Below are 56879 nucleotides of genomic sequence, written 5' to 3'. Positions count from 1 at the left end.
GAGATGCTGCTGATCGCTTTGATGTCCTCGGAAAACCGCGCCGCCGCCAGCCTCGCGCATCATTATCCGGGCGGTTATGCAGCCTTTATCGCGGCGATGAACGCCAAGGCCAAGGCGCTGGGCATGACCAACACTCACTACGTCGAGCCGACCGGTTTGTCCGAGCGCAACGTTTCCACGGCGCGCGATTTGAGCAAGTTGTTGGTCGCAGCGAGCAAGCACCCGATCCTCACTGAACTGACGACCACCAAGGAAAAGACCGTGTCGTTCCGTAAACCCAATTACACCCTGGGTTTCCGTAACACCGACCACTTGGTCAACAAGGCTGACTGGGACATCAAGATCACTAAAACCGGCTTTACCAATCCTGCTGGTCACTGCCTGGTATTGGTGACGCGCATGGGCAATCGCCCGGTGGCGCTGGTGATTTTGGATGCGTTCGGCAAGTACACGCATTTTGCCGATGCGAGCCGGATTCGTAGCTGGGTTGAGACTGGGCGCAGTGCCAGTGTTCCGGCGGTGGCGCAGCAGTACAAGGCCGACAAGAACCTGAAGAATCGCCAGAGTGGCGTGGTTGAGGCTTCGAAGTAGGACACTGGATTTACGCTACGTGTGGCGAGGGGATTTATCTGTGGCGAGGGGATTTATCCCCGATGGACTGCGCAGCAGGCGCTTCTTTTAAATCAAAAGCGGGGGCCGCTTCGCGACCCATCGGGGATAAATCCCCTCGCCACAGATAAACCTCTCACCACAGATAAATTCCCTCGCCACATTTAGATCTCACTAAATCTGAGAGACCTCAATCATTCGGCAACGGCATCTGTTCATCATCAGGTATGCCATCTCCCTTGCTCGGATCCCGTTCCAGATCCGGCGTCAGCACATTCGGCCGGGCCAGCGGATCGCGCAGCGGGCTGTCCGGATCCAGCACCGGATCAACTTCAGGCTCAGGCGTCGTCGGTACGCTATCAGGTTTTTGATCATCGAAGCTTGAATCGGTACTCATACGCACCTCGCATCAAGGTTTCAGATTGGCTAACGGGTCGTAGGGTTTGGCCGGTTTTTTGTCGTCGTCGCCGGGCTTCACGTCTTTCGGCGCTTTGGCCGGGCCAACGGGATCGACTTGCGGGTCGTCGAGATCCGGCGAATCGGGATCGAAACCCAGGTCATCGCCCGAGGAATGCTCGGATGAGTGCGGGCCTTTAGGGGATGTGGACTCTGCCATGCTTGCCTCCTGATTCACCCGCGAAATCGGGTTATAGAGGTAAGAGGCTTGCCGGACACAGACGTGCCCGGCAGATGACGAACGGAGAACTAGTGCGCCGCCAAGGCCTTTTTCGCCTGCGCCGCTTCGTTTTCCTGACCGGCCTGCGCCAGTTCATCGGCCGCTTTGAGCCAACGCGCACGATCCACCGCAGCGGGAATCTGCGTCGGTTTTTGAATCAGAATTGCCCAGCCGCCGGATTTTTCGAAAGCTGATTCAAAGGAGGCAAAGTCCATCAACTCGCGACGGTTCATGCCGGCACGCAGCAGGACTTTCTGTTTATTGCGGTCGTAGCCGGAAAGGATCGCGTAACGCGGTTCCGCCCAGAACGCCGAGCCTTCGCTAAAACGCACCATTACCGGGTAACCGGCCGCCACTTGAGTCAGCAGCGCGGGCAGATTGCTGTCCAGCGGATAGACCACCATGCCGTATTCACGGGCAAGGTTCTGAATGTTCTGCTGCAACTTGTCTTCAGCGCCCGGCACATGCAGCGGTTTTCCCAGCAGACCTGGCGTAATCACCACGCCCTGCTGCGACAGCAGACTGGCCAATACCTGCGGCCCGCTCTGGAAGGCCTGCCCCCGATAGAACCTGCCACTGAGTTCGACACGCTCCGGCAAGCGCTTGACCTCCGGCGCCACACTGCCCGCACACCCCGTCAATGCAGCCACGCAGCCAGCCACCAACAGCGCCGCACACACTCGAGAAAATACCTGCACCATCGTTGCTCTCTGTTCAGACGCCGGTCATCGTGTTCCGGCAAGGTCACCGATCATAGGGCGGCAAACCGCTGCGGTATAGCCTTAAACCGCAGCGGCTGCGATTGCATAGAGCAAAGTGATTGGTCATCACCGACCTTTGGTCAATAGCGTGTAACACCCGGGCAACTAGACTGTCAGTGAAACAGAGCGAATTGAAAAAGTGTGAGCCCGACGCAGGGCAAAGAGGAGGCACTGATGAGCCTGACCATGACCATTGTGATGTTGATTGCCGGTTGGCTGGCCGTGGCGGCGGCCATGCTGTGGGGGGTGTTGCGGATTTCGCGGCGGCACCATCATCCGGTTGAGCCTGCGAAGGTTGAGAAAGCTGAAAAGCAGAGTGTTCGGCACGCTACGGCGCATTAGGTCGCCGAAAAAGCCCCTCACCCTAGCCCTCTCCCGGAGGGAGAGGGGACTGACCGAGTTGTTTGCGAGAGGTGCGCCGACCTTAAATATCTCGTTGAACTCAGGTTTTGAAGCCACCCAAATCGGCCCCCTCTCCTTCGGGAGAGGGCTGGGGTGAGGGGCTCGATCTAAGCCTCATCCACAAAATTCCAGCGAAAAAAAAACCGCCTGCGCTGCGAGAGCCCAGGCGGTTTATCATTTCTGGCGTTTAAGCCTGCGCAGCAAGTTTCTTCTGCTTGGCACGACGCGACAACATGTTCAGCACCTCAATACCCGCCGAGAACGCCATGGCCGCGTACACATAACCTTTCGGTACGTGGGCGCCGAAGCCTTCGGCGATCAGGGTCATACCGATCATGATCAGGAAGCCCAGGGCCAACATCACCACAGTCGGGTTGTCGTTGATGAACTTGGCCAGCGGATCAGCCGCCAGCAACATCACCAGCACCGAGACCACCACCGCGATGATCATGATCGGCAAGTGCTCGGTCATGCCGACCGCGGTAATGATGCTGTCGATCGAGAACACCATATCAAGCAACAGGATCTGACCAATCGCAGCAGCAAAGCCCAGAGTCACGGTCGACGTGGCCGACTTTGGATCTTCCGGTGCCGGATCCATGCTGTGATGGATCTCGGTTGTGGCTTTCCAGACCAGGAACAGACCACCGGCGATCAGGATCATGTCCTTCCAGGAGAAGGCCTGGCCGAGGATGTCGATCACCGGTTCCGTCAACTGCACGATAAACGCGATGGTGCTCAACAGCGCCAGACGCAGGATCAACGCCATGCCGATACCGATACGGCGGGCCTTCTGCTGGTACTGCGTAGGCAACTTGTTGGTCAGGATCGAAATAAAGATCAGGTTATCGATGCCGAGCACGATTTCCATCACCACCAGTGTGGCCAAGGCAACCCAGGCGGTAGGGCTGGCGGCGAGTTCTAACAAATATTCCATGGGTCAGTCCTGACTCTTTGTGTGACTAAATTAGATGGTCTTGGAGGAAGATTCGGATTCGTCCGAGTCTTTTTCCGGGGTTGGTTTTTTCTCGATCAGCCCGCCGGTGGCATCGCTGAGCGCTTGCTCGGCAGCTTTATGGGTGTCGTCGATCGCCTGTTTGGCGCTTTCGGCGGCTTTGCCCATCAGTTGCTGAGCGCTTTTTTCGGCTTGATCGCAACCGGCCAGAACCAGTAAAGACGCAATCAACAGTGCAGTGCTTTTGAATTTCATGAGGCTTCCTTCGAATGAACAGACAGGCTCACAGACCGGCCGTCGATGGCTGGGCATTCTAGGGAGGTGAACACTTCAGGAAAATTCGTATTTTTAGCGGCTATACTTCGGTTTTTACGAACTCACACACTATTCAATGTAGGAGCTGCCGCAGGCTGCGATCTTTTGATGTTTTTTTAAGAGCAAGATCAGAAGATCGCAGCCTTCGGCAGCTCCTACACGGGGGGCGGCGGATGCTCAATTACCGACAACTGCATTACTTCTGGGTCGTGGCCAAGACCGGCAGCATCGTGCGTGCGTGCGAGCAGCTGAACCTGACGCCACAGACCATCAGCGGGCAGATTTCCCTGCTCGAACAAACCTACGGCATAGAGTTGTTTCGGCGCGTGGGTCGTCAACTGGAGTTGACCGAAGCCGGGCGTCAGGCCCTGCCCTACGCCGAGCAAATGTTTCAACTCGGCGGCGAACTGGAGCTGATGCTGCGCGCGCAGCCCAACGAACAGCAGATTCTGTTCCGCGTTGGCGTGGCGGACGTGGTGCCGAAATCCATCGTTTATCGCCTGATCGCACCGACCATGGAGCTCAGCGAACCGCTGCGCATCACCTGCCGAGAGGACAAACTCGAACGTTTGCTCGCCGACCTGGCGATCCAGCGTCTGGATCTGGTGATTTCCGACAGCCCGATGCCCTCGCACCTCGACATCAAGGGCTACAGCCAGAAGCTGGGGGAATGCGGGATCAGTTTCTTCGCCACCGCCGAACTGGCGGCGAAGTACGGTCAGGATTTCCCACGCAGCCTGCACGGTGCGCCGCTATTGATTCCCGGCGCCGAAACCGTGGTGCGCAGCCGTTTGCAACGCTGGTTTGCCGAGCAGCAGATTCAGCCGCAAATCGTTGGGGAGTTTGATGACAGTGCCTTGATGCAGGCCTTCGGCCAATCCGGCAGCGGGATTTTTATTGGCCCGAGCGTGATTGCCGATGAAGTGAAGCGCCAATACGGCGTCGAGTTGATTGGCCAGACCGACGCGGTGACCGAGTCGTTCTACGCCATTTCGGTGGAGCGCAAGGTCAAGCACCCCGGCATCGTTGCGATTACCGAAGGTGCCCGACGCGAGCTGTTTACCGCGTTATGACGCTTCGGCGCAGACTTCGCGCGGCTTCAGCGTCATCAACACCATGGCCAGAAACACCGACAACAAAATGAAACCGGCGGCGGCAAAACCGAGAAAGCCCAGACCTGCACCGTCGATAACCCGGCCACCGACCATGGCGCCCAGGCCAATCCCCAGATTGGCCCCGGCAATATTCAACGAGGCAGCAAAGGCTGGTGCTTCTGGTGCGGCTTTCATCAGGCGCACATGGCTGACCAGGAACAACGCTGCCTGGGTAATACCCCAAATACCCATCGCCACCGCCAGGCCCACTGGCGAATGAATGTTCGGCACCAGCGAGACCATGCCGGCAATCATGAATGCGCAGAACAACACCGACGCGCCCAGCGGGTGCTTATCCACTGCGCGACCGCCCAGCGAGTTGCCAATCAGCCCGACCGCACCAAAGCCCATCAAGCACCAACCGACCACAGTGCCGTTGAAACCGGCGAGGCGCTCAAGGATGTCGGCCAGATAGGTGTAAGCGGTAAACATACCGCTGAACACCAGAATCGACAGGGCGATATGGCCGATCATCAGCGGGCTGCGCAGGATCTTGAATTGCGACGCGAAGCTGACCTGATGCTGGTGCAGGCTGGTTTTCGGCAGGTACACAAACAGCAGCAAAGCCTTGGCAAACGCGATCACCGCGAGAATGCCGAAGGCACTGCGCCAGCCGAACGCATCGGAAATCAGCGTGCCGACCGGAATGCCGAATACCGTGGCGCAGACGATGCCGAAACCGATCTTGGCAATCGCGCGACCGGCGAAATCCGGGCCGACGATGTCCACCGCAGTCTCACTGGCCAAAGCCCAGAACACCGGCAAGCCAAGGGCCGGGATCAATCGGGCAAACGCCATCACCCAGATATTCGGCGCCAATGCTGCAACCGTGTTGGCGATGCCGAACATGATCAGGATGCTGATGAACAACTTGCGCCGTTCAAATCGAGCGAAATACGCGGTGAGGAATGGCCCGAACAGCGCCACCGTGAAGGCGAACAACGTCACCAGCAGCCCGGCCTGCGGAATGCTGACCTCAAGGTCGCGAGCGATCGCCGGCAGCAAGCCGACGATGACGAATTCCGTGGTCAGCACCGTAAAACCGGCGGCGGACAACAGAAGGATGGGTAACAGCATGGGTAACTCCAGCAAAACGACGACACCAGCGTTGACCCGAGGGCCCGCTGGCAGAACTTTAAAATTAGGATGCGCAATCTTAACAGAGTGTGTCCGCAGTGACTTGCACAAACCTGCCGACTTTGCCCGCCAATCGGGTGGCAGATCGTCACACGCCTGAAGGATAACGCCTACGCTGTGATAAAGTCCGCGCCCTGAAAAACGTACACCCCTGATCAACCGCCCGTTTAACGGCGTTGATATCGCCTCACCCTTTCGGTTCGTGAAGCTGGTCTGCCCCCGAATTTGCCAGCGCGTTCACTCAACCTTGCGCCTATAAAAAATCAGAGATGCCGTTATGACTGCTTCCTCCCCTTCTCTATTGCAACGCCTGAAGAACCTGAGCCTCGTCGCGCAGATCCTCATCGGCCTGATCGCCGGTATCGCTTTGGCGCTGTTCGCCCCGGAAGTCGCGAAAGACACAGCGTTCATCGGCAAAGTGTTTGTCTCGGCGTTGAAAGCCGTCGCACCGATTCTGGTGTTCGTGCTGGTGATGGCCTCGATCGCCAACCACAAGCACGGTCAGGAAACCCATATTCGCCCGATTCTGTTCCTGTACTTGCTGGGTACCTTCGCCGCCGCCGTAGTGGCCGTGGTCGCGAGCATGGCGTTTCCATCGCATCTGGTGCTGTCCACCGAAAACGTTGCGGTGACGGCGCCGGGCGGTATTGGTGAAGTGTTGCAGAGCCTGCTGCTGAGCGTGGTGGAAAACCCGGTGAAGGCGCTGATCGAAGCCAACTTCATCGGTATTCTGGCCTGGGCGATCGGCATGGGCGTGGCGATTCGGCATGCTGGCGACACCACTCGTGAAGTGCTCGGTGATTTGTCCAACGGCGTGACCTTGATCGTGCGCGTGGTGATTCGCTTCGCACCGCTGGGTATTTTCGGTCTGGTGGCGTCGACGCTGGCGACCTCGGGTTTCGGCGCGCTGATCGGTTATGCGCACCTGCTGGCCGTGCTGCTCGGTTGCATGCTGTTTGTGGCGCTGGTGATGAACCCGCTGATCGTGTTCTGGAAACTGCGTCGCAACCCGTACCCGCTGACCCTGATGTGCCTGCGCGAAAGCGGTATTACCGCGTTCTTCATCCGCAGCTCGGCGGCGAACATTCCGGTCAACCTGGAATTGAGCAAGCGTCTGGGCCTGCATGAAGACACGTATTCGGTGTCGATCCCGCTCGGCGCGACCATCAACATGGCCGGCGCGGCGATCACCATTACCGTGCTGACGCTGGCGGCGGTGCACACACTGGGCATTGCCGTGGACATTCCGACGGCGATTCTGCTGAGCGTGGTCGCGGCGATTTGTGCGTGCGGCGCTTCGGGTGTGGCGGGTGGTTCGCTGCTGTTGATTCCGCTGGCGTGCAGCCTGTTTGGGATTCCGAGCGAGATTGCCATGCAGGTGGTGGCGGTCGGTTTCATTATTGGCGTGTTGCAGGATTCGGCGGAGACGGCGTTGAATTCTTCGACGGACGTGCTGTTTACCGCAGCGGCTTGCCTGGGTGAAGAAGAGAAAGCCCAACGCACCGCATGACCCCTGTAGGAGTGAGCCTGCTCGCGATGGCGTTGTGTCAGTAACATCATCGTTAAATGACACAACGCCATCGCGAGCAGGCTCACTCCTACAAAAAACAAAAAGCCCGCCATGGTGTGAACCTTGGCGGGCTTTTTTGTGGCGGAGATCTTTTCCCCCTCAACCCCAACCCTCTCCCCCAAGGGGGCGAGGGGAAAGGGAGCTGATCTGTGTGCTGTTCAAAACGAGTGTTCGACTTGATATTTCAGGTCGGTGCAGCTCGAACAAACAACTCCGTCAGTCCCCTCTCCCTCCAGCAGCGGGTTAGGGTGAGGGGCTTCTGGCCGCTTAGAACGCGCCCATGTAATCGCGCTTGCCCACTTCCACACCGTTATGACGCAGCAGCGCATACGTGGTGGTGACGTGGAAGAAGAACTGCGGCAGGCCGTAAGTCAGCAAGTACGACTGACCGCTGAAGCGCTTCTCTTTCGGCGTGCCCGGACGGGTCACAATTTCAATGCCTTCCTTGCCATCGATCTGCTCTGGCTTGATCTCGCCGATGAAGGCCAAGACCTTGGCGATCAGCGCTTGCAGCTCGGCGAAGGAGGTTTCAGTGTCGTCGTACTTCGGCAGTTCGACTTCAGCCAGACGCGCGGAAACGCCTTTGGCGAAATCGACGGCGATCTGTACCTGACGGGTCAGCGGGAACATGTCCGGGAACAGACGCGCTTGCAGGAACGCGTTCGGGTCGATGTTTTTCTCGGTGGCGTGGGCTTCAGCCTTTTTCAGCACATCGCTCAGGGCGTTGAGCATTTGTTGAAAAACCGGGACGGATGCGGCGTACAGGGAAATGGTCATGGCAGTCTCGTGTGGTGGCTGGGTGGAACAAGGAGGCGATTATAGCCATGCTTTGATGACCGCACGGCTTGCCTTTTGTTTGGCAAGGATTAGGCTAGGCGGCTTCGACTGCAGAGGGAACGCGCGATGACCACAGAACCAGAATCCACCTTCGACGAGCCACGGCTCAACGCCACGGAAATCCGCATCCTCGGCTCGTTGATCGAGAAACAGGCGACCAGCCCGGAAACCTATCCGCTGACCCTCAACGCATTGGTCACGGCGTGTAACCAGAAAACCAGCCGCGAACCGGTGATGAACCTGACCCAGGGCCAGGTCGGACAGAGCCTGCGCGCCCTCGAAGGTCGCGGTTTCGCCAAACTGGTCATGGGCAGCCGCGCCGACCGCTGGGAGCACAAGGTCGACAAGGCGCTGGAACTGGTGCCGGCGCAGGTGATTCTCAGTGGTTTGATGTTTCTGCGCGGCCCGCAAACCGTCAACGAACTGCTGACCCGCAGCGGCCGCATGCACGATTTCGAAGATGCCGAGCAGGTGGTGCATCAACTTGAGCGCCTGATCGCGCGCGGGTTGGCGGTGTTGATTCCACGTCAGGCCGGGCAGCGCGAGGATCGCTATACCCATGCGCTGGGCGATCCGGGGGATATCGAGGCGATTCTGGCGGCGCGCAGTAATCCGCAGGAACGTGGTGCGAGTGGCGGTGTTTCGCTTGAGCGTATCGAAGAGCTGGAAGCACGCATTGCCGCGCTGGAAGAGCGCCTGGCGCGCCTCGAATAACCAACATAAACCCCTTGTAGGAGTGAGCCTGCTCGCGATAGCGGTGTGTCAGTCACATTATCTTTGAATGACACACCGCTATCGCGAGCAGGCTCACTCCTACAGGGTTGTGCGTCAATTCAGGATCTGTGGGCTATTCGCCGTCCCAGTAATCCACGCCATCCGCCTGTCGCGCCACGGCGACGAAACCTGAGGCATTGCCCTCGGCATCGACCGTGAAGTTATCCATCACCGCGTATTTATTCGAATCCGGATACTCACAGATCTCCGGCTGTTGCTGGGTGCTCACCGCCAGATAACGCAATTCAGCCTGACTGGTATTGATGATCTGATGCGCCTTCTCCGGTCCACCCGGTGGACAGGCAATCACATCACCCTCGCGAATCGGAAAGCGTTCGGCACCAAGACGCACCTCGCCCTCCCCGGCCACCACGTAGAACATTTCCTCGTTGACCCGATGGCTGTGAAACGGACTGCCGCGCATGCCGGGTGGCAAGGCGTAGAGGCGATAGCCGAGTTTCTGTGAGCCAAGCTGCTGACCGACCCGCGCCATGCGTTGCTGATAGCGGCCCGCGGTTTCGCCTTCAGGGGCGAGGGCTTCGGGTAAGGGCTCGAGTTCGACCTGATGCAGGTTGAGGATGGGCGGATGCATGGGGGCCTCGGTCATGGTTTTTATTGGGGGCAAGTCTGTGCTTGCTGGATGAGCAGTATAGGCAAAAGTCTGATCTGGAACCGTGTCGCGGCCATCGCGAGCAGGCTCACTCCTACAATTGGAATGCGTTCCCCTGTAGGAGTGAGCCTGCTCGCGATGAGGCCGGTGAGGCCGCTACAAAACCGTGCAATCAGCTACGCGCAAACGCCACCGCCGCCGCAAACTGCTCCTCATTCGGCCGCACCCCGGTGTACAGCACAAACTGCTCCAGCGCCTGAATCGCGATCACTTCCAGCCCGGTAATCACCCGCTTACCCTCCGCGCGGCCACGCACGATCAACGGCGTCTCCGACGGAATCGCCACCACATCAAACACCGTCTGCGCCGCTTTGATCACCTCAGGCTCAAACGCCAGTTGCCCCGCCTCCGGCCCGCCGTCCATGCCCACCGGCGTCACGTTGATCAGCATCTGAGGCCGTTCATCGCCCAATTCTGCCTGCCAGCGATAACCGAGCGAGTCCGCCAGCGCACGTCCGGCGCGTTCATTGCGGGCCACGATCAGACCGTTTTTGTATCCGCCATCGCGCAAGGCACTGGCCACCGCTTTGGCCATGCCACCGCTGCCGCGCAGGGCAAACGTCGATTCTTTCGGCACGGCGTGGGTTTCCAGCAATTGCGCCACGGCGATGTAATCGGTGTTGTAAGCCTTGAGATGCCCGGCCGTGTTGACGATGGTGTTGATCGACTGGATCGCCGCCGCCGACGCATCCAGCTCATCGACCAGCGCAATGCAGGCTTCCTTGAACGGCATTGACACGCCGCAACCACGAATGCCCAACGCACGAATGCCGCCGACAGCGCCGGTCAGATCCTGGCTGCTGAACGCCTTGTAATAGAAATTCAGGCCTAACTGCTCATACAAGTGGTTGTGAAACCGCAGACCGAAGTTGCCGGGGCGCCCGGACAGGGACATGCACAATTGGGTGTCTTTGTTCGGGTTCATCTGCATGAAACTTCTCCTTCTAAACGCACTTTCGGATGGACGGGATTAGCCATTCCATCGGGTCTGTTCGATCATATCGACGTGTCTGCACAGGCTTCGCCACAAGGGTCGAATGCCCGGTAAAGAAACCGTTACAGACCTTACACAAAATTTACCTGGCGGCTGTGCTGAATTTCAGAATTTCGCTGTCTTAGAAGTATCCCCGTGACGTTCATGAGCCTATTGCAGGCCTGGACGACGGGTTGAAGAACCGAGGAATTATCATGATTCGTAAACTCCCCATAGTGGCCCTGTTGATCGGTGCTTTTGCTGTTACGGGGCAAGCGCAAGCCCACGGTGGCAATTACTGGCAAGGCCCGGCGGTGTTTGGCGCAATCGTTGGCTCGGCCATCATTGGCTCGGCGCTTATCAACCAGAACCGTCCGGTGTACGTGCAGCAAGCGCCGGTGTATGCCGCACCGCCTCCGGTGTATGTGCAACAACCGCCGCCACCGGTCTACTACCAACCGGCGCCGGTTTATGTGCAACAACCGGTTTACGTGCCGGCCCCGGTGTATTACGGGCCACCACGCGGCTATTACGGTCGTCCGTATCCTCCGCATTACGGTCGCTGGTAAACCAGAGCCCCGCTATTGAAGCGGGGCTTTTTTTTGACCGTTTGTCGGCCATCGTCTGAAAAAATCTCGCCAAGGTCGCTGTGAGGACAGTTTCAAAGGCTAAAGTCGTCATGATCAATCAGGAATCGTTGAAGCTGAACACACAACGGTCATCTTTTTGTCATGACGGAACCGCAAGCTGAATCCGTCCGTAAACAACAGGTTGATAAAAACAAGGACGAGCCATGCCAACACAGAACCCCCACCGCATTGTCGGTTTATGCACCTCGGGCAAGGTGTACAACACCCTCACCGAACTCAAGCACCTGGAAGGTCACCGCTGCGCCAAGTTTCTCTCGTTACTGGCAGAGAATCTGGTGCACAAGGGCCTGCTCAACGAGCGCGAAGTCATGCACATGCTCGATCAAGTGGTGGACTGACGCCAAACCTCATTGGCGTCAATGACCACTATCGAAAACGTTGATTGTCCGTTAAACCATCGAGTCCCTAAGGTAGCTCCATAGATCACTGGAGGTACTTGTCATGGCTCAGGTTCAAATCATGTCCGTTATCGGCAGCGCCGTTCCCGCCTCGCTCAGAGCGTCGGGTTTGCTCGCCTGCTGGTACCTGATGCGCAACGGCGAACCGATCAGCGGCCCGCTCGCTTCATTGCCAGCCGCTCAGGCGCAGGCTGAGAAACTCGCCAGCGCGCCGTTCCACGCTTAAGGCAGCTGAACTTTCGGCTTGGTCTCAATGAACAGCGCCCAGCTCGACATGAACAGCGCAGCGATCAACGGACCGATCACGAAACCATTGAGGCCAAACACGGCCAGACCGCCCAGGGTCGAGATCAGAATCATGTAATCGGGCATGCGTGTGTCCTTGCCGACCAGAATCGGTCGCAACACGTTATCCACCAGACCGATCACAAACACCCCGAACAACCCCAGCACCACGCCTTGCCAGATCATCCCGCTGAGCAGGAAGTACACCGCCACTGGCGCCCAGACAATCCCCGCGCCCACCGCCGGCAACAGCGACAGAAACGCCATCAACACCGCCCACAGCAACGCGCTGGGGATATCGAGAAACCAGAAAATCGCCCCGCCCAACGCGCCCTGCGTGATCGCCACGACCAGGTTGCCCTTTACCGTCGCCCGCACCACGCGGTTGAATTTCAGCTGCAAGCGACGTTTGTGGTTTTCCTCCAGCGGCACGGCGATGCGCACTTTGCGCACCAGTTCGGCACCGTCACGCAGGAAAAAGAACAGCAGATACAGCATGATGAAAAAACTCACCACAAACTCGAACGTACCCTGGCCAAAACTGAACGCCTGACTGGCCAGCACCTGGCTGCCCTGCATCGCCGCTTTGACGATTTTCTCGCGCAAACCGTTGAGCTCGCCCATGCCGAAGCGATCGAGCAAATGCTGAAAGTACGGCGGCAGACTGTGTTTGAACTGCGCCAGATACGCGGCGATGTCCAACTCGCCACTTTCGATGTTTTTGTAGACCGTCGCGCCTTCCTGTACCAGCAACACGCTGAGAATGATCACCGGCAAAATTGCGATCACCAGACAGATACTCAGCGTACACAGCGACGTGAAGTTGCGCTGCCAGCCGAATTTTGCCTGTATGCGGCGCTGCATCGGCGCAAACAGAATCCCGAGAATCACCGCCCAGAACACCGCGCCGTAAAACGGCAACAGAATCCAGATAAAGGCCACGGTGACCAACAGCAGCAGCACTGTCAGCGATTTGAATTGAAGACTTTTTGCGTTCATGTCCGATCCATGTCAGTCAGGCGCCATGCACGCCCCGATGCTTAGTCAGCCGGCGCGCGCGCGAGTGCCATCTTTATTTATTGAGCATAGTTGCGGATTGCGCCTGAGTGCCGGCCGCGCAAACGTAGACGCAGATCAATAACCCGCACCGACGTCTGCACTAACCTGCCGGGCTTTTGCGACCGACTCCACCATGACGCCTACCCTGCCCCTCGCCGCGCCCGAGCTGCTGGCTCCCGCTGGCACCCTGAAAAACATGCGTTACGCCTTCGCCTACGGTGCCGATGCGGTCTACGCCGGTCAGCCGCGTTACAGCCTGCGGGTGCGCAACAACGAATTCGATCACGCCAATCTGGCGCTGGGCATTCAAGAGGCGCAGGCGCAGGGCAAGCGCTTCTACGTGGTGGTCAACATCGCGCCGCACAACGCCAAACTGAAAACCTTCCTCAAGGATCTGGCGCCGGTGATCGAGATGGCGCCGGATGCGCTGATCATGTCCGACCCGGGGCTGATCATGTTGGTGCGTCGGCACTTCCCGCAGATGCCGATTCACCTGTCGGTGCAGGCCAACACGGTGAACTGGGCGAGTGTCGAGTTCTGGCAACAGCAGGGGGTGAGCCGGATCATTCTGTCGCGAGAATTGTCGCTGGAAGAGATCGGCGAGATTCGCCAGCAAGTGCCGGGCATGGAGCTGGAAGTGTTCGTCCACGGCGCGTTGTGCATGGCTTATTCCGGGCGCTGTCTGTTGTCGGGCTATATGAATAAGCGCGACGCCAATCAGGGTTCCTGCACCAACGCCTGCCGCTGGAAATACTCGGCGCAGCAAGCCACGGAAAATCAGCTCGGCGAGATCGTGCAGACCTTTGAGCCCGAGCCCACCCTCGGTATGGGCACGCCTACCGATCAGGTATTTCTGTTGCAGGAGGCCAATCGCCCGGATGAATTGATGCCGGCGTTCGAGGACGAGCACGGCACGTACATCATGAACGCCAAGGATCTGCGCGCGGTGCAGCATGTCGAACGGCTGACACGCATGGGCGTGCATTCGCTGAAAATCGAGGGTCGGACGAAATCGCACTTCTATTGCGCGCGCACCACTCAGGTGTATCGCCGGGCAATTGATGATGCGGTGGCCGGGCGCGAGTTCGATCGCAGTTTGATGACGGATCTGGAGTCACTGGCCCAGCGCGGTTACACCGAAGGTTTTCTGCGCCGGCATGTGCATGACGAGTATCAGAATTATCTGCACGGCAGCTCGGTGTCGGAGCGCCAGCAGTTTGTCGGTGAACTGACCGGGGAGCGGCGTGATCGGCTGGCTGAGGTCAAGGTGAAGAACCGTTTTGCGGTCGGTGATCATCTGGAATTGATGACGCCCAAGGGCAACTTTCACTTTGATCTGCATGAGTTGCACAACGCTCAGGGCGGCGTGATCGAGGTGGCGCCGGGGGATGGGCACACGGTGTATTTGCCGATTCCGGATGCGGTGGATTTGCGCTTTGGCTTGTTGATGCGGGATTTGGCGGTGGCCTGAAAAAGCGACCCTCACCCTAGCCCCCTCCCAGAGGTAGAGGGGACTGATTGGGGGATATTGGGGTGGTACACCGACATGGGATTCCTTTACTGAATCCGAAATTGACTGGTTTTTTTCTGCTTTGCTGAATCCATAATCGACTCGATGCTTCAGGTCGATGTTTGACGCCAGACACCTCGGTCGGCCCCCTCTTCCTCCGGGAGAGGGCTGGGGTGAGGGAAGCCTCTCCTAAGCCGAAAATTCCTCCCGCAACATCGCCACAAACGCCTCTCGCGCCGGATGCACTCCGGCGTTCTCATGCCAGTAAAACAGATTGTCGACGGCCGTCAGCTCGGCAAATTCATAGCCCACACACCCAGCCCCTTTCGCATACTGCTCAAACACGCCTTTAGGCACCAACGCCACCCCCGCCCCCGCACTCACACAGCCGACTATCGCCCCGTAACTCGCCAGGCTGACAATCGGCAACGCCTGCCCCTGCCGCAACAACCAATGCTCCAGCGCCGCCCGATACGGACAACCCTGCGGCCACATGAACACGGTTTTGTCCTGCAAATCCTCAATCCCGCGCACTGGCCCGAACGAGGTTGAAGCAATCAACAGCAACTCTTCGCGATACATCGGTGTGCGCTTGAGTTGCGAGCGCTCGACATCCACCGCGACGATCGCGCCATCCAGACGATGACTGACAGTGTCGTCAAGTAACTGCCCCCAAGTCCCCGTAGTCAGTTCCAGCGCCACGCGCGGATAGCGCTTGTGAAACTTCGCCAGCAGGCGTGGCAAGCGGCCGGTGGCCGAAGATTCGATGGCGCCGATGCGCAATGGGCCGGACGGCTCGGCCGCCGGGTCGACGGCGCGTTTGGCTTCCGCCGTCAGCGCCAGAATTTTCTCGGCGTAGGCCAGAAACGTCTGCCCCGCCGCACTGATCCGCAGTCCGCGACCTTCGCGCAAAAACAGCGCGACACCCAATTCCGCCTCCAGCGCCTTGATCCGCGCGGTGATGTTCGAGGGCACGCAAAACAGCTGTTCCGCCGCTCGGGCGATGCTGCCGAGTTCGGCCACGGTCTTGAACATGCGAATCTGCGCCAGCTCCATAATCATCACTCTGAGTGAACATTCAGCGCAGTATAAGTCAGTTGTGGCGAATGATTGAGCGCCCGGATACTCGGCGCATCAAAACCTTTCGGTGCTTCGATCATGCCCACTCCCTGCAAAATCATTCTGGCCATGGCGTTTGTCGTCGGCTGCTGGGCGTATTCGCCCACAGGAATTCACATCGGCCTGCAAGCCTATGAACCCGGGCATCTGGCGTTGCTGCGTTTTCTGCTGGCGTCGGTGTTTATGGCGGTGATTGCCGCGTTCAAAGGCATTCGCCTGCCGAGCCTGGCTGATGTGCCGTTGCTGTTTGCGCTGGGATTTTTTGCTGTGAGCCTGCATCACGTGGCCCTGAACATTGGCCAGCAAAGCGTCAGTGCCGGCGCTTCGAGTGTGTTGGCGCAGTCGAGTCCGTTGTTCAGCACGTTGCTGGCGCGTTTTGTGTTCAAGGATCAGGTCAGTGTTTGGCGTTGGGGCTGCGTGCTGCTCGGGTTTGTCGGCGTGGTGATTGTGGTCAGTGGCGACAAAGGCCTGGGCGATATCGACGCGCATGGGTTGTTGATTTTGTTGGCGGCGGTGTCGTGGAGCCTGTATTTCGCTTTGCAAAAGCATCATGCGCGGCGCTATGACGGCTTTAGTCTGGCGTGCTATGCGGTGTGGTCGGGGACATTGTTGTTGCTGATTTATCTGCCAGGGCTGGGCGATGCCGTGATGAAAGCGCCGCTACGGGTGCAATGGGCGGTGCTGGCATTGGGGGTTTTTCCGAGTGCGCTGGCGTATCTGGCATGGGGGTTCGTGCTCAAGCATGTGGATCTGAGCCGGGCGACGATGACGTTGTATTTGATCCCGCCGACGGCGATGGCGATTGCTTCGGTAGGATTGGGCGAGCGGCCGACGGTGATGGTGCTCGTGGGGTCGGTGGTGGTGTTGATCGGGGTATTGGCGTTGAATCTTGAGCAGCGGGTCGTGATTCGGGTTGCGGGGTTTAATCGATAATCGATGTTGGGGCTGATGCCGCCTTCGCGAGCAAGCTCGGCTCCTACAAGTCAGTGGTGATGCCACTGTTCATTGTGGGAGCAAAGCTTGCTCGCGATGGGGCCGGGACAAACAGCCCATCAGTTAACGTCGATCGTCCGACAACGGCGTTGGCTCATCCGCTGGCGGCACATCGTCGTCGGCAGCCGGATCCTTCCAGTCGTCAGGCCGGTCGCCATCGCTCAGCGGATCGCGCCCTGGTGGCATGCCCATCGGTGAATCATGATCTCCCAATGTCGGCTCATCGGTACCGGGCACCGGTTGGGTTGGATCGGTTGGAAGTACATCACCCTGAAACAGCAGATCGTTAGCCATGACACACCTCACCAAGGAGGCCCGGAAAACCCGGGTCGTACACGTTGGAAACGGTGGCGCACGACGGGTGCTATCGAACAGACCAACGGCGCAAACCATGACCTGTAGGAGCAAAGCTTGCTCGCGAAAGCGTCCTGGCAGACAACATCATGGTTGAATCCGCTGCCGTCTTCGCGAGCAAGCTTTGCTCCTACAAGGAAGCGTTCTGCAGCCATGATTTGAAGGCTTCCATCGCCGCCGTTTCCGGGCGTGATTGCAATCGTGTCAGCCAATAACTGCCGGTGGTGATTTCAATCGCGAACGGCTGGCAGATCGTCTCCGCCGCCAGTTGCCGGGCGAACATCAGCGGTGGCGCCAATGCCACACCACTGCCCTGCAACGCCGCTTCCATCATCGCCAGCGACGAGTCGAACACGATGCTCTGCGGCGGTGCTGCGTGGGTCGCCATGCCCGCCGCGTGAAACCATTCCGGCCATTCATCGGTGCGATAGGAACGCAACAATGTCTGCTGCAACAAATCCGCAGGCGCGTGCAATTGCCGGGCGATTTCCGGCACGCACAACACCGACAGCGGCGCGTCGAGCAAGCGTGTCGCCTCGATGCCATGCCACGCTCCCGCGCCAAACCGGATCGCGTAATCCAGCCCCTCTGCCGCGACATCGACACGGTTGTTGTTAGTGGACAGCCGTAAATCTATAAGCGGATGTTTCGCCCGGAAGTCCGCCAACCTCGGCATCAACCAGCCCACGGCGAACGTGCCGACCGCGCCCACGGTCAGCATTTCGCGATAATGTCCGTCGGCAAGGCGTTCAAGAATTTGCGCGATGTGATCAAACGACGTGCTCAAGACCGGCAACAGCGTTTCGCCCTCGCCGGTCAGCATCAGCCCACGGGGCAGGCGTTTGAACAGGGTTACGTTGAGTTGCGCCTCAAGGCTTTTGACCTGATGGCTGACGGCAGCCTGGGTCACGCACAACTCCACCGCCGCGCGGGTAAAGCTCAGATGGCGCGCCGAAGCTTCGAATGCGCGCAGTGCGTTCAGCGGCAATTGCGGTCGAATCATGCCCAGTCCCAAATTTTTCTAATGGCTCATGCGAGATTTCATCGTTTGTCGATTGGCGCCGGACTGCCTAAATTGGCCGCGCTGATCAGCCGCCCGAACGGGAAATCGTCCGCAGTGTAGCGGGATAGAATAATCAACACTCATGGAGAGTGGTTCACTTATGCGTTCAATCATGCCGAGCAAACTCTTTTCCTACAGCGCTTTTGGACTTTGCTTCGGCGCGGCTGCCTGTTCGGCTGCTGCGCCAACCGATGCACAACTGCAAGCCTTGGTCAGCGCTGCCGTCACGCCGGTGATGCAGCAGCAGAACATTCCAGGCCTGGCCATCGCCCTGACTGTTAATGGCCAACCGCATTACTTTAACTACGGCGTCGCCAACAAGCACAGCGGGCTGAAGGTCAGCGAAAACACCCTGTTTGAAATCGGTTCGGTGAGCAAAACCTTCACCGCAACGCTGGCCGGTTATGCGCAGGCGACGGGCAAACTGGATCTGTCGAGCAAGGCCAGCTCGCTGTGGCCTGAGCTGCACGGCAGCGCATTCGACAACATCAGCGTGCTGCAACTGGGCACTTACAGCGCGGGTGGTCTGCCACTGCAATTTCCCGCTGAAGCCGATTCGGCGGACAAGATGCTCGGCTATTACCAGCAGTGGAAACCGCTGTATTCACCGGGCAGCCATCGCCTGTATTCCAATCCAAGTCTGGGACTGTTTGGTTATCTGACGGCGAAGAACCTCGGTCAGTCGTTTGATCAGGCGATGACCCAAACCCTGCTGCCAGCACTGGGTTTGCAGCACACATTCCTCAGCGTTCCCGAGTCCGAAGCCAACCTCTACGCCCAAGGCTACAACAGCGCAAACCAACCGGTGCGTGTTGGCCCCGGCGCCTTGGACGCTGAAGCCTACGGCATCAAAACCAGCGCCGCCGACCTGCTGCGGTACGTCGAAGCGAACCTGAAACCGGCCAGCCTGAAACAGCCCCTGCAACAAGCCGTCGCCGCCACGCACACCGGTTACTACACCGTCGGTGACATGACCCAGGGTCTGGGTTGGGAGCGTTACGCCTATCCGATCAGTCTGGAAAAACTGCAAAACGGCAATTCGAACCCGATGGCGCTGCAAGCGCACAAAGTGCAATGGCTGACCCCGGCGCAACCCGAGCCGCAGAACGTGCTGTACAACAAAACCGGCGCAACCGGAGGCTTCGGCGCGTACGTGGCGTTCGTGCCATCGAAGGATGTCGGCATTGTGATCCTCGCGAACAAGAACTACCCGAATGCCGAGCGGGTGAAGATTGCGCATACGATCCTGAGTGCAATTACTCGATAAAGGCAGGCACCAAACCTGTGGTACTCCCTTTAGTGACACTGATCCCTAGTGACACTGATCCCTGGTGGCACTAATCCCTAGTGACACTGATCCCTGGTGACACTGATCCCCTGTGAAACTAATCCCTGTGGTGAGGGGATTTATCCCCGATGGGCTGCGCAGCGGCCCCAAAAGAGAACCCTGTTTTTTCTGACTCACCGGGGCGTCCGGTTTTGGGAGTGCTTCGCACTCCATCGGGGATGAATCCCCTCACCACAAAGGCTGGGGTAGCCATTGTCATTCGTGCAGTCCTCTTTTCTTGCATCCCCCCTCAAACCAAGTAGCATCGCGCTCTTTTTTCGCGGTCGCGCCCGCGCCGTGCTCTTCCCGGCGTGCGGGCTATGCTGAAACCGGGCTTGAGGACTGATCGATGAAAGTGCTGCTGGTCGATGATCACGCTGTGGTGCGCATGGCAATCGCGATGATTCTCGCGCGCGAAGGCCATGTGGTGGTGGCTGAGTGCGACAACGGCGTCGATGCCTTGAGCAAGGCGTTCGAGCTGCAACCCGATGCGATTGTGCTGGATCTGGACATTCCGCAACTCGACGGCATGGCGGTGATCGACCGTTTGCGCATCGGCGGCAGTACGGCGCACGTGCTGGTACACACCGGTTTGAAAAGTATGGCCTACGCCACGCAATGCCTGCGCGCCGGGGCGGCGGGTTATCTGTCGAAGGGCGATGATCCGAGGGAGATTCTCACCGCACTTAAAGCCGTGGCCAATGGCGAACGCTGGTTTCCGCCGGGGACGCTGGATTCGGTCAATCACAGTGAATACACCCAGGACGACGCCAAGCGCATCGACACCATCACCCGCCGCGAACTCAAAGTCTTGCACGGTCTGGCGCAGGGTAAGACCAACATGCAGATCGCCAACGACATGCTGCTCAGCAACAAAACCATCAGCACCTACAAGACCCGCCTGATGCAAAAACTCGACACCCACACGCTGCTTGATCTGGTCGAGTTCGCCAAACGCAATCATCTGGTCTGAGCGATGAACCGGTTCAGACAACTGCTCGCTGTTTTCTGCCTCGGCTGGCTGGCACTCAATGCCCAGGCCGACACGCTGAGCCTGCTCAGCCGCGCGACCAGCAATCAGCAAACCCTGCCCCTGAGCAGCACGCAACGGCATTTTTTGACGCAAAAAGCCGTGTTGCGCGCCGGGGTCTATCTGCCGGATCGGCCGCCGCTCGACATCACCGCCGACGGTGGTGAATACCAAGGCCTGTCCGCCGATTACCTCGACATCATCGCTCGCACTCTGGGCCTGCGGGTGCAGATCGAACGGTTCGCCAATCAGGCCGAAGCCCTCGCCGCCCTGCAACGTGGCGACATCGATGTGGTGCCACGCATCAATCATCTGGAAAACCAGTACAGCGAACTGCGCATGAGTGCGGCGTATGCGTACGATCAAGCGGTGCTGGTCAGCCGTTTCGGCACCCACTGGGCGAACAATCAGTTGCCCAAGGACACCACCGTTCTGTTCGATTCGGACTGGATGATTCCGAGTCGCGTCGCCGCGCTGTTTCCCGATCATCCCCGCGAGGCGGTCGAGTCGACACCCTACGGCCTCGGCCTGGTGGCTTATGGCGAAAACAAGGTGCTGCTGACCGATGCGATCTCCGCGCAATACCTGCTCGAACGCAGTTACCAGCAGAGCCTCAAGCAGACTATTCAGCGCGATTCCGAAGGCCTGGGTTTCAGCTTCGCCATGCAGCGCGAAGACGCGCAGTTACTCAATCTGTTCAACAACGTTCTGGCGAAAATCTCCCCGGCGGAACGTGCGCAAATCGCCCGGCGTTGGGGCATCGGTTCCAACCCGAAACTCGGTTACGGCCGTCTGCAACTGACGCCGGTCGAACAGCAGTGGATCAAGGATCATCCGATTGTTGAGGTGCTGGCCAACGACATGTATTCGCCGTTCAGCTTCTTCGATACCGAAGGCGAAATGCGCGGCATGTCCGCCGATTTGCTCGAGCTGATCAACGACCGCACGGGCCTCGCGTTTCAGCCAAAGAAAATCACCTCGATGGACGCCATGACCCGTCGTGCGCAACGCGATCCACCCAGCCTGATCGCGGCGCTGACTTACAGCGAGCGCCGGCACAAGGATCTGAAGTTCTCCCGCGCCTACGTGGTCAATCCGTTTGTACTGGTTACACGGGTCAAGCCCAACCGTGAGGGCATGAGCGGGCTGAAAGGCCGGCCGGTGGCAATCATCAAGGGCTCGGAAGCCGCGCATTGGCTGGCGCGGGAATGGCCGGAGTTGCGCGCAGTCGAAGTCGATACGTCGATCGAGACTTACGAACTGCTCGCCGAGGGCCAGGTCGAGGGTGTGATTCAGCCGCAGATGGGCGCGGCTTATCTGATTGATCGCTACTTTCGTGGACGCCTGCAAATCGACTCGGTGCTCGGCACACAACCGGCGTTGATCACCTTCGCCACCGGCAAACACAACGCCACGCTGATTTCGATCCTCGACAAAGCCATGCTCGACATCGCCCCCGGCGAGTTCAGCGATTTGGCCAATCGCTGGCAAAACCCGCAAAACGGCGAGGACGGCTGGAGCACATACAAGCGCTGGATTCTGCGTGCGGCGATGGTGCTGGTGGCCGTTTTGCTCGGTTTTATCGCATGGAACCTCGGCCTGCGCCGGCAAATCGCCGAGCGTCTCAAAGCGCAAAAAGCCTTGAGCGATCAGTTGCTGTTTATGAAGGCGTTGGTTGATGGCACGCCGCACCCGATTTACGTGCGCGACCGCAAAGGCCTGCTGCTCACTTGCAACCGCGCTTATTTGCAGGTGATGGGCGTGGAGCTTGAGCAGGTGCTGCACAAAGGCCTGATCGAGGCCAACGTGCTGCCGCTGGATAACGCCCACAACTACAAACGCATCCACCGCGCCACCCTGGAAAGCGGCGAGCCGTCGTTCGACAATTTCCCGCTCTCGGTCAAGGGCAACACCTTCCACATCTACCACTGGGCCCTGCCCTACCGCGACTCCGACGGCAAAATGACCGGCGTGATCGGCGGCTGGATCGACCTGACCGAACAACAGCATCTGCAACACGCCTTGCTCGCCGCCAAACATCAAGCCGAAGCGGCGAATCGGGGCAAGAGCCATTTTCTGGCGGTGATGAGCCACGAGATCCGCACGCCGATGAGCGCGCTGATCGGCGTGCTCGAACTGTTGCGCAATCGACATCCCGAACGCACCGGCGACGGCGAGTTGATCGACATCGCGCAGAAGTCGGCCGGCGGCATGATGGAACTGATCGGCGAGATTCTCGACCTGACCAAACTTGAAGCCGGCCAGTTCGAATTGCGCAGCAGCCGCTGCTATCCCGAGCGTCTGGCGCGCACCGTGGTGCAGGCGTTCGCCAGCCTCGCGCAACAGAAAAACATCGACCTGACCTTGATCACCGATGATGCTGATCAAGCGGTGGAACTGGATTCGCTGCGCTTTCGGCAGATTCTCTCCAACCTGTTGAGCAACGCAATCAAGTTCACCGCCCAAGGCACGGTCAGCGTTGAGCTGAGCCTGCTGACTCACGGCGATCTGGTGCAATTGCGCCTGGCGGTGCGCGACAGTGGCATCGGCATGGACGAGCCACAGCGCCAGCGCCTGTTTCAGCCGTACACCCAATTCGCTGACGGCCAGAGCGAAACACAGATTGGCACCGGGCTGGGGTTGTCGATCTGTCAGCAATTGACCGAGTTGATGGGTGGGCAACTGACTTGCGAAAGCGAGCCGGGGCTCGGCTCGTGCTTTACCCTCAACCTGAGCACCCGATTGCACACCGAGACACAAACCCTGCCGACGATGGCGGCTGAAGATCTGCCACCGCTGCCGTCGCGGCATGTGCTGATTGTCGAGGATCACGAATTCAATCGGGTGGTGCTGCAGCGGCAACTGGAATCGCTGGGGATGCGCGTGGCCTGCGCCGAAAACGGTCTCGAAGGGTTGCGCCTGTGGAGCGAAGAATCCTTCGATTATCTGATTACCGACTGCAATATGCCGCTGCTCAATGGCGACAAAATGACCCGCCAATTGCGCGCCATCGAAGCCGCCGAGGGGCGCACGCCGACCCATGTACTGGGGCTGACCGCCAATGCGCAGCCTGAGGAAACCCGCCGCTGTCTCGACGCGGGCATGAACGCCTGCCTGTTCAAACCGCTGACACGCAGTGCGCTGGAGCGTTATCTGCGTGAATCGGAGCGTGAACGTCAGGCCAGTGCGGCGTGTTTTAATCCGTCCAAGGTCAGCGACATTACCGCTGGCGATCCGGGGCTGACCCGGCAATTGCTGGAGACGGTGTTACGCACCAATCAGCAGGATGTCGAGGCGATGGAATTGTTGTTTGAAGCGGGGGATTTTGAAGGCATGGCACGGCGTTGCCACAAGATTCTCGGGAGTGCGCGGATTATTCATGCGACGCCGTTGATTGCGGCGTGTGAGCAACTGGAGGTGGCGTGCAAGTCGAGCACGACTCAGCAGGAGGCGCATCGATTGTATGAAGGTTTTGTGCAAGAGATGAAGCGCTTGCAAACAGCATTGCAAGAACACGCAGCTTAAAACTGTAGGAGTGAGGCTGCTCGCGATAGCGGTGTATCAGTCAACACATGTATCAACTGACATGCCGCTATCGCGAGCAGGCTCACTCCTACAGGGGGATTTGCGTTGACTTCAGTTAGTCATCCGGCATTTCTGGTGGCTTGGTGGGTTTTGCAGGTTTGGTTGGTTTGGTGCCTTTTGCGCCTTTTGCGGCCGGTTCTGCGGCTGCCGGTGTGTTTGCCACGGACGGAGGCGCAATGTCTTTCTCGGTCGCCGGCAAGGCATCAATGGTGTCGAAAATTTTCTTCAAATCCACCGCTTTCGCTTCATCCCCCGACGCCGACAGTTTGGTCTCGCCGTCCTTGCCCACCAGGAACACTTTCGGATACGCGCCAGCACCCAGCTTCAGCGAGCGCAGCAGCGCCATGGTGTCCTGCTGGCCGAGGTCTTTGCCATCGAGCTGGCCGGACATGTTGAGGATCGTGTAAACCTTGATGTTGCGATCGGCGACGCCTTTTTTGTTGGCGGGATCGTCGAGCGACTTTTTCAGGCCGACCCACACGGGGTCAACGGTGCTTTGTGCGATCACGATCAGCGGTCGGGCGCGGCCCATGTCGCCGGCAATCGGCGAATCGTTGTCAGCGGCGAACAGAGGGCCGGCAATTGCCAGCAAGAGTGTCAGGGTCAGTGACCTGATGAGCATGCGCATCTCCTTTTAATATCCACGCTCTAATGATTGCGCATCGTGGCGATTGTTCCGGGGCTATCTGGCAAATAGGTGTCGCCTTGTTAGAAGCTTAGGTCAGGGCCGACATTGCGCAACATCACAGACACGATCGCAAGGCAGATTTGATTACCTTTTATGACCGCATTAGGGTGGTGGATCAACCACCGAAACGGAGTTCACCCGCATGCACATTGATTACCTGTGCGATCACCCCGAATTGATTGAAGAACTGGCCACGCTTAACTTCGATGAATGGGGTAAATATCGCCCCGAAGATACCTTGGAGGCGCGTACACAACGCATGCGTGCAGCTTGCGGCAGAGGCGCGATCCCCAGCGTTGTGGTGGCACTCGAAGGTTCTCGCTTGCTCGGCGGCGCACTGCTGATTGAAAACGATCTTAAACTGCGCCCGAACCTGACGCCCTGGCTGGCCGGGGTTTATGTGAAAGCTGAAGAACGCGGACGCGGGGTTGCTTCGCAACTGGTTAACCGTGTGGTTGCAGAAGCGGCGGCGCTGGGCGTGAAGGAGTTGTATCTGTACACCGATGCGGCGCAATCGCTGTATGCACGGTTGGGATGGGAGGTGATTGAGGAAATGGTGTACGAGGAATTGCCGGTGACGGTGATGAAATACACCATTAAACACTGACCCCTAAGCAGCACAAAACTCGTGGTCAGCGGGGTTTCTGTGGCGAGGGGATTTATCCCCGATGGGCTACGCAGTAGCCCCAAAGCCTAAGATTGAAGTGTGTCTGGTGGAATGCAGTTGCATTAACTGGGGCTGCTTCGCAGCCCATCGGGGATAAATCCCCTCGCCACAGGTTTTGTATCTTACCTAATGGATCAGAACGCCAGCTTGTAGCCGATCAACACCAGCATCGTCGCCAGGCACGGGCGCAGGACTTCGTCGGAAATGCGCCCCGTCAGGTGGCTGCCGAGCCAGATGCCCGGCAACGAGCCGATCAGCAGAAAGCCCAACACCCCCCAATCCATATTGCCCATGCTCGCGTGACCGAGGCCTGCAACCAGTGTCAGCGGTACGGCGTGGGCGATTTCGGTGCCGACCAGACGACGGGTTGGCAGCAATGGATAAAGAATGAACAGCGCCACGGTGCCGAGCGCACCCGCGCCAATCGAGGTCAGCGCGACCATGGTGCCGAGGATCAGACCGGTGATCACGGTCAACACGTTCAGGCGCGTACCGCTCGGGTTGTAGTTGCCGCCGGCGCGTCTGTGGGCGAATGCGAGCAGGCGTTTTTTGAAGAAGATCGCCAGCGCAGTGGCGAACAACACAAAGCCCAAGGCTTGTTTGATGATGGCGTTCATCGCATCCGGCGCGGTGTGCAGGGTGCTGAGGAACCACAAGGTCATCGCCACCGCCGGCACGCTGCCGAGGGTCAACCAGCCGGTGATGGCCCAATCGATGTTCTTGTTCTTTTTGTGCACCAGCACGCCGCTGGATTTGGTAATGGCGGCGTACAACAGGTCAGTGCCCACCGCCGTTGCCGGGTTGATGCCGAACCACAGCAGGATCGGCGTCATCAACGAACCGCCGCCGACACCGGTCATGCCGACGATAAACCCCACCACCAGCCCGGCAATCACCAGGCCGAAATTTGCCAATTCCATTAAACCGTCCACAAAAACGACAGGAAAAATCTGGCCCGCAGCATAGCGATTTTTCTTATAACCACATATATCAATGCGGTCTATCGTTATGCCCCAACACACCATTCCCCCTGTAGGAGCTGCCGCAGGCTGCGATCTTTTGATCTTGTTTTTTATACCCCACATCAAAAGATCGCAGCCTGCGGCAGCTCCTACAGAGAGACTGCGTTGTCAGTGCTGGCGGCGGCCCGGTTTGAAGCTGTGGTTGCTGTTGATCCAAACGGTAGCGAGCGCAATCAGCGAGAGGATCAGCAGCGCCCACGGAAACGACATCGCCCCCGCCCGATCCAGCAGCAAGCCACCGAACAACCCGCCGCCGGCAATCGCCACGTTCCACGACGTGGTGAGCATCGCCTGCACCACGTCGACGTGATCGCCCGCCGAGTCCGCCGCGGCGGTCAGCAGCAACGTCGCCGAGCCGCCAAAGGACAAGCCCCACACCGCCATGCACGTGTAAATCAGCCACGGTGACGGCGCCAGCAGCGCCAACACCAGCGCGGTCACGGCAAACACCGCAAGGCTGATCAACGTCAACCAACGCAGCCAGCGATCGACCAGCATGCCGATAATCCAGATGCCCACCAACGAGCACAGGCCAAACACCAGCAGCACCAGATCAACCCGTTCGGCCAATCCGGCCTGCATCAGAAACGGCGCGATGTAGGTGTAAAGAATGTTGTGCCCGAGCATCCACGTCAGCACCACGAACAGCACCGGTCGCACACCCGGCAGACGCAACGATTCAAGCAACGGCAGGCGTTCTTCGCTGGTTTGTCCCGGACGATCCGGCACCGCAATGACGATCCACGCCGCTAACACCAGTGCCAACGCCGACATGATGCCGAACGAAGCACGCCAGCCAATCAGATTACCCAGCCATGTTCCCGCCGGCGTGCCTAATGACAGCGCCACCGGCGTGCCAAGCATAGCAATCGCCAGCGCTCGGCCCTGTTGATGCACCGGCACGATGCCGCGCGCATAGCCGGCCATGATCCCCCACGACAGCCCCGCCGCCATCCCGGCGAGAAACCGCGACGCGAGGGTCAGGCCGTAATGGCTGGAAAACGTGGTGACGGTGTTAAACACCAGAAAACCGCCGACGGTCATCAACAGCACCCGCCGCCGAGGCCAGCCGCGCGTGGCGACGGTCAGCGGAATCGCCGCGACAATCGAGCCCAGCGCGTACAGCGTCACCAGTTGCCCGGCGAGCACCTCGCTGACATTGAGCCCGGCGCCGATTTGCGGCAGCAGGCCGGCTGGCAGAGTTTCGGTGAGGATGGCGATGAAACCGGTCATGGCGAACGCCAGCAACGCGGCATAAGGCAATTTGTCCGAGCGGACGGCGCGGTCAACGCGAGTGAAATCGGCGCTTGCGGGGTCGGTCATGACGGGTGCAGCTCCCTTTCGATCAATAGCGGTGACGGATTGTATACAAAAACCAGGCACACCGTTTGATCAATGTGGGAGCGAGCCTGCTCGCGAATGCGGTCTCTCAGGCGTGGAAGTGTTGACAGAACCACCGCTTTCGCGAGCAGGCTCGCTCCCACATTGGATCTCTGCACGCCACAGGTTTCGTAGAACTCACTGCACTGGGAGGAAATTCAGGAATAGAAGGCTCTGCGCGTAATTCAAACCAATCCGCCGGTAGCGCTCATCAAGCATCTGCGTGATCAGATCCAGCCGCGCGACGATTTTGCCGAACTCGGTGGCAAAGCTGAGGTTGCTGCCCTCCTCCGAAATCTCATTGGAAAACAGCAATGGCTGACCATCCTTGTTCTGCCGTTGCGACAGAATCCACGTGGCTTTTTCGATGTTGCGCGCGGCATTGTGAACGAAGGTCGGGTTGATCGCATCGGTCATGTAGAACTCGGTGCGATTGCCGTGGGCGGTCACCAGCATGCTGCCGATCGCATAGATGAACGCGCCGACGCGGTCACCGCGAAACTCCGGGCTCATCGCGTAGCTCAGCGCCGCGAGATCCTTTCTTCCGCCGAGCACCGGTAATGGCTGCTGCTGTTCAACAGCGAGACGCACCTGTTTCACCGCCACGCTGATACTGAGGAACCCCGATTTTTTCAGCTCTTCTGGATTGCGCAGGTACAGCTTGCCCATCAGGCGGTAGAGGCTGTTGAGGTTGTCGCGCATTGCCAGCGTGGCCATACGGTCGACGCTGGTCTGCATGAATTCCTGCGGCTGGCCGTCACGCATCTGCGCGAAAAAGCCGTTGCCCTCCTGATGGCTGCAACCGCTGAATAACAGCAATGACAGACAGGCGAGCGGCAGGCACGGTCGGCGAAAAAAATCGGCAATCAGCTGAAAAAATCTCGGCATGTAGTCTCGAACAGGCACATTCCTGTGCGGCGGGGGTCACCGCATCCTGGCCATGGATAGAGCCGGGAAATTCGAAAAAGTGCAGTGTGCGAGCGTTGATCCGACCTTTGGCGCTGATCCCTACATCAATTAGTCAGACTTTATTTTGGCAATAAACGATTCATCCGCTATAAATATTCTTCCTACTCACAGATAGCATGACTATTAACCATCCTGTAGGAGCTGCCGCAGGCTGCGATCTTTTGCTTTTATAAAGATCAAAAGATCGCAGCCTTCGGCAGCTCCTACAGGGGAATCCGCGCTGCTTTGAAAACAACAACAAAAAGGAAGGTCAACCATGCTTCAATCCCGACACCTGCTCTCCGGCCTCGGACTGTCCCTGATGATCGCCACCCTTTCCGCCAATGCCGCCGGCCTCAGCGCCGAGCACAAAGCCTTCGGCAAAACCAATGACGGCACGCCCGTCGAGCAATACATCCTGCGCAACAGCCACGGCATGCAAGCCACCGTCATCACTTACGGCGCGACCCTGCAATCGCTCTTGGTGGCGGACAAGCACGGCAAGTTCGACGACGTCGTGCTCGGCTTCGACGATGTGCAGGGTTATCAGAAAGGCACCGCGTATTTCGGCGCGACCATCGGCCGTTTCGGCAATCGCCTGGCCGAAGGTGCGTTCGAACTCGATGGCAAACGCTATCAAGTGCCGCAGAACGACAAGAGCAACGCGCTGCACGGCGGCACGCTGGGTTTCGACAAGAAAGTCTGGAAAGCCCAGGAAACCAAGGACAAGGATTCGGTCGGCGTAACCCTGACGTATCTGTCGGCGGACGGCGAAATGGGCTTTCCCGGCAACCTCACCACCGAGGTCACCTATCGCCTCACCGACAACAACGAGCTGCGTATCGACTACAAGGCCAACACCGACAAACCGACGGTGCTCAACCTGACCAACCACAGTTACTTCAACCTCGCCGGCGCCGGTAATGGCGACATTCTCAAGCAGGTCGCGACCCTGTACGCCAGCCATTACACGCCGGTGACGGCCAAACTGATCCCGACCGGTGAACTCGCGCCCGTTGCGGGCACGCCGATGGATTTCACTAAGCCCACGGCGATCGGCACGCACATCAAGGCTGATCATGAGCAGCTGAAATTTGCTGAGCCGAAACAGGGTGGATTTGATTTCAACTGGGCGCTGGATACCAAGGGCGATGTGAGCAAAGTCGCCACTGAAGTCAGCGATCCACAGTCGGGGCGGCATTTGCAGTTGTTCACTACCGAGCCGGGTGTGCAGTTTTATACCAGCAACTTCCTGGATGGCACGGTCAAGGGTAAGGGCGGCAAGGTGTATCCGCACTGGGGCGCGTTTACGTTGGAAACGCAGCACTATCCAGACTCGCCTAATCAGCCGAACTTCCCGAGCACGCGGCTGGATCCGGGGCAGACTTACAACCACAGCGTGGTGTTGAAGTTCTCCGCGAAATAACTGCCAACACAACATCTGTGATGAGTTGAGTCCCCTGTGGCGAGGGGATTTATCCCCGTTGGGTTGCGCAGCAGCCCCAAAACCAGACAACCGGGTTTGCCTGATACTCCGCGCTGAATGGTTTTGGGGCTGCTGCGCAACCCAGCGGGGATAAATCCCCTCGCCACAATAAATCCCCTCACCATAATAAATCCCTTCACCACAATAAATTCCCTCGCCATCCAAGCGACCTTCGTAAAAAGCGCCTCATCTGCAAGCTTTCGGAACCCCTGGGCTATCCTGCTGCCCACTTAAAGGTATCGACTCTTTCAGATAGGAGGTTTGAATGCGTACCCTTGAATTGGCCGGTGTGCAGGTTCCAGTCATTGGTCAGGGCACCTGGCGCATGGGCGAAGACCGTTCGGCGCACAAGCGTGAAGTGGCGGCGTTGCGCACGGGGATCGAACTGGGCATGACCCTGATCGACAGCGCCGAAATGTACGCCGAGGGCGGTGCCGAATCGGTGGTCGGCGAAGCGATTGCCGGTCTGCGCGATCAAGTGTTTCTGGTGAGCAAGGTCTACCCGCACAACGCCAGCCGCAAAGGCATTCCGCAAGCCTGCGAGCGTAGTCTGCGCCGTCTCGACACTGATTACATCGACCTCTATCTGCTGCACTGGCGCGGCCAGTATCCGCTGGAAGAAACCGTCGAAGCCTTCGAACGTCTGCGCGAAGAAGGCAAGATCGGCCGTTGGGGCGTCTCCAATTTCGACGTCGATGACCTCGAAGAACTCTCCAGTTCGGCCTGCGCCACCAATCAAGTGCTCTACAACCTTGAAGAGCGCGGCATTGAATTCGATCTGCTGCCTTGGTGTCAGCACCAGCGGATGCCGCTGATGGCTTACTGCCCGATCGGTCAGGGCGGCGCGATGCTGGCGGAACCGGTGCTGAAACAGATTGCCGCTCGTCACGGCGTCACCCCCGCGCAGGTTTCGCTGGCGTGGATTCTGCGTCAGGATGGGGTCATTGCGATTCCCAAGGCTGTGCGACCCGAACACGTGCAACTCAATGCACAAGCGGCGCAGCTGCAACTGGAGGCCGGGGATCTGGCGGCGCTGGATCAGGTGTTTCAAGCGCCACAACGCAAGCAGCGGCTGGCCATGGTCTGAGCCGCCGACTGGCGAGGGCTTCGCGATGAGAAGCACGGATCAGAACGACCCGTTCAACCTGCAACGTTTTGTGCTGGCCCAAGACTCGGTGTTCGAGCGGGTGCAGCGCGAACTCGAAGACGGCCGCAAACGCAGTCACTGGATGTGGTTCGTCTTCCCGCAGTTCGCCGGTTTGGGCGGCAGTGAAATGTCCCGACGCTACGCCATCGGTTCCGCCGAAGAAGCGCAGGCCTACCTCGACCATGAATTGCTCGGCGCCCGCTTGCGCACCTGCACGCAGTTGGTGCTCAACGTGCACCAGCGTTCAATCGCGGAGATTTTCGGTCATCCTGACGACCTGAAATTTCACTCTTCGATGACGCTGTTCGCTCAGTTCAGCGCCGACGACAGCCTGTTCGCGCAGGCGCTGGAGCGCTACTTCCACGGCATTCTCGATGAATGGACGCTGCAACTGCTCGACTCAAAACAGGCCCAGTTGCCCACCGATCAGGGTTGAGAAATCGTCGTCGACAAACGGCAGAATCGCATCTGCCACCGGTTGCAGCTGCCGGGTGATGTAGTGGTCGTAGTCGATGGCCGCGCGGCGCACTTCCAGTGGTTCGGGGCCGGCCAAGGTAATGACGTAACTGATCCAGCCACCGTTCTGATATTGCCGTGGCCGACCGTACTGCGTGTTGTATTCGTCGGCCAGCCTCGCCGCGCGCACGTGGGGCGGCACGTTGCGTTCGTAGTCGTCGAGGGTGCGGCGCAGGCGTTTGCGGTAAATCAGCCGATCATCGAACTCACCGGCGAGGGTTTTGCGCACGTAGTCGCGCACGTAATCCTGATACGGCTTGCGCTGGAAAATCCGCTCGTACAGTTCCTGCTGAAATTGCCGGGCCAGCAGCGACCAGTCGGTGCGCACGGTTTCCAGGCCTTTGTAGACCATTTCATCGCTGCCGTCGGCGCGGGTGACGAGGCCGGCGTAGCGCTTCTTGCTGCCCTCCTCCGCGCCACGGATGGTCGGCATCAGAAAGCGTTTGTAGTGAATTTCGAACTGCAATTCGAGGGCGCTTTCCAGGCCGTATTCATCGCGCACATGCTCGCGCCACCAGTTATTGACGTGCTCGACCAGCGCCTGGCCGATCTTTGCCGCTTCTTCCTGACCATGCTGACGGCGCAGCCAGACGAAGGTGGAATCGGTGTCGCCATAGATCACCGCGTGGCCCTGCTCTTCGATCAACTTGCGCGTGCGCAGCATGATTTCGTGACCGCGCAGAGTGATCGACGAGGCCAGCCGCGTATCGAAAAACCGGCAACCGCTGGAACCGAGCACGCCGTAAAAGGCGTTCATGATGATTTTCAGCGCTTGCGACAGCGGTGCGTTGTGCTCGCGTTTGGCGGTCTCGCGACCCTCGGCCACGCGCGAGACGATCGACGGCAGGCAATGACGGGTGCGAGAGAAGCGCGCGCCACGGAAACCCGGTACAGAGTCAGCGTCGTCCGGGTGTTGCAAGCCTTCGATAAGGCCCACCGGATCGATCAGAAAAGTGCGGATGATCGACGGGTACAGGCTTTTGTAGTCGAGCACCAGTACCGACTCGTAAAGACCTGGTTGTGAGTCCATGACGAAGCCGCCCGGGCTGGCCTGCGGCGGGTTGGTACCGAGATTCGGCGCGACGAAGCCCTGCCGGTGCATCAAAGGCATATAGAGATGCGTGAACGCGGCCACCGAGCCGCCGCTGCGATCCGCCGGCAATCCGGTGACGCTGGCGCGCTCCAGCAGAAAAGTCAGCAACTCGGTTTTGGCAAAGATCCGCGTGACCAGTTCGCAGTCCTTGAGGTTGTATTTGGCCAGCGCCGGTTTGTCTTCGGCGAACATGCGGTTGATTTCGTCCATGCGCTGGTACGGGTTGTCGATGGCCTTGCCCTCGCCGAGCAGGGTTTGCGCAACGTTTTCCAGACTGAACGAGGGGAAACTCCAGGTCGCCGACCGCAGGGATTCGATACCGTCGATGATCAACCGCCCCGCTGCCGAAGCGAAATAGTGATTGCGGCTGCCGTGCTCACGCCATTGCATTTCTTCGCCGCCACGGCCGATTTTCAGCGGCACACCGAGGCGCCGCGCGTGCTCGTGAAGGATGCGCAGGTCGAACTGCACGACGTTCCAGCCGATGATCGCGTCGGGATCGTGCAGTGCGAACCAGTCGTTGAGCTTCTTCAGGATGACGGTGCGCGAGTCGCAGTATTCGAGATCAAAGTCGACGATGCTGGCGTCGCCATTCGGTGCGCCGAGCATGTACACCTGACGCTCGCCGCAACCTTCCAGGGCGATGGAATACAACTCGCCATTTTCGGTGGTTTCGATGTCGAGGGAGACCAGGCGCAGTTTCGGTCGGTAATCCGGTGCGGGTTTGAGGTGGGCGTTGAGCAAGGTGCCGTCGGCGTCCGCTGTGCCGCTGAAGAATACCGGCGCGGTGATGAAGCGCTCCATCAGGTAGCGCTCCGGGGGGCGCACGTCGGCTTCGTAAACGTCGACGCCGGCGCGGGTGAGCGCGGTTTCCAGACGCATCAACTGGCCGTGTTGCTGGCAATACAGGCCGAGCACCGGACGATGTTCGAAGTCCTGCAGGGCCAAGGGGCGCAGTTCGACGTTCTTTTCGTCGTGCAGCAAGCGTTCGGCCGCCTCGCGCTGTTCAGCGGGGATAAACGCCACCGACGGTTGATGCGGCAAACGCACACGACGCGGCCCGGCGTCGGTCGCCAACCAGAACTCGACTTCGGTGCCGGCCGGCGTATCACGCCAATGCCGGGTCAGGACGAAGCCCTGCGGTAAATCCACCACTGCAACCTCGGGTATTGAAACAGAGGGGCATTCTACGCTGCCCTTCCAGCGACCGCGGTTTGAGTTTGGATACTTTGTGGTGAGCCACTTATTTGTGGTGAGGGGATTTATCCCCGATGGCCTGCGCAGCGGGCCCGCTTGTAGGTCAAAAGCGGGGCCGCTTCGCGCCCCATCGGGGATAAATCCCCTCGCCACAGATAAATCCCCTCGCTACAGAGGTTCCCTCCAAGAATGGTTGTGTGTTCGGGCTTTTTTTCGGGAAATGACGTTTTTTGCGTGCTATCTGCCGCTTTGTCACCTTGCCCTGCGCCTCAGGGTCTACGATGCTTGGATAACAACGACAACACCTGAGTAACCGCCATGAAGACCGTCGCCCAACTGCTCAAGCTCAAAGATCAGAAAAATCAGGAAGTGCACCAGATCAAACCTGATCACATGGTGCTCGAAGCGCTGATGAAGATGGCCGAGAAAAACGTCGGGGCCTTGCTGGTGGTGGAGAACGACGAAGTGCTGGGCATCATCAGCGAGCGCGATTACGCCCGTAAGCTGGTGCTGCATGGCCGTTCGTCGGTGGGCACGCCAGTGCGCGACATCATGGTCTCGCCGGTAATCACCGTCGATACGCACCAGACCGTCGACACGTGCCTGGGCATCATGTCCGACAAGCGTCTGCGGCATTTGCCGGTGGTGCAGGATGGCAAGTTGATCGGGCTGCTGTCGATTGGTGACCTGGTCAAGGAAGCCATTGCCGAGCAGGCTGAGTTGATCAAACAGCTGGAGCAGTACATTCGCGGGGAGTAGTCCCCGCCCCCCCTTGTAAGGCCGAATCCTGAGGGGATTTATCTGTGGCGAGGGGATTTATCCCCGATGGACTGCGAAGCAGTCCCGCTTGTAAGTCAAAAGCGGGGCCGCTTCGCGCCCCATCGGGGATAAATCCCCTCGCCACAAATAAATCCCCTGACCACAGATCAATCCCCTCACCACAGATAAATTCCCTAGGCAAAGGATTCATTCCCACATTTTGGTTTTGCGTCGGGCTCAGGACGGCCAATGCCGGGCGAACACCGGGGCCAGTACCGGGTGCCGGTCAATGCGTTGCAGCCACGCGTAAAACCCCGGCCGCGTCTGACGCAAATGCTCGCGGCTCCCCGCCCAACGGGTTACCACCGCCGCCAACACATCCAGCGCACCCGGCGTTTCGTCGTCCAGGTACAGCTCGGCGGAGAACTGGTCGGCAAACACTTCCCAACTCCAGTGCAATCGCTCACGGGCGCCGGCCATTAGGTTCTGTCGCGACGCTTCGTCGGGCATCAATAGCCAGCGCTCTGGATAATCGATCACGCCAATCGCTGCGTAACAATTGCTGACGATATAAACCATGCCGCGAATCGCCTGGTCGCGCTCGGCGGCCTCGACTGGCAGCAAACCGGACTTGGGAAAGGTCAAGCCAAGGTGAATCAGAATCGCCGCGCTTTCGGTCAGCGCACTGCCGTCGGGCAATTGCAGGGTCGGGATCTGTTTCAGCGGATTTAGCTTGGCCAGCGCCTCGGCGGCCTCGCTGCTGGCTTCGATATCGATGAAGCGATAGGCGATCTGGCACAGCTCCAGCGCCGCTTCGATGGCGGCTGCGCCGGAATTTCGATGTCCGTAGAGTTGATACATAGCTCCCCCCTTTCGATTGGTTATCCGCCCACTTCAGTTGTAGTGCATTTGCAGCCTTTGGGTCTACCTCCCTGCCCAGTGGGGCTTGAGGGTGTTTGAAATTTATTTTTCAGGCACTGCATCCAAACCGCTCCGCCACGGGTAGTCCCTGTAACAGCCCTCCTCGGCTGTCAGCGGTTTACCCTTTTCGGAGAACACCTGATGAACATCACCCAACTGATTGGCTTCACCGGTTTGCTCGCCGTCACCTCGACGACCTTCGCCCAAAGCAGTTATCCCGATGCGATCAAAGTCCCGGACGGCCACAAGATCGCCATGGAAACCACCGGGGTTGGCGAGATTACTTATGAATGCCGTGACAAACCCAACGCTGCCGGGCAGACCGAGTGGACGTTCGTTGGCCCGAAAGCGGTGCTCAATGATCGCAGCGGCAAGCAGGTCGGCACTTATTTCGGCCCGCCGGCTACGTGGCAGGCCAAGGACGGTTCGAAAGTCACCGGCACACAACTGGCCGTGGCACCGTCGACGCCGGGGAACCTGCCTTATCAACTGGTCAAGGCCAATCCGGCTGAAGGTAAAGGCGCGATGAGTGGTGTGAGTTATATCCAGCGGGTTGCGCTCAAAGGCGGCGTGGCGCCGGGCAGTGAATGCACGGCGGCGAACAAGGGCAAGCAGGAAGTGGTGAAGTATCAGGCCGATTACATCTTCTGGGCGGCGAACTGATCCATGCTTTTGTAGGAGCCGAGCTTGCTCGCGAAAGCGGTAGGTCTGTGACGCACGGGTCAACTGACATACCGCCTTCGCGAGCAAGCTCGGCTCCTACAAGGTTCTGTGTTGTTTTGGGGAATGTGAGCTAGATTGCACGACATGCCTTTAGCCGAATCCGAGTTCGATTACCAAGCCCGCCTCGCCGCCTGTGCCCGGGGCGAGCGTGCGGCCCTGCGCGATTTGTATGTGCAGGAAGGCCCGCGTCTGCTCGGTGTGGCCAAGCGGCTGGTGCGAGACACGGCGCTGGCGGAGGACATCGTCCATGAAGCCTTTATCAAAATCTGGAACGGCGCGGCGGGTTTTGATCCGGCGCGCGGTTCGGCGCGCGGCTGGATGTTCAGCGTGACCCGCCATCTGGCGCTGAATCAGTTGCGCAATCAGGCGCGGGAAACGCCGTTCAACGAAGCGCATGAAATGCCTGTGCACGACGAGGATGCGTTCGACGCCCACGCGCATTCGGCGCGCATTCACCGTTGCCTCGAACAACTGGAGCCGCAGCGCCGCCACTGCATCCTTCACGCCTACGTCGACGGCTACAGCCACGCGCAAATTGCCGCGCGCCTCGACACGCCGCTGGGCACCGTCAAAGCCTGGATCAAACGCAGCCTCACTGCGCTGCGGGAGTGCATGGGATGACCACTGAATCGGCGCAGGATCGAGATGAACTGGCCGGCGAATATGTGCTCGGCACCCTGTCGGCCGAGCAGCGCATCGAGGTGCAACAGCGTCTGCAGCATGACGCCGATTTGCGCGCCGCCGTGGACGCCTGGGAGCGGCGTTTGCTGGAGCTGACGGATCTTGCCGAGCCGCAGCAACCCTCGGCGCAGCTGTGGCGGCGGATCGAACGCAGTGTAGATCGGCTGACGCAGACAGCGCCGGCGACGTCCTGGTGGAATCTGCTGCCGTTGTGGCGCGGGTTGAGTGCTGCTGGTCTGGCGGCGACGTTGGTGTTGGGCGCGATGCTGTTGACCCAGACCACGCCGAAGCCGAGTTATCTGGTGGTGCTGGTGGCGCCGCAGGACAAGGCGCCAGGCTGGGTGATTCAGGCGAGCGACTCGCGGGAGATACAGTTGATTCCGCTGGGTGTGGTCGAAGTGCCGGCGGACAAGGCGCTGGAGTTCTGGACCAAGGCCGATGGCTGGCAAGGGCCGGTGTCGCTGGGGTTGGTCAAACCGGGCGAGGCGTTGCGGGTACCGCTGGATAAACTGCCGCCGCTGCAGCCGAATCAGTTGTTCGAGTTGACGCTGGAAGGCGCCAATGGCTCGCCGATCGGCAAACCGACCGGGCCGATTCAGGCGATTGGCCGCGCAGTAAAAGTCCTCTGACACCACCTGTAGGAGCTGCCGAAGGCTGCGATCTTTTGCTTTTGCCTTTTCAAATCAAGATCAAAAGATCGCAGCCTTCGGCAGCTCCTACACGGGTGTGTTTCAACCATCATTGCTGTCGATCTTTTGATTTTGCCCTTTCAAATCAAGATCAAAAGATCGCAGCCTTCGGCAGCTCCTACACGGGTGCGTTTCAACCATCATTGCTGTCGTTCTTTTGATTTTGCCCTTTCAAATCAAGATCAAATGATCGCAGCCTTCGGCAGCTCCTACACGGGTGCGTTTCAACCATCATTGCTGTCGATGTTCACCATCACGTCAATGAAGTTCTCATAAAAAATCCGCGGCGTAACATCGGCTCCATACCAACCAACAACACCCCGGAGCACACCATCATGAAACGCCAAACTCTTCTCAGCATCGCTTTTTCGGTCTTCGCAGTTAATGCTTTCGCCGCTACCCCAACCCACACGATGATCGCCGCCGACGGCTCGGATCGTCTGTACCAGAACGCTGTTGCGGCAGATGGTTCCGATCGTCTGCAAGGCAACACCGTCGCTGCTGATGGCTCGGATCGTCTGCAAGGCAACACCGTCGCTGCTGATGGCTCGGATCGTCTGCAAGGCAACACCGTCGCCGCTGATGGTTCAGATCGTCTGCAAGGCAATACCGTTGCCGCCGATGGTTCGGATCGTCTGCAAGGCAACACTGTCGCTGAAGGTGGTTCTGATCGTCTGCTTGAACGCCGCGCTGTCTGAATGACTCGCGTCATCGCAACAACCCAGAGAAACCCGGCTCCCGCAGCCGGGTTTTTTATGTCTGCTTGATTTAGTTGGCCTTGGCCATGCAGCGCTTGTAGCGCTCGTCCACGCGTTTGGCGAACCACGCGGTGGTGAGTTTGCGGGTGATTTTCGGACTTTGCAGAACGATTCCCGGCAACACCGCACGCGGCAGCGTTTTACCCTCGGCTTTTTCTGCCAGTTCAAAGACTCGTTGATAGAGTTTGGTCTCTTCGAACTCCAGTGTTTTGCCCTTCTCCAGTTGATCGCGAATGGTTGGGTTACGCATACCCAGCGATTTGCCGAGGGTGCGCACCGCCAGTTCGGTGCTGCCGGGCATGATCGAGTCGTAACGAATCAGGTCGCCGTCCAGCGCCAGCGGAATGCCCGAAGCGCGGCTCACCGCATTTTGAAACGCGGCGTTGCGACTCGCGTACCAACCGGCATTGAAATCCGCGAAGCGATACAGCGGCTCGCGGTAACTCACCGGGTAACCGAGCAAATGCGCGATGCCGAAATACATGCCGCCGCGACGGCTGAACACCTCGCGGCGAATCGTGCCGTCCACCGGGTACGGATAATCCTTGGCGTGTTGCTCGGCAAATTCGATGCTGACCTGCATCGGCCCGCCGGTGTGCACCGGGTTAAAGCCGCCAAACAACGTGCGGCCCATGGGCACCCTGCCGATGAAGTCGTCGAAGATTGCGCTCAACTCCTTCTCGCTGCGCGCGGCGTTGAGGCGTTCGCTGTAGGTCTTGCCATTGGTTGAATTCACCTGCAACGCGCCACTGACCAACAGGCTGGGGATGTGCACTTTGCCGGCGCGACGATCGATTTCGTCGCGGGCGATTTTGCCCAGACCGGGTACGGTGGGGTCAGCCTGAAAAGTGGATTCCTGCTCGGCCACGGCCAGCACAGAGCAGATATTTTGTGTGGTCGGGCTGATGTTTTGCGCGGCGAAAGCGGCATAGATATCGGTGGCCCAGCCTTGGCGATCGGCGATTTTAGCGGGCATCAGCCGAACAATTTCGGCCTTCACTTCATTCGGCGCACGCGGTGCAGGTTCGTCGCTGCGCTGACTGGCGCAACCGGCCAGCACGAGCATGGCGGCGAGGGTGATCAGTAATCGAGGGGTGTGCATGGCGCTCCTTCCAGTCCGTTGAGCCGCGATCACCATACACAATCCGTGTAGGAGCTGCCGCAGGCTGCGATCTTTTGACTTTGATTTTAAAAAACCAGATCAAAAGATCGCAGCCTTCGGCAGCGCCTACGGGGTGTCTTGGAGAGTACTGACAAACTGATTGCAAAACGTTACTGAGAAAACCTATCATTTGCACCTGGAGTCGCATTTGCGCAAGGAGTTCCCGCGCCGCCCTAACTTTTCTCACCGGCCGTGCGCCTCCAGGTACAACAATGCCCGCTCCAGCCCGACTCGCCGTCCCGTTCCGCCCGACGTTGCTCGCCCTGCTGTGCTCCCTGACTGTTACCGCTCACGCCGCCGAAGCTGACAGCAAAGAGCTGGTGCTCGACAACGTCAACATCAATGCCCAAGCCCCAACGCCAAACGCCCTGCCCCCGGTTTACAGCGGTGGTCAGGTCGCGCGTGGCGGTCAGCTCGGCGTGTTGGGTAATCAGGACATGATGGACGTGCCGTTCAGCGCTGCGTCCTACACCGAACAACTGATTCAGGATCAGCAAGCCGAAGACGTCGCCGACGTGCTGCTCAACGATTCGTCGGTACGTCAGGCGTCGGGTTTTTCCAACCAGTCGCAGGTGTTCATGATTCGTGGCCTGCCGCTGAATGGCGACGACATTTCCTATAACGGCCTCTACGGCGTGCTGCCACGGCAGATCATTTCCACCGACGCCCTGGAACGTGTGGAAGTGTTCAAAGGCCCGAACGCCTTTATCAACGGCGTGACCCCGACCGGTTCTGGCATCGGCGGTGGCGTAAACCTGCAACCAAAACGCGCCGGCGACGAGCCGCTGCGTCGCTTCACCACCGACATCAACAGCGAAGGTCGCGTCGGCCAGCACTTCGACATCGGCCAGCGTTTCGGTGAAGACAACCGCTTCGGCGCGCGGATCAACCTGTCGCAGCGTGAAGGCGATACCGGCATTGATCACGAAAACCAGCGCTCGAAACTGTTCGCCATCGGCCTCGATTATCGCGGCGATGCCCTCCGCCTGTCCGGCGATTTCGCCTATCAGAAAGAACGCGTCAACGGTGGTCGCAACTCGGTCAACCTCGGCACAGCCACACACATTCCGGATGCGCCATCGGCTGACACCAACTATGCGCCGAAGTGGGGTTACACCGACATCGAAGACACCTTCGGCATGCTCCGCGCCGAATACGATCTGAACGATAACTGGACTGCCTACGCTGCCGGCGGCGCCAAGCACACCCGCGAAGTCGGGCGCTACAACTCGACCACGCTGGTTGGCAACAACGGTGCTTCGTTCACCACCGGTTCGTTCATCCCCCACGACGAAGACAACACCAGCGTCATGGCCGGCCTCAACGGCAAATTCGACACTGGCGCGGTCAGCCACAAGCTCAACTTCGGCCTGACCGGCATTTGGACAGAACAACGCAGCGCCTACGATTTCGACCTGACCAAATACGCCAACAACATCTATCACCCGGTGGAAACGCCGTCGCCGAACGGTAACTTCTCTGGTGGCGACAACAGCGATCCGGGCATCACCGGCAAGACCTTCAACCGCAGTATCGCGCTGTCCGATACCCTCGGTTTCTTCGACGATCGCCTGCTCGTTACTGCCGGCCTACGTCGTCAGCAATTGGTCGTGCAGGGTTACAGCTACGCCAGCTACGGCAGCGGCCCGCGCTCTTCGAGCTACGACGAATCGATCACCACGCCGGTCTACGGCATCGTGTTCAAACCGTGGGATCACGTGTCGTTCTACGCCAACCACATCGAAGGCCTGGCGCAGGGTCCGACGTCGCCAACCAGCAGCGGCGGCTTCCGCGTGACCAACGGCAACGAGGTTTACGCACCGGCTCGCTCCAAGCAGACCGAGGCTGGGGTGAAAGTCGACATGGGCACGTATGGCGCGAGCCTGGGTGTTTACCGTATCGAGCAACCGAGCGACGGTTACTGCGAGATCGACAGTGCGACCACTTGCACCTACGTGCGTGAGGGCGAGCAGGTCAACAAAGGCGTGGAAATGAACGTCTTCGGCGAACCGATCAGCGGTCTGCGTTTGATCAGCGGCCTGACCTTGATGGACACCGAACTGAAAAACACCCAGAACGGCGCCAACGACGGCAACCGGGCGATTGGCGTGCCGACGTTCCAGTTCAACGCGGGTGCAGATTGGGATGTGCCGGGTCTGCAAGGTGTCGCGCTGAATGCGCGGATGCTGCGTACCGGTGGTCAGTATGCGGATGCGGCGAACAACCTGAGCCTGCCGACGTGGAACCGTTTCGATGCGGGTGCGCGGTATGCGTTCAAGGTGTCGGAGAAGGACGTGACGTTGCGTCTGGGCGTGGAGAACCTGGCGAACAAGAAGTACTGGGAATCGGCTCAGGGCGGTTACCTGACCCAGGGTGAACCGCGGGTGGCGAAGTTGTCGGGGACGATTGATTTCTAAGCCTGAAAAGCCCCTCACCCTAGCCCTCTCCCGGAGGGAGAGGGGACTAACTGAGGTGTTTTTTCGAGGTACGCCGGCGTGTGCCACCGAGTTGGACGCACAGTTTGAAAAGCCCACAAATCGGCCCCCTCTCCCTCGGGAGAGGGCTGGGGTGAGGGGCACGGATCTACGCCACGCATCAGCCCCCAAGCCGAACACCGACCATCTGACCAATCCACTGGCCACCCTCTCCTTCTGATCCATACTTGCTGCACCCCATGCAGAGGACTCTCTCATGCACCGCAGCGACGTATTAATCACCGGCGCCGGCCCCACCGGTCTGGTGCTGGCCCTGTGGCTGAGCAAACTCGGCGTACGCGTGCGCATCATCGACAAAACCTCGGCCCCCGGCACCACATCGCGGGCGCTGGCAGTGCAGGCGCGAACACTTGAGTTGTACCGGCAACTGGATCTCTCCGACACCATCGTGCGCAACGGCCACCGAGTCGCGGCGGCGAATTTCTGGGTCAGTGGCAAACCGGTCGCGAAGCTGCCGCTGAACCGTATCGGCGAGGGCCTGACGCCCTACGCATTTGTCGAAATCTTCCCGCAGGATCAACACGAAAAACTGCTGATCGAACGACTCGAAGACTACGGCGTCACCGTCGAGCGCAACACCACGCTGGAGAGTTTCACCGAGAATGGCGACGGCCTTACCGCGCATTTGCGCCTGCCCGATGGCGAGCAGGAGATCTGCCAGGCCTGTTATCTGGCCGGCTGCGATGGCGCCCGTTCGGTGGTGCGCAAAGCCCTCGACGCCGGTTTCCCCGGCGGTACTTATCAGCAGATTTTCTACGTGGCGGATGTGCAGGCCAGCGGCCCGGCGATGAATGGCGAGTTGCACATCGATCTCGACGAGGCAGATTTTCTCGCGGTCTTCCCTCTGGCCGGCGAAGGTCGCGCGCGGTTGATCGGCACCGTGCGCGATGAACGGGCGCAGCGGGCGGAGACGCTGGAGTTTTCCGACGTCAGCAGCCGCGCCATCGAACACCTGAACGTCCATGTTGAAGATGTCCACTGGTTCTCCACGTATCGCGTGCATCACCGCGTCGCCGAGCACTTTCGCGGTGGCCGGGCGTTTCTGCTCGGCGATGCCGCGCACGTGCACAGCCCGGCTGGCGGGCAAGGCATGAACACCGGCATCGGCGATGCGATCAATCTGGCGTGGAAACTGGCGGCAGTGCTCAGCGGCGCGGCCATGCAGGAGTTGCTCGACACTTACGAAACCGAACGCATCGCCTTCGCCCGCAAACTGGTGTCGACGACCGATAAAGTTTTCAGCTTCGTCACCGCCGAGGGACGTCTCGCCGACCTGCTGCGCACGCGGCTGGCACCGTTTGTGATCCCGAAAATGGCCTCATTCGAGGCCAGTCGCGAATTCCTCTTTCGCACGGTTTCACAAGTCACTCTCAACTATCGCGGCATGCCGCTGAGCCAAGGCGTGGCCGGCCATGTGCACGGCGGCGATCGCTTGCCGTGGGCGCATGATGGTGAGGGGGATAATTACGAACCGTTGCGCCAGCCGTGCTGGCAGGTGCATGTGTACGGCGACACCAGCGACGAGATGATCGCCTGGTGCAATGAACATCATCTGCCGCTGCATGTGTTCGACTGGCGCCCGGCGTTTGAAACAGCGGGATTGGGGCGCAACGGCTTTTACCTGCTGCGCCCGGATACCTATGTGGCGATTGCCGATAACAGCGCGGATCCGAAAGTGATTGAGCGCTACTTCCGCGATCACGGCATCCGACCGTTCTTCAATTACTCCTGACCCAGCGCAAATCCCCTGTAGGAGTGAGCCTGCTCGCGAAGGCGTTGTATCAGCCGACATCAATGTTGACTGATACAACGCCTTCGCGAGCAGGCTCACTCCTACAGTTTTGATTTGCGCTGTTGCTTAGATCCCGGCCAGGGCCAGGTCCATCGCGAAGTAGGTAAAGATCAGATCCGCACCCGCACGCTTGATCGCACCCAGGCTTTCGCGCACCACACGACCCTCATCAATCGCCCCTGCCTGCGCGCCGAACTTGATCATCGCGTACTCGCCGCTGACCTGATACGCCGACAACGGCAAGTTCGAGGCTTCGCGGATATCGCGGATGATGTCCAGGTACGCACCGGCCGGTTTGACCATCAGTGCGTCGGCACCTTCCTGCTCATCAAGCAGCGATTCACGCAGTGCTTCGCGGCGGTTCATCGGGTTCATCTGATAGCTTTTGCGATCGCCCTTCAGCGCGCTGCCACCGGCCTCGCGGAACGGGCCGTACAGCGCCGAAGCGAATTTGGTCGAATAGGCCATGATCGGAATCTGGGTGAAACCGGCCGCGTCCAGCGCCTGACGAATCGCCCGCACCTGACCGTCCATCGCTGCCGACGGCGCAATCACATCAGCGCCAGCGCTGGCCGCTGCCACGGCTTGTTTACCGAGGTTGATCAGGGTCTGGTCGTTGTCGACTTCATGGTTGTGCATCACGCCGCAGTGGCCGTGATCGGTGTATTCGCAGAAGCAAGTGTCGGACATCACGATCATGTCCGGCACAGCGTCTTTGGCGATGCGCGACATGCGCGAAACCAGACCGTCTTCGCGCCAGGTGTCGCTGCCGTTGCCGTCCAGATGATGCGACACACCAAAGGTCATCACCGATTTGATGCCGGCGCGCGCATAGCGCTCGATCTCGCTGGCCAGTTTGCGCTCGGGAATACGCATCACGCCGGGCATGCTTTTGATCGGCACGAAGTCGTCGATTTCTTCTTCGACGAAGATCGGCAGCACCAGGTCGTTCAGGCTGAATTCGGTTTCCTGGAACAGGCTGCGCAGGCTCGCATTGCGGCGCAGACGGCGGGGACGTGCTTCGGGGAACTGACTGGACATGGGGCCTTTCCTGAAAAAACGGCAGATGAGACGAAAGTCGTAGGGGGCGAAGCTTATGCCTTGCGGGGGGTGAGGTACAAACCTGGATCAATCAAGAGAGCGTTACCGGGTACGCAATAATCCCGGATCCTGTAGGAGCTGCCGAAGGCTCGGGCCGCGATCGGACGATCTTTTGATGTTGATTGTTAACAAGATCAAAAGATCGCAGCCTTCGGCAGCTCCTACAGGGGATAGGGGTGTCAGGAGGGGATGGTCAGGCCGCGGATTACGGCTGGGCGGGCGAGGAATTTCTCCAGCACGCGCGTGACGTTCGGGAAGTTCTGAATGCCCACCAAATCTCCGGCTTCATAAAACCCGATCAAGTTGCGTACCCACGGGAACGTGGCGATGTCAGCGATGGTGTAGCGCTCGCCCATGATCCAGTCGCGGCCTTCGAGCCGGCCGTTGAGCACGTTAAGCAGACGCTTGCTTTCCTCGACATAACGATCGCGCGGACGCTTGTCCTCGTAATCCTTGCCGGCGAATTTATTGAAGAAACCAAGCTGACCGAACATCGGCCCGATACCGCCCATCTGGAACATCAGCCACTGAATGGTCTCGTAGCGCAACGCGCCTTCTTGAGCCAACAACTGGCCGCTCTTATCGGCGAGGTAGATCAGGATCGCGCCGGATTCGAACAATGGCAGTGGCTCGCCTTGCGGGCCGTGAGGGTCGAGGATCGCCGGGATCTTGTTGTTCGGGCTCAGCGACAGGAACTCGGGGGACATTTGATCCTGCGTGTCGAAACCCACGCGGTGCGGCTCGTAAGGCAGGCCGATCTCTTCGAGCATGATCGAGACTTTGACGCCGTTGGGGGTCGGCAGGGAATAGAGCTGAATCCAGTCAGGGTACTGCGCCGGCCATTTCTGGGTGATCGGGAACGCGGACAGATCGGTCATGGGTAGCATCCAGTCACAAATTGAAACCCGATATTAATGTAGGAGCTGCCGAAGGCTGCGATCTTTTGATCTTGAGCCTTCAAGCAAGGTCAAAAGATCGCAGCCTGCGGCAGCTCCTGCATCAACCGTAACATTCTGTCGTTAACCTTCCACCTAGCCATTCGTGGTTGCCGTTAGAGTGCTGCGCACTCGAGAAAATCGAACCAAATCGGGTTCAGAGGACTCTGAGCTAAGCCTTTCGCAATGGAAGCGCACTACGACAGGGAACACACCCGGCGCTGGAAGCCCGAGGTGTAAAGGTTTGTCAGCCTTAACCGGACATGCTGAAGAACCTTTTATTTGATGACGAACCTTATGCGTTTCGCCAAACATTTCAAACATCGCGCGTACATGATCCTGCCGTCGTTGATGGCGGTCAGTGCGCTGTTCCTGTCGCTTGAATCCAGTGAAAGTCGCGCGCAACCGGCGGACGGTACGCAGACTCTGGTGTTCCTGCGCCACGCGGAAAAACCCGAGGGCGGTCTCGGCCAGCTTAATTGCCAGGGCCTGAACCGCGCCATCGATCTGTCGACCCTGCTCCCGGAAAAATTCGGCAAGGCCGATTACGTATTCGCCGCCAATCCGACGCGCAATGTCGAGGAAGGCGAGCTGGATAACTCCTACAGCTACATTCGCCCGCTGATGACCATCAGCCCGGCGGCGATCAAGCTCGGTCTACCGGTGAACATCGAGTTCTCCGCCAATGACACCAGCGATCTGGCCCGCGAATTGACTGCCGACAAGTATCACAACTCGACGATCTACACGGCTTGGTCACACGGTTATTTGCCGGAACTGATCAATAAAGTCGCGGGCAACGCGGTGGGCGGTAAGCAGAGCATTACCGATGACTGGTCGGGCGACGATTTCGATTCGTTGTATGTGCTGACGTTGACCTGGCACAACGGTAAGGCCAGTTTGCAGAGCCACAGCTACAAGCAGGGGCTGGATCATGGCAAGGAAACTTGTCCGACCTGAGTCATTTGTTGTCTGACCCGGCCCCATCGCGAGCAGGCTCACTCCTACAGTTGAAATGCGTTCCCCCTGTAGGAGTGAGCCTGCTCGCGATGAGGCCAGTCAATTCAACATCAATCCTTCTGACTCACCCGCCCCCGCAAATACTCAATCACCGCCCCGCTCTCTCCGGCAAACTCAATCCGCCCGCCCTTCTTCTCGCGCTGAAACACATACATCGGGTCGTAATACTCGCGCAGCATCCCTTCGATCCAGCCGCGATGCAGATCCACCGACCCGCTACGCCCCTGCTCGATCAGCGCCTCCTCCATCAACACCAGCAACCGCCGATGCCGCTCGCCACCGAGACGCTTCTGCACGTTGTTCAGGCTCTCCAGCAGCCGCTCCGAGAACAAGGTAAACCCCTCCTCCCCGTGCACCGCCACAAATTCCGCCGACAGATCCACGACGTAATCGCGCAGGATCCGCTCGACGCGATCTTCGAAACTGTCTTCCAGCCAGACCATCGGGTACTGCTGCATGCCCTGATACAGCGGCAGCGGCAAAGCACAACTGCCGACCACCCGGCTCTCATCCTCGAGCACGAACTGCTCGATCCCGGCAGCACGCTTCTTGAGAATGTCGATGGCCAGACGGTTTTCAAAATCGATGTTCGATGGCTGCCCGGTGGCGCGTTTGCCGAAACTGGAGCCGCGATGATTGGCGTGACCTTCCAGATCCAGGCTGTTACGCAACTGCAGCAACACTTCGGTTTTACCGGTGCCAGTCATGCCGCCGAGCAGGACGAAATCACATTGCGCGATAGCTTGCTCAGTGGTGTCGATGAGGAAGTTGCGCATTGCCTTGTAACCACCGCCGACGCGCGGATAGTCGATGCCCGCCTCATCACGCAGCCACTGCTGAGTGATCTGCGAACGCAGGCCACCGCGAAAACAATAGATATACCCTTCAGGATGGGCCCGGGCGAAATCGGTCCAGGCCTGGATGCGCTCGGCCTTCACCGCACCGGACACCAATTGATGGCCCAACTCGATGGCCGCCTGCTGACCGTGTTGCTTGTAGCAGGTGCCGATCTTCTGCCGTTCGAGGTCGTTCATCAGCGGCAGGTTGATCACGCCGGGAAACGCGCCTTTGTGAAACTCGACCGGCGCGCGGGCATCCATCAGCGGCCGGTCGTTGAGGAAAATATCCTGGTAGTCGGTGCAGTCGCGGAGCATCAAATCACCTCGACTGCGTTCGTCTGTCGCTCAACCAGTTCGCCGATCGGCGCCAGGCTCAGACCCAGTTCGGCGGCGACACGAAGGAACTCGGCATCGCCCTCAGGCGTCACGGCAATCAACAGACCGCCGCTGGTTTGCGGGTCGCACAGCACGCGTTTGTGCAGCTCCTGCACGCGGCCGACCTTGCTCGAATAGCTGTCGAAATTGCGCAACGTGCCACCGGGTACGCAGCCCTGATCGAGGTAGTACTCGACGCTGTCCAGACGCGGCACCTTGTCGTAAGCGATGCGCGCGGTCAGTTGGCTGCCGTCAGCCATTTCGACCAGATGGCCGAGCAGGCCGAAACCGGTGACGTCGGTCATCGCCGTAACGCCGGCGAGTTTGCCGAAGCGGCTGCCGGGTTTGTTCAAGGTGCACATCCAGTCGCGAGCCACGCCGACATCAGCAGCGCGCAATTTGCCCTTCTTCTCGGCGGTGGTGAGGATGCCGATGCCCAGCGGTTTGGTCAGGTACAACAGGCAACCGGCGGTGGCGGTGTCGTTGCGCTTCATGTGGCGTTTTTCCACGAGCCCCGTAACGGCGAGTCCGAAAATCGGCTCTGGCGCATCGATCGAATGCCCGCCCGCCAACGGAATCCCCGCCGCGTCGCACACCGAGCGGCCGCCACGAATCACTTCGCGTGCCACTTCTGGCGCCAGCACATTGACCGGCCAGCCGAGGATCGCAATCGCCATCAACGGATCGCCGCCCATCGCGTAGATGTCGCTGATCGCGTTGGTCGCAGCAATGCGGCCGAAGTCGAACGGGTCGTCGACGATCGGCATGAAAAAGTCGGTGGTTGAGACCACACCGCGCTCGGCATCGATCTCGTACACCGCCGCGTCATCACGCGAGGCATTGCCGACCCACAGTTTCGGATCAAGGTTCTGCGCACCGCTGCCGGCGAGAATCACCTCCAGCACCTGCGGGGAAATCTTGCAGCCGCAACCGGCACCGTGGCTGTATTGGGTCAGACGAATCGGCTCGCTCATGTGGGAATCTCTGGCAGTGAATGGGGCGGATTCTAGCAGAGCGCGGGGCCGCAGATTTTTGCGGTGTCTGTGAGGGCCCCTGTGGCGAGGGGATTTATCCCCGCTGGCCTGCACAGCAGGCCCAAATCCAGACAACCAAATTTTTCTGACACACCGATGTGAATGGTTTTGGGGCTGCTTCGCAACCCAACGGGGATAAATCCCCTCGCCACAGGGGTACGACCTGACCCTTGTGGCGAACCAAAAAAAACCGCCCTTGCGGGCGGTTAAACAGGTGCTTCAACCCTAATCAGAAACCCAGACTAAAGCTCACCGTCATCGCATGGTCATTGTTGTCATTCGACAGTTGCCCCGAATAACCAATGCCCAGTTTGCCGGTCGGGCTGATCTGGAAGTCGACGCCCGCTTCGACGATCGCGCTGTCCTTGGCGATCGGCACACCTTGGGTGCTGAACGAGGCGCCGCCGTCGATGAAGGTCAGGTCGGCGTCCGGTTTGGTGTCGCCGAAGGCATGGCGCCAGCCGATGGCCGCGCGCGGGGTGAATTGCCCGCCGTTGGCCAGGGTGATGACTTTGCCGGCGCGCAGGCCGAGGGTGGAGAAGGTGATGTCCTGATCGGCTTCCGCCTTCAGACGCCCTACCCCGCCTTTTTCCTTGGCCTTGTCGCTGTCGTAGTTGACGTACGCCAGACCGGCGAACGGCTCCAGCGCGATGCCGGCCGCTTCGACGGTGTAACCGACTTCACCGAACACTTGCGCAGTGCGCGCGTCGTAGTTGGCTTCCAGACGATCGTTGTAGCTGCCGACGCTGACGTCGCGTTTGGTCTCGATGTCGTGCCAGCTGTACGCCGCGCCGAGGCGCACCGCCAGTGCATCGAACTGCGAGTTGAGGTACGCCGCCAGGTGGTAGCTTTCGACGGTGGCATCCGACTGACGATCATGGGCATCGAGGTCGCTGCGGGTGTAACCGGCCGCCATGCCCACGCGCCACGAATCGTCGAGTTGCTTGTCGGTGCCGAGCATGAAGCCGCTGAGGTTGCGATCGAGGCTGGCGCTGTTGCTGTCGCCATCCGATTCACCCCAGGCGCCGAGTGCGCGCGCCCAGCCGACCATTTCGCCGTGGCAACCGTTGCTGCTCAGTTGGTTGTCACTTGGCGCCAGCGCGCGGCGTGGATCATCCGCAGCGCTGCACGACGGTTGGCGCATGCGATCGTTGACCGCCTCGCGCACGTAACGTGAATCCTCAAGCATCGCGCTGGCGGTGCTGGCATGAATCTCCCCGGACAGACTGTCGAAGGCATTGCGCGCACCGGCCACGCTGAGGTTGATGATCTGGTTCTGCAACTCGGCGCCGGCCGGGCCATTGTTGTCCAGCGCGGTAGCAGTACGACTTTGGTTGCCGGTGGCGGCGACATCGGCAAACGAGTTGCCGTTGCGGCTGACCGCCAGGTTCACCGCATTGGCGTCATACACCAGCGCGGTGCTGAGGAAGGCGTATTGCGGCAGATCCGCTGCGCTGAAGGTGCCAGTGACACCACCGCCCGCCGTGATCAGCGTGTAAGTGGTGGCGCCCGTGAACGGCGCCAGTGCTGTCACTTGCAGACCACCGTCCAGTGCCGCCGTGCCGCCGACAGCCAACGGCGTGGCGGTTGGCGAGTTGACCGTCAGGGCCAGCACACCATCAGCGGCGTTGGTCAGGTTGCCGGCGACGCTCAGATTGCCCGCCTCGCCGCCCGACGCCACTACACCGTGGTTGACAACCGAGCCGACGCTGCCGTTGCCGCTCAGACCTGCACCGTTGGCCACGGTCACCTGGCCACCGAGCGAAGCCGTCGCATCGCGGCTGCCCACTTGCAGCACACCTTGATCCACCGCCACCGTGCCGCTGAATGGTTGATTACCGGTCAACAACAGCGTGCCGTCGCCCCGTTTGGCGATCGATCCGCTACCACTGAGCGTCCCATTGAAACGACCGTCAACATTCTGTTGGAACACCAACGCAGCGTTGTCGAGGATGTTGCCTTGCAGGCTGGTGGTGTTACCGATCAGCGTACCGCCGCTGATGGTGGTGCCACCGCTGTAAGTATTCGCGCCACTGAGAATCAACGTGCCGGAATCCAGTTTCTCGATACCCCCGGTGCCCACCAGTGGCACGGCGATTTCGGTACTGGCCCCGGCATTGACCCGCACCGGTGCGAGGCTGCCGTCGGCACCGTTGACCGGGGTCAGCGTGCCGCCCGCACCCGGTGTCAGGTTGTAGCCGTTGGCAAGGAACTGAATGCCGGTGAATTGCTGATTGCCGACCACGGTGACCGTGCCACCCGTGCCGCCAAACACCGCGAATTGACCGGTCGAACCTTGCGCCTGAGTACCGGTCGGGTCAGTCCAGTTGGTGTCCGGGCCCCACACGCCGCTACCGCCACCGATGGTGCCGTCCGGATTGGTTTTGCCGCCGTTCCAGAACTGCACTTCACCCGGGGCGTTTTGCACCAGCAGGTTGATCTGGTTGGCAATCGCGGTTTGCAGCGTCAGGTTGTCGACCGGCACCGGCAGGCTGCCATAGACCAGACCGTTGTCGGTCAGGCTGCCGCCGTAGCTGAACAGTTGATAGACGCCAGTGCCGAAGCCGCCGGCGTTGCTGATGTTCAGCGTACCGTCGAGGGTCAGATTGCCGGCGACGTTGACCACGGTGGTGGAACTTGCCGCCGAACCCAGGCTGAAGTCCAGGTTAGTGCCCGAGGACAAGCTCAGCGCACCGACCGACAATGGCGCCGCTGCGCCGCCACCGAGCAATGTTGCGCCGTCGGCCAGTTGCACGTTGCCAGCGAGCGTGCCGCTGCCGCCAACACTGGCACCGCTGGCCACCGCGACGTTGGCGCTGTTGAGCACGCCGTTGACGCTCAGGTTGCCCGCCTGCACCGAGGTGTTGCCGGTGAAGCCGTTGTTGCCGGTCAGCAGCAATTGGCCGGTGCCGGTTTTGTTCAGCGTGCCGGTGCCGGTGAGGTTGCCGGTGTAGCTGCCATCGGCGTTTTGCTCGAAGGTCAGCGTCGCGTTGTTGACGATCGCGCCTTGCAGGCTGCTGGTGTCGCCGAAGGTGTTGCCGCCATTCAACGTGGTGCCACCGCTGTAAGTGTTGGCGCCGCTGAGCGTCAGATCAGCCGTGCCGTTTTTCAGCAGACTGCCGGTGCCGGTGATCGCGCCGAGCAGTGTGGTGTCCTGGTTACCGGCCAGGGTCAGTTGCGCACCGAGGTTGATCGCGTTGGCCAGTTGCAGCGCCGAGGTGCTGTCGAGAGTGCCGTTGCCGGTCACACTCAAGGCACCGCTGCTGATGGCGCTGTTATTGCCCAGCACCAGCGAACCGTCGGCGAGTTGCGTGCCACCGCTGTAAGTGTTGTTGCCGTTGAGGGTCAGGCTCGAAGTGCCAGACTTGATCAGACTGCCGCTGCCGCTGACATCACCGTCGAGGGTCAAGGCGTTGCTGCCGGCGATATTCAAGCCACCGTTGAGCAGCACATCGTTGGCGAGGCTGATGTCCGCGTTGCTGTCCAGCGCGGTGCCGTCGGCGGCGGTCAAGACGCCCGTGCCGAGCGCTGCGTCGTTGCCCACGACAATCTTGCCGCCGTTAAGCGCCGTGCCGCCGGTGTAACCGTTGGCCGCGTTGAGCACCAGCGTACCGGTGTCGTATTTACCCAGCGTGCCGGCGCCGTTGAGCGCTACGCCGATGGTCGCGGTGGCGTTCGGGTCAACACGCACAGTGGCGTTGCCCAAGGAGCCGTTGACCAGATTCAGCGAACCAGCCGTGCCGTTTTGCAGGCTGTAGCCGTCGGTGACAAATTGCAGCCCGGTGACGGTTTGCGCGCCGTTGACCGTGACCGTGCCCGCCGCGCCCTGGAATACTGCGAAGTTGCTGGTCCAGGCCTGATTGGTCGTGCCGTTGACGTCCGTCCAGTTGGTGGTGCCAGTGCCCCAAGTACCGCTGCCTCCTTCGACCGAACCGTTGGCAATCAATTGATTACCGTCCCAGAACTGCACGGTGACGCCCGGCGCGGTCACCAGCAGATTGATCTGGTTGGCCAGCGCGGTTTGCAGGGTCAAATCGCCGGGAGTGACGCTGCCCGGCACGGTGCCGATCAGCATGCCGTTGTCGGTCAGGCCGCCGGTGTAGTCGATCAGGCGATACACGCCGCTGCCGAAACCACCGATGTCGCTGACGTTGAGGGTGCCGTCGAGGGTCAGGTTGCCGCCGACATTGACCAGCGCATTGCCGCCGCCGGAGACCGGTGTGCCGAGGCCAACGTCGAAGTTGGAGTTGCCGTTGAGCACCAGCGAACTAACGTTCAGCGTACTGCCGGTGACGCCCGCCAGATGACCGCCATCGGCCACCGTCACGGCTCCGGTCAACGTGCCGCTGCCGCCGAGGGTGCCGCCGTTATTGACCAGCACATTGCCGCTGGCCAGCGAACCGTCGACCTGCAAGGTACCGGCGTTGACGTTGGTGTCGCCGGTCAGGTCGCTGATGCCGCTGAGGGTCAGAGTGCCGGTGCCGAGTTTGCTCAGCCCGCCGTCACCGCTGAGAATGCCGGCGAAGGTGCTGCTGACGTTATTGCCGCCGAGGCTCAGCGTATTGCCGGTACCTATCAACGCAGTGCCGCTGCCGGTGAGGCTGGCAAGGCTGCCCGAAGCACCGAGATTCAGCGCCGCGCCACCCGCGAGATTGACCGTGGCGTTGTTGCCCAGCGCCGCACCACTCAGCGTGGTCAGGCTGCCGGATGCCACATCGAAGGTGCCGCTGAAGGTGTTGCTGCCGCTCAAAGTCACGTCGGCCAGACCGTTTTTGGTCAGCGTGCCGGCGCCGGCAATCACGCCGCCGAGGGTCAGGTTGTTGTTACCGGCCAGCGCCAGATTCGCGTTGACGTTGAGATTGTTGGCCAGCACCAGTGGCGCCGAGTTGTCGAGGGTCGAAGCACCGGCCACGGTCAGCACGCCGCTGCCCAGAGATCCGCCGGTACCAAGGGTCAGCGTACCGGCGTTCAGCGTGGTGCCGCCGGTGAAGGTGTTGATGCCGTTGAGAGTCAGGTTCGACGCGCCGTCCTTGATCAGTCCGCCCGCGCCGCTGACTACACCCGCCAGCGTCAGGTTGTTGCTGCCGGTGTTGCTCAGGTTGGCGTTGAGCACGACGTTATTGCCCAGGCTCAGCGCGCTGTTGCTGTCCAGCGCCGAGGCACCGGCGACGGTGAGGTTGCCCAGACCCAGCGCCGAGTTGCTGCCGGCGGTCAGGGTGCCGGCGTTGAGGGTGGTGCCGCCGAGGAAGTTGTTGTTGCCGCTGAGGGTCAAGTTCGACGCGCCATTTTTACTCAGGCTGCCCGCGCCGTTGACCGTGCCGGCCAGCGTCAGATCCGCCGTGCCGACGATGCCGAGATTGCCGGCCAGGTTGACCGCGTTGTTCAGCGACACTGCCGTGCTCGCATCCAGCGTAGTACCGCCCGCCGCATTCAAAGTGCCCGAACCGAGCGCCGAGTTCGACGCCAGAACCAGCCCGCCAGCGTTCAGCGCGACCGGCCCGAGAAAGGCGTTATTGCCGCCGAGGGTCAGATTCGCTGTGCCGGTTTTGATCAGGCCGCCAGTACCGCCAATCACGCCATTGAGGGTCAACGCATTGCTGCCAACCACGGTGAGGTTGCCATTCAGTGTCGCAGCGTTGGCCAGCGTCACGGCTGCGTTGCTGTCCAGTTGCGTGCCGGCATTCGCCGTCAATGTACCGGTGCCCAGCGCGGTGTTGCTGCCGACAATGATTTTGCCGCCGTCGAGTTGCGTGCCGCCGGTATAAGCGTTGGCACCACCGAGTACCAGCGTGCCGGCGTCGAGTTTGTTGAGGATGCCGCTGCCGTCGATATTGGCATTGATGGTCGCGGTCACACCCGGATCAACGCGCAACGAAGTGGTGCCACCGGTGCCGTTGACCGCTGTGAGTTGCCCCGCCGCACCGTTGACCACGTTGTAGCCATCGGTGAGGAATTGCATGCCGGTGAACGCTTGCGTGCCGTTGACCGTAACGGTGCCAGCGGTGCCCTGGAACACCGCGAAGTCGCCGGCCCATGGCTGGTTGACCAAACCGTTGGCGTCGGTCCAGTTGGTGCCGACCGCATTCCACGTGCCGCTGCCACCGTCGACCACACCGTTGGCGATGGTCTGACTGCCGTCCCAGTAGCGGATATTGGAATTCGGCGCCGACACCTGAATATTGATCTGATTGGCCACGCCAGTCTGCACCAGCAGATCGCCAAGACCATAACCGACCGGCACGCTGGCCACGTCCAGACCGAGGTTGGTCAGGGCGCCGGTGTAGTTGAACAGACGATATACACCAACGCCAAAACCGCCGGCATCGCTGACGTTGAGATTGCCGTCGAGGGTGAGGTTGCCGCCGACATTCATCAGCGACGCGGTCGACGGTGTGCCCAGGGCCACATCAACGTTGCTGCCGGCGCCAAGAGTCAGAGCACTCGCCGACAAGGTGTTGCCCGACGACAACGCCAGATGCCCACCGTTGTTGATGTTGATCGCGCCGAGCGCCGAGCCGGTACCGGTCAGGGTGCCGCCGGTATTGACGTTGACTTGCGCACTGCCCAGCGAACCACTGAGATTCACGATACCGCCATCGATCGCGGTGTTGCCGGTAATGCCGTTGATCCCGGTGAGGTTCAAGGTGCCGGTGCCGACTTTGACCAGGCCGCCGCTGCCGCTGAGGTCACCGTCGAACGTGCTGGTGACGTTGCCGGCGCCGACGGTCAGGGTGTTACTGCCGGTCAGTTGCACACTGCCGCTGCCGGTCAGCGCGCCGAGGCTGGCATCGCTGCCCAGATTCAGCCCGGCGCCGGCGCTGATGTTGACCCCGGAAGTGCTGCCCAGCGCATTGGTGTTGAGGGTAGTGACGCTGCCGGACACGATATTCAGCGCACCAGTAAAGGTGTTGCTTCCAGCGAGGGTCAGATCCGACAGACCGTTTTTGGTCAGACTGCCGGCGCCGTCGATGATGCCGTTCAAGCTCAAATCATTGTTGCCGGCGACTGTCAGCCCGGCGTTCAACGTAATCGCGTTACCGATGCCGAACGAGGCGCTGTTATCCAGCGTCGCCGCGCCGCCGACAATCAACGCGCCACTGCCCAGACCGTTGGCATTGCCCAGGGTCAGCGTGCCGCCATTCAGTGTGGTGCCGCCGCTGAAGGTGTTGTTGCCGTTGACGGTCAAATTGGCCGTGCCGTTTTTGATCAGTTGGCCGGTACCGCTGGTGACGCCGCCGAGGGTCA

50 protein-coding genes (2 of these 50 running past the window's edge) are annotated in these 56879 nt (G+C 59.8%); 25 read left to right on the top strand and 25 right to left on the bottom strand.

Annotated elements, in window-relative coordinates:
• Positions 1–591, top strand: the 3' portion of a protein-coding gene (gene pbpG, locus ACIOMO_RS08195; RefSeq protein WP_401239808.1) for a D-alanyl-D-alanine endopeptidase. The gene continues 348 nt to the left of window position 1, outside the view; 591 of the gene's 939 nt are visible here — the last part of the coding sequence; the start codon falls outside the window, past its left edge; it ends in the stop codon at positions 589–591.
• Positions 592–799: 208 nt separating this feature from the next.
• On the opposite strand, the gene ACIOMO_RS08190 is transcribed toward pbpG, so the two are convergent.
• From ACIOMO_RS08190 to ACIOMO_RS08180, 3 genes are all read right to left on the bottom strand, one after another.
• On the bottom strand, positions 800–1006 hold the full coding sequence (locus ACIOMO_RS08190; RefSeq protein WP_053121802.1) for a hypothetical protein: 207 nt from the start codon (positions 1004–1006) through the stop codon (positions 800–802).
• Positions 1007–1018: 12 nt separating this feature from the next.
• Entirely contained in the window at positions 1019–1225 is a 207-nt protein-coding gene (locus ACIOMO_RS08185; protein ID WP_053121804.1) for a DUF6021 family protein, read from the bottom strand.
• Positions 1226–1314: 89 nt separating this feature from the next.
• Positions 1315–1986, bottom strand: a complete 672-nt coding sequence (locus tag ACIOMO_RS08180; RefSeq protein ID WP_401239805.1) for a peptidase C39 family protein — start codon at positions 1984–1986, stop codon at positions 1315–1317.
• Positions 1987–2220: 234 nt separating this feature from the next.
• Here ACIOMO_RS08180 and ACIOMO_RS08175 point away from each other — a divergent pair, with 234 nt between their 5' ends.
• The gene (locus ACIOMO_RS08175; protein WP_212551410.1) at positions 2221–2388 is read left to right on the top strand and encodes a hypothetical protein; all 168 of its coding nucleotides are present in this window, start codon (positions 2221–2223) and stop codon (positions 2386–2388) included.
• Between the two features lie 247 nt (positions 2389–2635).
• Here the strand turns inward: ACIOMO_RS08175 and ACIOMO_RS08170 are convergent, their stop codons facing one another.
• Together ACIOMO_RS08170 and ACIOMO_RS08165 are read right to left on the bottom strand one after the other, a co-directional pair.
• Positions 2636–3385: a TerC family protein gene (locus tag ACIOMO_RS08170; protein WP_401239802.1), complete on the bottom strand. Its 750-nt coding sequence runs from the start codon at positions 3383–3385 to the stop codon at positions 2636–2638.
• A gap of 30 nt (positions 3386–3415) precedes the next feature.
• Complete coding sequence (locus ACIOMO_RS08165; RefSeq protein ID WP_053121810.1) at positions 3416–3658, bottom strand: hypothetical protein; 243 nt, start codon at positions 3656–3658, stop codon at positions 3416–3418.
• Positions 3659–3891: 233 nt separating this feature from the next.
• Here ACIOMO_RS08165 and nhaR point away from each other — a divergent pair, with 233 nt between their 5' ends.
• Complete coding sequence (gene nhaR / locus ACIOMO_RS08160; RefSeq protein ID WP_212545707.1) at positions 3892–4791, top strand: transcriptional activator NhaR; 900 nt, start codon at positions 3892–3894, stop codon at positions 4789–4791.
• Here the strand turns inward: nhaR and ACIOMO_RS08155 are convergent.
• Entirely contained in the window at positions 4786–5949 is a 1164-nt protein-coding gene (locus tag ACIOMO_RS08155) for an MFS transporter (RefSeq protein WP_212545706.1), read from the bottom strand. The genes nhaR and ACIOMO_RS08155 overlap by 6 nt on opposite strands.
• Positions 5950–6286: 337 nt before the next feature.
• Here ACIOMO_RS08155 and sstT point away from each other — a divergent pair, with 337 nt between their 5' ends.
• On the top strand, positions 6287–7519 hold the full coding sequence (sstT, locus tag ACIOMO_RS08150; protein ID WP_401239798.1) for a serine/threonine transporter SstT: 1233 nt from the start codon (positions 6287–6289) through the stop codon (positions 7517–7519).
• 327 nt (positions 7520–7846) lie between these two features.
• Here the strand turns inward: sstT and ACIOMO_RS08145 are convergent, their stop codons facing one another.
• Positions 7847–8356: a DUF1993 family protein gene (locus tag ACIOMO_RS08145; RefSeq protein ID WP_053121818.1), complete on the bottom strand. Its 510-nt coding sequence runs from the start codon at positions 8354–8356 to the stop codon at positions 7847–7849.
• Between the two features lie 126 nt (positions 8357–8482).
• Here ACIOMO_RS08145 and ACIOMO_RS08140 point away from each other — a divergent pair, with 126 nt between their 5' ends.
• Positions 8483–9130: a YceH family protein gene (locus ACIOMO_RS08140; RefSeq protein ID WP_401239795.1), complete on the top strand. Its 648-nt coding sequence runs from the start codon at positions 8483–8485 to the stop codon at positions 9128–9130.
• 133 nt (positions 9131–9263) lie between these two features.
• Here ACIOMO_RS08140 and ACIOMO_RS08135 read toward each other — a convergent pair whose 3' ends face one another.
• A complete protein-coding gene (locus ACIOMO_RS08135; protein ID WP_401239793.1) occupies positions 9264–9782 on the bottom strand; it encodes a cupin domain-containing protein in 519 nt (172 codons plus the stop codon).
• Between the two features lie 190 nt (positions 9783–9972).
• Positions 9973–10791 (bottom strand): shikimate 5-dehydrogenase, encoded by an 819-nt coding sequence (locus ACIOMO_RS08130; protein ID WP_053121824.1) that lies wholly within the window; start codon positions 10789–10791, stop codon positions 9973–9975.
• A 257-nt stretch (positions 10792–11048) separates the two neighbouring features.
• Here ACIOMO_RS08130 and ACIOMO_RS08125 point away from each other — a divergent pair, with 257 nt between their 5' ends.
• The 3 genes from ACIOMO_RS08125 (at position 11049) to ACIOMO_RS08115 (ending at position 12107) form a co-directional block, all read left to right on the top strand.
• The gene (locus tag ACIOMO_RS08125; RefSeq protein WP_053121826.1) at positions 11049–11402 is read left to right on the top strand and encodes a hypothetical protein; all 354 of its coding nucleotides are present in this window, start codon (positions 11049–11051) and stop codon (positions 11400–11402) included.
• 224 nt (positions 11403–11626) lie between these two features.
• Complete coding sequence (locus tag ACIOMO_RS08120; RefSeq protein ID WP_053121828.1) at positions 11627–11821, top strand: hypothetical protein; 195 nt, start codon at positions 11627–11629, stop codon at positions 11819–11821.
• Positions 11822–11924: 103 nt separating this feature from the next.
• Positions 11925–12107 carry a hypothetical protein gene (locus ACIOMO_RS08115; protein ID WP_212545703.1) on the top strand — a complete coding sequence of 61 codons (183 nt, stop codon included), beginning with the start codon at positions 11925–11927 and terminating at the stop codon, positions 12105–12107.
• Here ACIOMO_RS08115 and ACIOMO_RS08110 read toward each other — a convergent pair.
• Entirely contained in the window at positions 12104–13165 is a 1062-nt protein-coding gene (locus ACIOMO_RS08110; protein WP_159815807.1) for an AI-2E family transporter, read from the bottom strand. The two genes, ACIOMO_RS08115 and ACIOMO_RS08110, sit on opposite strands and share 4 nt — an antisense overlap.
• A gap of 193 nt (positions 13166–13358) precedes the next feature.
• Between ACIOMO_RS08110 and yegQ the strand changes: the two genes are divergently transcribed.
• On the top strand, positions 13359–14696 hold the full coding sequence (yegQ, locus tag ACIOMO_RS08105) for a tRNA 5-hydroxyuridine modification protein YegQ (protein ID WP_401239786.1): 1338 nt from the start codon (positions 13359–13361) through the stop codon (positions 14694–14696).
• A gap of 228 nt (positions 14697–14924) precedes the next feature.
• On the opposite strand, the gene ACIOMO_RS08100 is transcribed toward yegQ, so the two are convergent.
• Entirely contained in the window at positions 14925–15791 is an 867-nt protein-coding gene (locus tag ACIOMO_RS08100) for a LysR family transcriptional regulator (protein ID WP_401239983.1), read from the bottom strand.
• A 102-nt stretch (positions 15792–15893) separates the two neighbouring features.
• Between ACIOMO_RS08100 and ACIOMO_RS08095 the strand changes: the two genes are divergently transcribed.
• Complete coding sequence (locus ACIOMO_RS08095; RefSeq protein WP_401239783.1) at positions 15894–16787, top strand: DMT family transporter; 894 nt, start codon at positions 15894–15896, stop codon at positions 16785–16787.
• A 123-nt stretch (positions 16788–16910) separates the two neighbouring features.
• Here ACIOMO_RS08095 and ACIOMO_RS08090 read toward each other — a convergent pair whose 3' ends face one another.
• Positions 16911–17141, bottom strand: a complete 231-nt coding sequence (locus ACIOMO_RS08090; RefSeq protein WP_401239781.1) for a hypothetical protein — start codon at positions 17139–17141, stop codon at positions 16911–16913.
• Positions 17142–17331: 190 nt separating this feature from the next.
• Positions 17332–18204: a LysR family transcriptional regulator gene (locus tag ACIOMO_RS08085; RefSeq protein ID WP_401239779.1), complete on the bottom strand. Its 873-nt coding sequence runs from the start codon at positions 18202–18204 to the stop codon at positions 17332–17334.
• 172 nt (positions 18205–18376) lie between these two features.
• Between ACIOMO_RS08085 and ampC the strand changes: the two genes are divergently transcribed.
• The 3 genes from ampC (at position 18377) to ACIOMO_RS08070 (ending at position 24146) form a co-directional block, all read left to right on the top strand.
• On the top strand, positions 18377–19531 hold the full coding sequence (gene ampC, locus ACIOMO_RS08080) for a class C beta-lactamase (RefSeq protein WP_401239981.1): 1155 nt from the start codon (positions 18377–18379) through the stop codon (positions 19529–19531).
• A gap of 409 nt (positions 19532–19940) precedes the next feature.
• Positions 19941–20564: a response regulator transcription factor gene (locus ACIOMO_RS08075; protein ID WP_159815634.1), complete on the top strand. Its 624-nt coding sequence runs from the start codon at positions 19941–19943 to the stop codon at positions 20562–20564.
• Between the two features lie 3 nt (positions 20565–20567).
• Positions 20568–24146, top strand: a complete 3579-nt coding sequence (locus ACIOMO_RS08070) for an ATP-binding protein (RefSeq protein ID WP_401239775.1) — start codon at positions 20568–20570, stop codon at positions 24144–24146.
• A 115-nt stretch (positions 24147–24261) separates the two neighbouring features.
• Here the strand turns inward: ACIOMO_RS08070 and ACIOMO_RS08065 are convergent, their stop codons facing one another.
• Positions 24262–24828 carry a DUF4174 domain-containing protein gene (locus ACIOMO_RS08065; RefSeq protein WP_401239772.1) on the bottom strand — a complete coding sequence of 189 codons (567 nt, stop codon included), beginning with the start codon at positions 24826–24828 and terminating at the stop codon, positions 24262–24264.
• 208 nt (positions 24829–25036) lie between these two features.
• Between ACIOMO_RS08065 and ACIOMO_RS08060 the strand changes: the two genes are divergently transcribed.
• Positions 25037–25501: a GNAT family N-acetyltransferase gene (locus tag ACIOMO_RS08060; RefSeq protein WP_401239769.1), complete on the top strand. Its 465-nt coding sequence runs from the start codon at positions 25037–25039 to the stop codon at positions 25499–25501.
• A gap of 194 nt (positions 25502–25695) precedes the next feature.
• On the opposite strand, the gene ACIOMO_RS08055 is transcribed toward ACIOMO_RS08060, so the two are convergent.
• The 3 genes from ACIOMO_RS08055 to ACIOMO_RS08045 all read right to left on the bottom strand — a co-directional run bounded on the left by ACIOMO_RS08055 (position 25696) and on the right by ACIOMO_RS08045 (position 28851).
• A complete protein-coding gene (locus ACIOMO_RS08055; protein ID WP_282359301.1) occupies positions 25696–26481 on the bottom strand; it encodes a sulfite exporter TauE/SafE family protein in 786 nt (261 codons plus the stop codon).
• Between the two features lie 210 nt (positions 26482–26691).
• Positions 26692–27906 (bottom strand): MFS transporter, encoded by a 1215-nt coding sequence (locus ACIOMO_RS08050; protein WP_053121850.1) that lies wholly within the window; start codon positions 27904–27906, stop codon positions 26692–26694.
• A gap of 195 nt (positions 27907–28101) precedes the next feature.
• Positions 28102–28851: a hypothetical protein gene (locus tag ACIOMO_RS08045; protein WP_400646431.1), complete on the bottom strand. Its 750-nt coding sequence runs from the start codon at positions 28849–28851 to the stop codon at positions 28102–28104.
• Between the two features lie 337 nt (positions 28852–29188).
• Between ACIOMO_RS08045 and ACIOMO_RS08040 the strand changes: the two genes are divergently transcribed.
• The 3 genes from ACIOMO_RS08040 (at position 29189) to ACIOMO_RS08030 (ending at position 31980) form a co-directional block, all read left to right on the top strand.
• A complete protein-coding gene (locus tag ACIOMO_RS08040) occupies positions 29189–30337 on the top strand; it encodes an aldose epimerase family protein (protein ID WP_053121854.1) in 1149 nt (382 codons plus the stop codon).
• 325 nt (positions 30338–30662) lie between these two features.
• On the top strand, positions 30663–31484 hold the full coding sequence (locus ACIOMO_RS08035) for an aldo/keto reductase (RefSeq protein ID WP_400749396.1): 822 nt from the start codon (positions 30663–30665) through the stop codon (positions 31482–31484).
• A 25-nt stretch (positions 31485–31509) separates the two neighbouring features.
• Positions 31510–31980 carry a DUF1810 domain-containing protein gene (locus ACIOMO_RS08030; protein WP_401239763.1) on the top strand — a complete coding sequence of 157 codons (471 nt, stop codon included), beginning with the start codon at positions 31510–31512 and terminating at the stop codon, positions 31978–31980.
• Here ACIOMO_RS08030 and ACIOMO_RS08025 read toward each other — a convergent pair.
• A complete protein-coding gene (locus ACIOMO_RS08025) occupies positions 31945–34305 on the bottom strand; it encodes a DNA polymerase II (protein WP_401239760.1) in 2361 nt (786 codons plus the stop codon). The two genes, ACIOMO_RS08030 and ACIOMO_RS08025, sit on opposite strands and share 36 nt — an antisense overlap.
• Before the next feature lie 363 nt (positions 34306–34668).
• Between ACIOMO_RS08025 and ACIOMO_RS08020 the strand changes: the two genes are divergently transcribed.
• Positions 34669–35109, top strand: a complete 441-nt coding sequence (locus ACIOMO_RS08020; protein WP_053121863.1) for a CBS domain-containing protein — start codon at positions 34669–34671, stop codon at positions 35107–35109.
• Positions 35110–35346: 237 nt separating this feature from the next.
• Here ACIOMO_RS08020 and ACIOMO_RS08015 read toward each other — a convergent pair whose 3' ends face one another.
• On the bottom strand, positions 35347–35970 hold the full coding sequence (locus ACIOMO_RS08015) for a glutathione S-transferase N-terminal domain-containing protein (RefSeq protein WP_053121865.1): 624 nt from the start codon (positions 35968–35970) through the stop codon (positions 35347–35349).
• Positions 35971–36171: 201 nt separating this feature from the next.
• Here ACIOMO_RS08015 and ACIOMO_RS08010 point away from each other — a divergent pair, with 201 nt between their 5' ends.
• The 4 genes from ACIOMO_RS08010 (at position 36172) to ACIOMO_RS07995 (ending at position 38821) form a co-directional block, all read left to right on the top strand.
• Entirely contained in the window at positions 36172–36693 is a 522-nt protein-coding gene (locus ACIOMO_RS08010) for a DUF3455 domain-containing protein (RefSeq protein WP_053121866.1), read from the top strand.
• Positions 36694–36837: 144 nt separating this feature from the next.
• Complete coding sequence (locus ACIOMO_RS08005; RefSeq protein WP_159815760.1) at positions 36838–37374, top strand: sigma-70 family RNA polymerase sigma factor; 537 nt, start codon at positions 36838–36840, stop codon at positions 37372–37374.
• Positions 37371–38063 carry an anti-sigma factor domain-containing protein gene (locus tag ACIOMO_RS08000; protein WP_401239755.1) on the top strand — a complete coding sequence of 231 codons (693 nt, stop codon included), beginning with the start codon at positions 37371–37373 and terminating at the stop codon, positions 38061–38063. Before ACIOMO_RS08005 ends, ACIOMO_RS08000 begins: the two co-directional genes overlap by 4 nt.
• A 395-nt stretch (positions 38064–38458) precedes the next feature.
• Complete coding sequence (locus tag ACIOMO_RS07995) at positions 38459–38821, top strand: hypothetical protein (protein WP_401239753.1); 363 nt, start codon at positions 38459–38461, stop codon at positions 38819–38821.
• Positions 38822–38891: 70 nt separating this feature from the next.
• Here ACIOMO_RS07995 and ACIOMO_RS07990 read toward each other — a convergent pair whose 3' ends face one another.
• On the bottom strand, positions 38892–39983 hold the full coding sequence (locus ACIOMO_RS07990; RefSeq protein WP_401239751.1) for a DUF1615 domain-containing protein: 1092 nt from the start codon (positions 39981–39983) through the stop codon (positions 38892–38894).
• 272 nt (positions 39984–40255) lie between these two features.
• Between ACIOMO_RS07990 and ACIOMO_RS07985 the strand changes: the two genes are divergently transcribed.
• Positions 40256–42460 carry a TonB-dependent receptor gene (locus tag ACIOMO_RS07985; RefSeq protein WP_401239748.1) on the top strand — a complete coding sequence of 735 codons (2205 nt, stop codon included), beginning with the start codon at positions 40256–40258 and terminating at the stop codon, positions 42458–42460.
• 274 nt (positions 42461–42734) lie between these two features.
• The gene (locus ACIOMO_RS07980; protein WP_401239745.1) at positions 42735–44270 is read left to right on the top strand and encodes an FAD-dependent monooxygenase; all 1536 of its coding nucleotides are present in this window, start codon (positions 42735–42737) and stop codon (positions 44268–44270) included.
• A 126-nt stretch (positions 44271–44396) separates the two neighbouring features.
• On the opposite strand, the gene hemB is transcribed toward ACIOMO_RS07980, so the two are convergent.
• Complete coding sequence (hemB, locus tag ACIOMO_RS07975; RefSeq protein ID WP_401239743.1) at positions 44397–45371, bottom strand: porphobilinogen synthase; 975 nt, start codon at positions 45369–45371, stop codon at positions 44397–44399.
• A gap of 239 nt (positions 45372–45610) precedes the next feature.
• Positions 45611–46309 carry a glutathione binding-like protein gene (locus ACIOMO_RS07970; RefSeq protein WP_401239740.1) on the bottom strand — a complete coding sequence of 233 codons (699 nt, stop codon included), beginning with the start codon at positions 46307–46309 and terminating at the stop codon, positions 45611–45613.
• A gap of 342 nt (positions 46310–46651) precedes the next feature.
• Between ACIOMO_RS07970 and ACIOMO_RS07965 the strand changes: the two genes are divergently transcribed.
• Positions 46652–47326, top strand: a complete 675-nt coding sequence (locus ACIOMO_RS07965) for a hypothetical protein (RefSeq protein WP_053121884.1) — start codon at positions 46652–46654, stop codon at positions 47324–47326.
• Positions 47327–47436: 110 nt separating this feature from the next.
• Here the strand turns inward: ACIOMO_RS07965 and mnmH are convergent, their stop codons facing one another.
• The 3 genes from mnmH to ACIOMO_RS07950 all read right to left on the bottom strand — a co-directional run.
• Entirely contained in the window at positions 47437–48540 is a 1104-nt protein-coding gene (gene mnmH / locus ACIOMO_RS07960; RefSeq protein ID WP_401239737.1) for a tRNA 2-selenouridine(34) synthase MnmH, read from the bottom strand.
• Positions 48540–49574, bottom strand: coding sequence for a selenide, water dikinase SelD (selD, locus tag ACIOMO_RS07955; RefSeq protein ID WP_401239735.1), 1035 nt, complete (start codon positions 49572–49574; stop codon positions 48540–48542). Before selD ends, mnmH begins: the two co-directional genes overlap by 1 nt.
• Before the next feature lie 289 nt (positions 49575–49863).
• Positions 49864–56879 carry the 3' portion of an autotransporter-associated beta strand repeat-containing protein gene (locus ACIOMO_RS07950; protein WP_401239733.1) on the bottom strand. Its footprint extends 3508 nt past the window's final position, so the window shows 7016 of its 10524 coding nt (coding positions 3509–10524); its start codon lies off the right edge, out of view — the gene reads right to left on this strand; the stop codon is at positions 49864–49866.

The organism is Pseudomonas sp. NPDC087804 (assembly GCF_044742965.1).
Lineage (GTDB): Bacteria > Pseudomonadota > Gammaproteobacteria > Pseudomonadales > Pseudomonadaceae > Aquipseudomonas > Aquipseudomonas rustica.
The sequence above is the reverse complement of the archived record's forward strand: the minus strand, read 5'-3'. Positions and strand labels throughout refer to the sequence as shown.

Excerpts from the sequence above, each read along its gene's own strand:
- ACIOMO_RS08090 (WP_401239781.1), bottom strand. The coding sequence starts at position 17,141 with ATGGCTAACGATCTGCTGTTTCAGGGTGATGTACTTCCAACCGATCCA.
- yegQ (WP_401239786.1), top strand. The coding sequence starts at position 13,359 with ATGACGCCTACCCTGCCCCTCGCCGCGCCCGAGCTGCTGGCTCCCGCT.
- ACIOMO_RS08015 (WP_053121865.1), bottom strand. The coding sequence starts at position 35,970 with ATGTATCAACTCTACGGACATCGAAATTCCGGCGCAGCCGCCATCGAA.
- selD (WP_401239735.1), bottom strand. The coding sequence starts at position 49,574 with ATGAGCGAGCCGATTCGTCTGACCCAATACAGCCACGGTGCCGGTTGC.
- ACIOMO_RS08145 (WP_053121818.1), bottom strand. The coding sequence starts at position 8,356 with ATGACCATTTCCCTGTACGCCGCATCCGTCCCGGTTTTTCAACAAATG.
- ACIOMO_RS08030 (WP_401239763.1), top strand. The coding sequence starts at position 31,510 with ATGAGAAGCACGGATCAGAACGACCCGTTCAACCTGCAACGTTTTGTG.
- ACIOMO_RS08055 (WP_282359301.1), bottom strand. The coding sequence starts at position 26,481 with ATGGAATTGGCAAATTTCGGCCTGGTGATTGCCGGGCTGGTGGTGGGG.
- ACIOMO_RS08190 (WP_053121802.1), bottom strand. The coding sequence starts at position 1,006 with ATGAGTACCGATTCAAGCTTCGATGATCAAAAACCTGATAGCGTACCG.
- ACIOMO_RS07965 (WP_053121884.1), top strand. The coding sequence starts at position 46,652 with ATGACGAACCTTATGCGTTTCGCCAAACATTTCAAACATCGCGCGTAC.
- ACIOMO_RS07990 (WP_401239751.1), bottom strand. The coding sequence starts at position 39,983 with ATGCACACCCCTCGATTACTGATCACCCTCGCCGCCATGCTCGTGCTG.
- ACIOMO_RS08165 (WP_053121810.1), bottom strand. The coding sequence starts at position 3,658 with ATGAAATTCAAAAGCACTGCACTGTTGATTGCGTCTTTACTGGTTCTG.
- mnmH (WP_401239737.1), bottom strand. The coding sequence starts at position 48,540 with ATGCTCCGCGACTGCACCGACTACCAGGATATTTTCCTCAACGACCGG.
- ACIOMO_RS07980 (WP_401239745.1), top strand. The coding sequence starts at position 42,735 with ATGCACCGCAGCGACGTATTAATCACCGGCGCCGGCCCCACCGGTCTG.
- ampC (WP_401239981.1), top strand. The coding sequence starts at position 18,377 with ATGCCGAGCAAACTCTTTTCCTACAGCGCTTTTGGACTTTGCTTCGGC.
- ACIOMO_RS08005 (WP_159815760.1), top strand. The coding sequence starts at position 36,838 with ATGCCTTTAGCCGAATCCGAGTTCGATTACCAAGCCCGCCTCGCCGCC.
- ACIOMO_RS08000 (WP_401239755.1), top strand. The coding sequence starts at position 37,371 with ATGACCACTGAATCGGCGCAGGATCGAGATGAACTGGCCGGCGAATAT.
- ACIOMO_RS07985 (WP_401239748.1), top strand. The coding sequence starts at position 40,256 with ATGCCCGCTCCAGCCCGACTCGCCGTCCCGTTCCGCCCGACGTTGCTC.
- ACIOMO_RS08095 (WP_401239783.1), top strand. The coding sequence starts at position 15,894 with ATGCCCACTCCCTGCAAAATCATTCTGGCCATGGCGTTTGTCGTCGGC.
- ACIOMO_RS08130 (WP_053121824.1), bottom strand. The coding sequence starts at position 10,791 with ATGCAGATGAACCCGAACAAAGACACCCAATTGTGCATGTCCCTGTCC.
- ACIOMO_RS08020 (WP_053121863.1), top strand. The coding sequence starts at position 34,669 with ATGAAGACCGTCGCCCAACTGCTCAAGCTCAAAGATCAGAAAAATCAG.
- ACIOMO_RS08070 (WP_401239775.1), top strand. The coding sequence starts at position 20,568 with ATGAACCGGTTCAGACAACTGCTCGCTGTTTTCTGCCTCGGCTGGCTG.
- ACIOMO_RS08100 (WP_401239983.1), bottom strand. The coding sequence starts at position 15,791 with ATGGAGCTGGCGCAGATTCGCATGTTCAAGACCGTGGCCGAACTCGGC.
- ACIOMO_RS08140 (WP_401239795.1), top strand. The coding sequence starts at position 8,483 with ATGACCACAGAACCAGAATCCACCTTCGACGAGCCACGGCTCAACGCC.
- ACIOMO_RS08155 (WP_212545706.1), bottom strand. The coding sequence starts at position 5,949 with ATGCTGTTACCCATCCTTCTGTTGTCCGCCGCCGGTTTTACGGTGCTG.
- ACIOMO_RS08125 (WP_053121826.1), top strand. The coding sequence starts at position 11,049 with ATGATTCGTAAACTCCCCATAGTGGCCCTGTTGATCGGTGCTTTTGCT.
- ACIOMO_RS08180 (WP_401239805.1), bottom strand. The coding sequence starts at position 1,986 with ATGGTGCAGGTATTTTCTCGAGTGTGTGCGGCGCTGTTGGTGGCTGGC.
- ACIOMO_RS08040 (WP_053121854.1), top strand. The coding sequence starts at position 29,189 with ATGCTTCAATCCCGACACCTGCTCTCCGGCCTCGGACTGTCCCTGATG.
- ACIOMO_RS08075 (WP_159815634.1), top strand. The coding sequence starts at position 19,941 with ATGAAAGTGCTGCTGGTCGATGATCACGCTGTGGTGCGCATGGCAATC.
- nhaR (WP_212545707.1), top strand. The coding sequence starts at position 3,892 with ATGCTCAATTACCGACAACTGCATTACTTCTGGGTCGTGGCCAAGACC.
- sstT (WP_401239798.1), top strand. The coding sequence starts at position 6,287 with ATGACTGCTTCCTCCCCTTCTCTATTGCAACGCCTGAAGAACCTGAGC.
- ACIOMO_RS08085 (WP_401239779.1), bottom strand. The coding sequence starts at position 18,204 with ATGATTCGACCGCAATTGCCGCTGAACGCACTGCGCGCATTCGAAGCT.
- ACIOMO_RS08065 (WP_401239772.1), bottom strand. The coding sequence starts at position 24,828 with ATGCTCATCAGGTCACTGACCCTGACACTCTTGCTGGCAATTGCCGGC.
- ACIOMO_RS08135 (WP_401239793.1), bottom strand. The coding sequence starts at position 9,782 with ATGCATCCGCCCATCCTCAACCTGCATCAGGTCGAACTCGAGCCCTTA.
- ACIOMO_RS08035 (WP_400749396.1), top strand. The coding sequence starts at position 30,663 with ATGCGTACCCTTGAATTGGCCGGTGTGCAGGTTCCAGTCATTGGTCAG.
- ACIOMO_RS08120 (WP_053121828.1), top strand. The coding sequence starts at position 11,627 with ATGCCAACACAGAACCCCCACCGCATTGTCGGTTTATGCACCTCGGGC.
- ACIOMO_RS07995 (WP_401239753.1), top strand. The coding sequence starts at position 38,459 with ATGAAACGCCAAACTCTTCTCAGCATCGCTTTTTCGGTCTTCGCAGTT.
- ACIOMO_RS07970 (WP_401239740.1), bottom strand. The coding sequence starts at position 46,309 with ATGACCGATCTGTCCGCGTTCCCGATCACCCAGAAATGGCCGGCGCAG.
- ACIOMO_RS08115 (WP_212545703.1), top strand. The coding sequence starts at position 11,925 with ATGGCTCAGGTTCAAATCATGTCCGTTATCGGCAGCGCCGTTCCCGCC.
- ACIOMO_RS08185 (WP_053121804.1), bottom strand. The coding sequence starts at position 1,225 with ATGGCAGAGTCCACATCCCCTAAAGGCCCGCACTCATCCGAGCATTCC.
- ACIOMO_RS08170 (WP_401239802.1), bottom strand. The coding sequence starts at position 3,385 with ATGGAATATTTGTTAGAACTCGCCGCCAGCCCTACCGCCTGGGTTGCC.
- ACIOMO_RS08050 (WP_053121850.1), bottom strand. The coding sequence starts at position 27,906 with ATGACCGACCCCGCAAGCGCCGATTTCACTCGCGTTGACCGCGCCGTC.
- ACIOMO_RS08010 (WP_053121866.1), top strand. The coding sequence starts at position 36,172 with ATGAACATCACCCAACTGATTGGCTTCACCGGTTTGCTCGCCGTCACC.
- ACIOMO_RS08175 (WP_212551410.1), top strand. The coding sequence starts at position 2,221 with ATGAGCCTGACCATGACCATTGTGATGTTGATTGCCGGTTGGCTGGCC.
- ACIOMO_RS08110 (WP_159815807.1), bottom strand. The coding sequence starts at position 13,165 with ATGAACGCAAAAAGTCTTCAATTCAAATCGCTGACAGTGCTGCTGCTG.
- ACIOMO_RS08045 (WP_400646431.1), bottom strand. The coding sequence starts at position 28,851 with ATGCCGAGATTTTTTCAGCTGATTGCCGATTTTTTTCGCCGACCGTGC.
- hemB (WP_401239743.1), bottom strand. The coding sequence starts at position 45,371 with ATGTCCAGTCAGTTCCCCGAAGCACGTCCCCGCCGTCTGCGCCGCAAT.
- ACIOMO_RS08060 (WP_401239769.1), top strand. The coding sequence starts at position 25,037 with ATGCACATTGATTACCTGTGCGATCACCCCGAATTGATTGAAGAACTG.